The sequence below is a fragment of the Methanobrevibacter sp. UBA417 genome (assembly GCF_002508845.1).
Taxonomy (GTDB): domain Archaea; phylum Methanobacteriota; class Methanobacteria; order Methanobacteriales; family Methanobacteriaceae; genus Methanobrevibacter_A; species Methanobrevibacter_A acididurans.
Genome location: NZ_DAZC01000027.1, coordinates 1 through 57671 on the forward strand (window position 1 = coordinate 1; position 57671 = coordinate 57671).

A 57671-nucleotide genomic window follows, 5' to 3' on the forward strand; every position below is an offset into this window, starting at 1 on the left:
ATAAGAAAGCTTAAAAAAATTATGAGTCAAAATATTTCAAAAAATAAAATCAACTAAGTTTTTGACAGAGCCAATTTATTTCCACATACTTGGATAAACATCAGGATCCATATAAACATTATTAGTTTCAAAAATAATTCCAGAATCAGAATCTAAAATTTCATCAAGACTAAATAAAGATTTAGCAGAAGCAACAAGCTCTCCCTTAATAGTCATTATAGCAACAATATCACCATAGCGAACATTTTCTGAAATAGCAACAATTCCTCCAGCAGCTAAATTAGCACCATGACAAATAGCACCAACAGCAGAATCTCTAATAATTACTTTAGGTAAATGTTCAGTCGCAACTTCCATAGGTTTAATCATATTACGTAAAGAAGTTTCATCACCTTCTTCAGCATAATAATAATATGCATCAGTTAAATCTTGTAAAGTAATAAGATTAGTATGTTCATTTAAAGGACCAACTATAGTACGACGTAATTCTGCCATATGGGCACCACAACCTAAAGCTTCACCTATATTATGACAATAAGTACGAACATAAGTTCCAGATTCACAACCAATACGGAAAAGAACATCCCGACCATCTATTTCATAAATATCTGAATAATAAATAGTACGAGCTCTAAGTTCTCGTTTTACAGCTGATTTTACTGGAGGAGTTTGGAAAATTTTACCAGTAAATTTTTCAAAAATAGATTTAATAGAATCTTCATCAACTTCTTGATGTAATTTCATTAAACAAACATATTCTTTAGGAGCAAGTAATAACAATTGAATAACTCTAGTAGCAGAACCAATACCTATAGGTAAAATACCAGTAACCTTAGGATCTAAAGTTCCACTATGACCTGTTTTATTAACATGCAAAATTCTTTTAACCCAAGAATCAATCTCATGGGAAGTAGGACCAGAAGTCTTATCTAAATTAATTATTCCATGAGTAATGTGTTCTTCAATAGGTCTATTAAAAGGGTCACAACCATAATCATCATTAGTACTACTTGAAGATTTAACTACATAACCTTCCATAAAAATCACATTAAAATAAAGTATTTAAAAAAAATTCAAACTTATTTTTATTTATATTAAAATAAAAATTATTAATTAAAAAAATAATGTAAATATATTGAAAAAATTAGTTTATAAAAATAATTAAAGATAATTATTCTTATAATGATTTTTTAATAGCTTCAATATCATCTGTAACTTCTACAGTTTGATCAATAGGTTCAAGATGGTTAATATTACATCTTCTATTTTTTATAGTTTGACCAACTATTTCAACAAAGTTATCATCAATAATATCAATTATTGCACATTTTTCGCCAGCTTCTCTACCAGCTGTCTTAATACATACTCTTCCGACTTCAATAGATGCCATTTATATCACCTTTAATGTTGTTAAAATTATATTTGCTATACTATCAGGATTAAACCTATTAGTATTAAGCATTAAATCATAGATATCAAAATTATTAATATCTATATTATGAATATCTAAATATCTAGAAGCTTCACTTTCTTCTCGAATCTTTATTTCTTGACTAGCTGTTTCAAAAGATTTAATTTCTCTATCACAAATTCGGTTAGCTCGAATTTCAAAAGGAGCATACATCCAAATTTTTAAGTCAGCATCAATAAAGTAAGCAGAAAGTCTACCTTCAACAATTAGATTATCAGAAATTTTAGCTATTTCAGCTTGTCTTTTATCAATTTCATTATCGATTTCAGTATTATTTTCAGCAAATTTACTAAATTCTAAAACTGACATACCTTTCTCTTTAGCCATATCCCTAAAGATACTACCTGTAGATAAAAAGGGTATATCCAATTTTTTAGATAATACTTGGGCTGCAGTAGTAGTTCCAGTACCTGCAAGACCACCGATAGTTATAATCATTATTGTCTAGCCTCATTTTTAAAGTGCTTACGAGCACATTTAGAACATAAATAACCACCATATGGGCGGCTAGGTCTTTTTTGAGATTTAGACAATTTATTAATTTCATATGGACGTCCTCGAGGAACTCCATGTAACGGTGCACCACATTCAGCACATACATGCTTAGATGGTTTCTTCTTTTTATATCTTAGGACACTTTTACCACCAGGGGTGTTATTATGCATCCGTTTGTATGATCTTGATCTGTATCTTAATTCAGGCATTCTTTTCTCCACCTTTTATAAAATTTTAATAATTAAAGAACCTATTATTATAAAAAAATAGATTCAAAATATAAATTAAATAATTATATTTAATAATAAAAAACCAATTTATTTAAAAATAGTAATTTATAATATTATTATAATCATCTATCAATATAAACTTATTCTTTTTTCTAAAATATTTCTCAAAAATGGATTTAAAATCCATCTTTGAATCCCATATATTTTCTTAATATTTGTGATAAAGCAAATGTACATAAAATGTACCAACCTAACCAACCTACAGCATAAGGTAAAGTTGTAGTTGGAGGTCCATAAAACATATGCCATAACGGGGTTAATAAAGTATAATAAACCGCCGGAGGAAGTGAAACAATTGTTTTAGAAACAACTGATTGAGCCATCCAATAAAAAACTAATAATATTGGTATAAAAGTAACAATCATAGGCTTAAAAGACATTTTCATCATTTTAGATTGTTTAGCCATTACATCTCCTTGTTTAGCTTGTAATTTGGCCATTTGCCTATTATCACCACTCATTTGAGCTTCTTTCATTTCTTTTTGATATGCTTTCATTTCATCTTGGATTTCTTTCATCTCATCTTGATCAACTAACAATTTTTGAGCAAGAGTAGTAATAAGAGAAATTATTAATGATATCACAAAAATTGTAAGCATTGGATTTTTAGGAGTAGGATCCAATGAAATTAAAGGTGCAAAAATTGCATCTAAAACCATATAAACTATTTCAACTACCATAATATTAGTTCCTTAAAATTATTCAATTTAATCTTTTAATAAATCTACAAAATTTTTAACTGTAGAATTTAAATGATTATCATGATTATTAATAATTTTTACAGTAGCACCAGTTAAAGTTGCATAAGCCATAGAAGCTGCACGATTCATTTCTTGATGTAATTGAATATCCTTTGCTTTTTCAATATCTCTTACTCTAGAATCATCATTCAATCGTCTATATAATATTTCATCAGGATTTGCTTCGATTAATATAAAACAATCTGGAGATAATCCTTCTAAAACCCATATAGGTAATCCAGGTAAATAACCATCTGGAGTGTTAATAGTACAATGAGTATCAACTATAACATTTTGAGATTTTGATTTCTCCTTAATTTTAATACCTGCTTCCTTTTGAATTTCTTTTTGAACATCAGAAGATAATTTTCTTAAAGAATCTCTATCTTCAACTAACTCTTTTTCAATAGCAATTTCAGTCATGATATCCCCATAGTTAATATGAAGATAATCGACTTCTTGTAAAGCTTTTTCTAATACTGTTGTACTACCTGAACCAGGTATCCCTGTTGAAACTACTAATTTCATAATAATCCCTCTTATAATTTATAAATTTAAAATTAAATCATATTTATGTTTAAAAAAAATATAAAATAAAAAATATATTTTTGTTTAAAAATCTTAGTTGTCTAAGAATTTTCTTAATACTGGGTGCATATCCATAAGTTGTTCTTGAGCAATTTCTTCATATAACCTGTATACAATACCAACAGTAAGTAATACACCAGTACCTCCACCTAAAGCTTGAGTGAAATCAGCTCCAAATGCTAAAAGTCCTACGAATAAACCACCTAATATGGTTAATGCAGGAATATATTTATTCATAATTTTATATAACTGTCTCTTACTACTTCTGAATCCAGGTATTTGAATACCAGAATCATATAATTTTTTACTAACTTCTTTAGCATTTAATCCACTGATTTCTACCCATAACCAACTGAATAGAGCACAACATGCTAAGAAGAAAATAGCATAAAAGATTACTCTAAATGGATTAGTCCATAACATACTAACTCCAGAAGGAGTTGTTAAATATAATGCTAAACCATTAATTGCTTGACCTTGTGAAACTTCACCTAATATTGGCCATCCTAATTTTTGGAAGACACTAGCCATAAGAGAAACGTTCACTAATAATGCACTAGTTAATATAACTGGCATATTACTTGCATAAATAAATTTTAATGGATATTTACCAACAGATCCTCTAATTCTTCCGTGCCCTCTAACTGATCCATGAGAAATAGGAATTTCTACTCTCATACTTTCACCATAAGAAGCAATTAAAAATACTATTATAGTAGCAATTAATGGGAGCAATACAGAAGGATTAGGTTGTCCTGCAGCAATTGATTGGATAAATTGCGGAATCATACCAGAGAAAGTACCAGGTTGAGTTGGTGATGGTAAAAAGTTAAATGTACCAACAACAATTTGTTCAGCAACACCTGCTGCAATAAATAGACCTACACCAGAACCAAATCCCCATTTAGATACAACTTCATCAAGGTAAATAATTAATACAGCTCCAATAACTAATTGTAACATTAATACACCAAGATAAGAGTTATCTATAGGTATTAAACTTCCTGTAAAAACAAGAACTCCAGCTTCAAATATTGTGAAAACAATAGCTAACAATTTCTGAGTACTTTGGAACATTGCTTTATCTTCATGTAAAGATAAATCTAATTTTAATATTTTTGAACCAACTAATAGTTGAAGTACAATTGATGCGGTTACAATAGGACCAATCCCTAAAGTTAAAATTGAACCAAAACTTCCAGCCATAACCGCTCTTAATTGAGCAAATTGATCAACAGCTGCACTACTCAATCCATATAATGGAACTTGAGTTAAAATAAAATATAATACCAATATGATACCTGTCCATTTAAGCTTCTCATTAAAACTTTCTCTATGTATAGGAGTTTTAACTTCAGGAAGAAGCCTAAATAAAGGTTTAAAATTTTCCAAAACTGACATGTTATTCCTCAGATATAACTAACTAATAATAAATTTTTAAATATTTTAAAAAATTTAATGAATAAAAATAGCCAACTCATTAAATTAATAATATATTAATTTTCATGATTAATAAAACTATTTTTAATAAAATAAACTTTTTGAAATAATAAAAAATATAGAATTATATTAAATTAGTTAAATTATAATTCTACAGCTTCGCCTCCAGCTTCTTCTAATTTAGCAATAGCAGAAGCTGAAAAAGAAGGAGATTTAATAGTTAATGGTTTTGAAATAGAACCTTTAGCTAAAACTTTATTGTAACCTAATTCAGTTATATCTATAACAATAGAATCTCCATCTTTAGAAGCAATACCTTTTTCTAATAATTCTTCAGATTTATCATCTAAATAACTTAAGTTAACAGGATTAATTTTTTTAACCATTTTTTGAGGTCTTTTAAATCCATGTTTACCATAATGATCAGGATCGTGAATTACAGTCCAAGTCCAGTGTTGTTTATCTGCACCAGCTAAACCTCTTCCACCTCTATTTCCTGCACCTCTACGTTTTTTGGAGCATCCTCCACCAATAGAACGAGAGCCTCTTTGTTTATTAATTTTACGACTTTTTCTAATCATTCATACCACCAATAATTAACTCATTCTCTTTGCGAGATCAATAATTTCTTCGCCTCTGTAACCAAGGGTTCCACCTTCATTATAAGTAAGACGGATAGATTCATAACCTTTTCTTGGAGGGTGTAAACGGAAAACAGGTTTCATATTAATATCTTTAGCTTTAATTTCAGCATTGATTAATGCATTAGCTAATTCTTCAAAAGATGAAAAATCAGTATTTTCTTTAAGATATTCTTCAGTGACTTTATCTCCACCAACAAGTTTTCCTCTTTTTTCAATAATTTCAGTTAATGTTTCAGCATCAATTTCTCCCCAAGTAAGATAATCTTTTGCTTTTTGAAGCATACCTTTCATACTTGGATTTTCTTCAACTAAAACAGCATGGCTGATTCTTGTAAGATTTAGTAAATCTAATGTATCTTTGATGTCAGCAATAACACCTGTACTACCTCTAACTCTAATAACAAAAAACATGATAATCACCTATTTAAAGCACTCCCATGCCTTTTAATTCGCCTTTAGTTGCTTTAACTTTACTTAATTCTTTTAAAGCATCGAAAACTGCGAATGCAAAGTTAACAGTTGTTTGAGTTTGGCCACTAGCACTACTCCAAACATCTTTAATACCTGCAAGACCTAAGATTGTTTTACCAACATTTCCTACAGCTAATCCTACTCCAGCAGGAGCAGGGATTAAAGTTACATCTACACTACCAGTATTACCTGTGACTTTGAAAGGAACTGTATGTTGTTTACCACAAACACAACCCCAATCTCCACATCCTCTTCGTACTTTAATTAAATTGTACTTAGCATTATCAACAGCTTTTCTAATAGCAGGACCTACTTCTCTAGCTTTACCTTGACCTAATCCAACATAACCGTTTTTATTTCCAACAGCAACAATTACTCTGAAGTTTACTTTTCTTCCAGATTTGTGCATTCTTTGAACTAAGTTAACATCCATTACTTCTTCTTCAAGGTCTGGAAGTAAGGCATCTACTATTTCTAATTCCATTATAGGTAAACCTTTTTCAAAAATTTCATCTATATCAGTAATAGTACCTTCTTTTACTTGAGTACCAATTTTTGTGGTAGGTTCCCATTCATCAATATTAAAACTCATAGTTATACCTCATCATCAATTTTATTTTTAATTTCTTCAAAGTGATCCGGTAAATCTACAGGTTGAAGATCATTTTCTAAATATTTACTAAATTTAGTTTTTAAATCAGCTTCATCTAAGGATTCTGCATAATCTGCAATATGTTGACCATTAATACGTTCTTCACTAGGAATAACTTTTTCACCAAATGGTACATAAAATCCAGCATCAGAAGCTCCTTTTATAGCAGCAAATATTTTAGAACCTTTAATAGGAGATTTTAAACCTATATCTGCGATAGCTTCATCAATGTTTGCAGCTAAAGCTTTTTTACCACATAAATAACCAGTTAAATATACAGCACTAGTGTTTTTGTTTCCAGCTTTCCAACCTAATTTATTAAGTTCTTTACTATGAGCAGATACTAATGTTTCATCTCCATTTTCACCTACTTTTACAACTTGAACAATAACATTAGCATTAGAAACTCTAACAACTAATCTATTTGCATTAATCTTAACTAATTTCATTCTTTGAGCATAATCAGTTTTTCCTTCTCTTCTTCTTCTGAATGCTACTTTATAATTTGATCCGTGTGCCAAGTTCATTCCTCCTATTTAAGTAATTCATGGTCACGAGCGTAAGACTTCATATAAGATTTACTTTTGAAGGCTCCACCTTTAGCCATTTTATACAATTTACGATAAGTAGTAGGATCTATTTGATCTGCATCACGCATATCTTTTAATTCCCCTCTTAAAGCACGGATAGTTCTCATCCAAACTTTCTTTTTAGGGTTTCGAGCTTTTTTAGCTCCTTTTATACTACCTCGTCCTTTACGTCTACCTTTTGCTTTTTGTTGTTTAATCTTTTTAGATCTGTAACTACTAATACCAGTTTCAGGTTTAGCTTTAATAATTCCTTGATCGATAAGTTGACGAACTGAATCTCTAGTGATAGCTCTAGAAACTTCTTCGATTTCTTCAGGATCAATCCATACTCGATTAACTCCTACTTTAAGAATACTAGCAGCTAATCTTTTTTGAGTTGTAAGATTCATTAATAATCCTCCAATTATTTTTTTAAAGTAATTGATTTATTTTTTTATTATAGAATTATTCTAATTATTTATAGCTTGAAATAAAATAATTGCAATTTTTTCAAGTTTTTAGATTTCCCTTAAATTTTACAATGAATTATATTTGCTTAATGAAGTTTTAAAAAAATGCTGAAAAAGATTTAATCTAATTCAGATAAATGTTATTTAAAGTTTGATTTGAGGTTACAAACTGTACTCCATAATCCCATATCATTTTAAATAACTGCCCAATTAATTTTTTTAATTTCATCAAGTAGTTTATAAGATAATTTTTTTCTAATAATCATTAATATAATTTGGAAATAATCATTTTTTCATTTAAAATTGAAAATGATTAAAAAAACTTTTTATTGTATAATAAAAATTTATTTATTTAATATTTTTATTCCTAATTCTGATGCTTTTTCTAACATCATAGCTTTCTTTCTAGAACCTATAGAAGCACTAATTCTTCCTGCTTCAGTATCAGGATTTAAAGCTTCTAATTCTTTCATATTACATACAAGTACATCTTTGTATCCAGAAGGATGTAAACCTCTTGTAACTCTAGGGGAACGATAACCTATTGCAGGCATATCAGGCTTACCAGCTTCATATCTTCTCATTTTACTGGTTTTACCTCGAGGACGTCTCCATTTATTACCTAATTTTTTGTAACGAGCATATTCTTGTCTATTAAATTTTTTATTCATAATAATCACCAATAAATAACTCTTTTATTCTTTGCTAACTAAGTAAATACCATCTTGGAAAACTCTAGGATCTTTTCCTGTAATTTTAGTAGCTTGTTCTAAATTAGCCATAGTTTGACCAACATCTTCTTTATTTACACCAGTAATGGTTACTTCATCACCTTTAACACTAACTTTTGCAGAACCTACAATATTAGATAATCTAGGACTTCTTTCACCAATAAAATTGTCTATATTTACTTTATTTCCACTAACTTTAACAGTCATTGGAAAGTGAGCGAATACAATTTTCATTTTGTAAGTAAATCCATCTGTAACTCCTATTAACATATTATTAATATGAGCTTTAGTTGTTCCAACCATAGATTTATCTTGTTTCTTTGGGAAATTAGTTTCTATTATTATAGAATTATCTTCTTTAGTAATAGTTAGGTTTGGATAATTAAATTTTCTAGAAGTTTCACCATTTGGACCTTTGACAGAAATAGTGTCTTCAATGTTAACTTTTTCAAGGTTAACTTCAACGCCTTCAGGAATTTCAATTTCTTCCTTAATAGCTGCAGCTAATACCATACATAATCACCTAATACATATAAGCCAACAATCTTCCACCGATACCTCGTTCTTTAGCTTCCTTGTGGGTCATAATACCTTCAGGAGTAGTAACGATTAAAATACCGAAATTCTTTGCTGGTAAATATCTTTTTTCAAATTTTTCAAATTCATCTTTCTTTACAGCATGACGAGGCTTAATAACACCACATTGATTAATGTTACCATCTAATTCTACTTCGAATTTTCCAGCCTTATTGTCATCTATATATTCAAATTCATCTATATAATTCTCTTTTTGCATTGTGCTTAAAACTTGCCCGATTAATTTTGATGCTGGGCTTATAGTACAATGATTATTAACTTGTAATTCATTGTTTCTTAAATTAGTTAAAGCATCAGCAAGAGGATCCATAAGAGTCATAACTATAACACCTTTTTAATTTTTAATTTTAATAATTTTTGTAAAAAATTCAATATAATTTAATTATATTTTTTAAATCCAATCTTTGGGGCGACTTCTCTAAAGCATTGTCGACATAAATTTAATCCATAACGACTGATCATAGCAGAATGATCTCCACATCGACTACATTTTTTTGCTGCTCTACCGTATTTTCTTGGCAAATTTATCACCTTTTATATTTATTTAATAAGTTTCAATAATTTCATCCACATAGTTTACATTAAAATTATCTTCCATGAATTTCATGGTTAGTTCTGGAGTAATTTTATGTTTTTGAGGAATCTTTTTATTTTGGATTTTTCTTTTAGCTATTCTGTATCCTGGTTTTTCAAAGGTTACAGAAATATTCATACCAAATATACCAATATCAGGGTTATATCTCATTCCTGGAATATCAATATGTTCTCTTATACCGAAAGATAAGTTACCTTGAGCATCAAATTGGGTAGGTTTAATCTTATTATTAATACCATCTAATACCATTTTAATAACTCTATCAGCTTTTTCACCTCTTAAAGTTACTTTACATGCAATTGGTTGTCTTTTACGAATACCAAATTCAGGATTAGTAACTTTAGAAAAAGTTTTTACTGGTTTTTGTTCTGTGAAATTTTCGAGTAAAGTTAAAGCACGAGTTAATTTTTCACCAGATTCTCCTACACCTATATTTACTGTAGCTTTGGAAATTTTTATTTGATCCATAGGATTCATTGGTTAACCTCCAATAAGTCAATTACAGGTTTTTCTCCACCAATAACAAATGCGTAATCTTTTAAAGTTAAGAAATTTTCTTTCTTATTGTTTTCTATAATTACAGTATTTGGATTAGAAGTTTTACTGATAATAATTTCAGATATTTTACCTATTTCTCCGGTATGTTTTCCTCCAGTAACAAGAACAGTAGCTCCTTCTTCTAATTTGAATGAGTTTTGAACTTCTTGTTCAGGTAATTTAAGACTTAAAACATCTCCGACTTTGTAATCTCCATCTGTTAATAAGTTTCTACCATCATGAAGATTATATTGTATTTTTCCACCTTTGATTGTAGTTTTATTAACGATTTTAGATAATTTTTCATCAGCATCATTATTATTAATTTTTAATAAAGTTAATCTGTTTTTATTATCTAATAATACTCGGTAAGATGTTTCATTTTTTGGAATTGTAATTATATCCATTAATCCAACTGGATATTTATAATCTTTTTTAACTTTTCCATCTATTAAGATATCTCCAGAATTTATTATAGTTTTTGCTTCTCTGGAATTATCAGCTATTTTTAATACATCTCGAACTACTACCATTAAAGATAAGGAATCTTCAATAGCATGTGGACCTGCTGCTGGTTTAACTGTCCAAGTTTTTTCTTTTGGATGGATAGGCCAGGATTTAGGAGCTTTATATCTTTTAAGATGTTTTCTTGATCCCATATTTGCCATTATTTATTCCTCCTTTACATGTTTATTTCTTTTATCATCATCTAAATCTGCATCAGTAATCATTAAGTTAGAAGGGTGAACTTGTAAAAATACTACATTACCATCAGCTTTATTTAAAGTTATTCCATCAATAGTAACTTTGTATCTTTTAATGTCAATAGCTTCGACTTCACCATCTTGACCTTTAAAATCACCACGAAGTACGGTTACTTTATCTCCAACTTTAACAGGAAGAGATCTTTTACCTAACTTTTCTCTTAATTCATGACTTAAATTTACACTCATTCTGTTACGACGTTGGTGTAAAGGTGCAGAGTATAATGCTTTTCTTTGTTTTCTTGGTTGTTTTGACATAATTTTCACCTTTAAATTAAAATGCTAGCTGCACTACCAACACTAGGCCATTTATCTGCAGCTTCTTTAGCTACAGGACCTCTTACTTCAGAACCTTTTAATAATCCTTCAGGAGTTATTATAACTGCCGCATTATCTTCAAATTTAACACGAAGACCATCAGCACGTCTAAATTCTTTCTTTTGTCTTACTACAACAGCTTGAACAATTTCTCTTCGCATATCCGCAGTTCCTTTTTTAACTGAAGCTGTAACTAAGTCACCAACACCAGCTGCATCAAGTCGTCTGCGGACACCTTTAAATCCTTTTACAGATAAAATTTCAATTTCACGTGCACCAGTATTATCAACACATTGAAGTCTAGCACCAACAGGTAAAGGTTTTGTAATATTTGATGTACTTGCTTTCATTTTAATTATCCCCTTTAACTTCTACAATAACAAAATGTTTAGTTTTACTTAAAGGTCTACATTCAGCGATTTTTACATCATCACCAATTTCTATATTAATGCAATCAGGTTTGTGAACATTAATTTTTGAATTTCTTTTTTCATATCTTTCATATTTCTTAATGAATTTGTAGTAACTACGTTCTACAGTAACAGTTCTATCATTTTTATAGGATGTAACTGTAGCTTCAAGGACTTGACCTCTTAAAGGCAAATTACCATGAAATGGGCAATTAGGATCCTTACATGTAGTTTCAGGTTCTTGGACATTGAGACCAACCATATTATCACCATTATATTTTTTTATATCTCTTTTTTATTCTATCTTCAGGACGATTCAATAATATTTTCCCATCAATTTCAACTTTAGATTTATCTGGGAGAATTATATGAAAAATTGAAACATTTTTTTGAATCAATTTTTCCCCTTTAGTGGATGTCTCGATTTTTAAAGTCTTTTTAGTTTCATCAATAACAATTCCACTTAAACCAATCAATGATTTATTAGAGCTATTTATAACCTTAAGCTCTAAACCAATCAATTCATGATAGAATATATTTTCTGAGTTTATCATATTATTCTAAACAAAAGTGTGATTAAAAAATAAAATAATCAAACTTATGATATTTTGTTTTAGAACATTAATCAGACAAATTTACAATATTGAATTTAGAATTTTAATGTTTCTTATGATGTCTATTGTTATTATGATTATTATTATGTTTATGATTATTTTTCTTTTTATAATCTCTAATTTCAATAGTATCTGAAGAGAATCCCATACTAGATAGAACTTCTTTTACTTTAGTTTTATGATCACCTTGAAGTTCAATTTGACCATTTTTAGCAGTTCCACCACAAGCACATTTACTTTTCAAAGTTTTAGTGAGTTCTTTAATATCAATATCGTGTTCATCTATTCCTTCGACAATTGTCATAAGTTTACCGAATCTTCTTCTTACTGTAAATACTTTAACAGTTTGAACTTCTCTTGCAATTTCTTCACAAACACAAAGTTCTTCAGGAAGACCGCATACCTCACAAATTTTCATTTAGTTCTCCTTCTGTTTTTGGCTCATAATTGTAAGAACACGAGCAATAGTTCTTTTAAGTTCTCTAACTTGACCAGGGTTATCAATAACACCTGCAGCAGCACCTTTAGAAACGGTTTTATTTAATTCAACTTTAAGTTCAATTAATTTTTCTTGAATTTCTTCAATTTCCATTTCCCAAATTTCATTACTTCTTAAAATAGCCATAATTACTCATCCTCTTTAGATTCTTCAGAAGAATTTGTTTCTTCGGCTTCATCTTCCATAACAATTTCTTCTAATTCTTCTAACTCTTCAATGTTTTCAGATTCTTCAGGAGCTTCAGTTTCTTCGACTTCTTCGACTTCTTCAACAACTTCTTCTTCAATAATTTCTTCTTGAATTTGAGGAGCAATTATTTCAACTTTATCAGGTAAAACTGCTTCAGGAGGCATAATACGTACGAAAATTCCTAAAACACCTGGTTTTAAAGTAGCACTTGCAAAACCTTCTTTAACAAATCGGTCTGAAGGTTCACCACATTTCTTAATGTATCCTTCAACAAATTTTGAAACAGCAGATCTAGAACCTCTAATTTTACCAGAGATTGTAATTTCTACACCTTGAGCTCCAGCTCCCATAATTCTACGAATAGTGGAATAAGCAACTCGTCTAAAGTGCATACCTCTTTGAAGCATATTAGAAATTTTAGATGCCATAATTTTAGGATTAAGTTCTGGAACATCAACTTCTTTTACTTCAACTTGAGGATTATCTAAATCAAAATTATTTTTTAAAGTTTGAGTGATAGCTCTAACAGTTTTTCCACCTCTACCTATAACCATTCCTGGTCTTTCAGCATAAACAACAATCATTGTTCCAAGTGGTGTAACTTGAACATCCATTCCACCATAACCTGCTCTTTCAAGTTCGGTTTCTAAAAATTCGTCGATTTTGGTTCTTTTAAGTCCTTCGGTTACGAAATCTTTTTCTATCATAAACTTAAGCCTCCACTAATACTACTTGAACATGGGTAGTTGGTGTATTAAATGGAGTGACTCTACCAAAAGCTCTTGGTATAGCTCCTCTAATAACCATACCTCTATGACTAGATATGTGTTCAATAATAAGGTTTTCAGTATCCATACCTTTATACTCTGCATTACTTTCTGCATTTTCTAAAACTTTTAAAATTTCAGCTGCAGCTTTAACAGGGTATCTTCCAGATGGCCAACCTTGTGCACCTTTACGATGACCTACTTTCTTATTATGTCTTTTGAATGGAACAGCTTGTTTCATATCAATAACATTTTGTAAATATTCTTTTGCTTTTGTTACTTCCATTCCTCTTATTGCATTACTAATTTCAACACAATGTTTTGGGGAAACCTTAAGAGATTTAGCCATAGCACGTGCAGTTTTTTCTTCATCAATATCTTTATTGTTATATGCATAGTTATTTGCCATGTTCTAATCTCCTTATTTAAGCGGTACAAACATACTACTTCTTGTAGCTCCCATTCCTGGGTCACCGTGACTAACTTTTTGTCTAGTTGGTGCGAATTCTCCAAAGTAACAACCAATCATTTCTGGAGTGAATGTAACTTCTTTGAATTCATGACCATTATATATACCAAAAGTGGTTCCAACCATTTCAGGTAATACAATCATATCACGGCAGTGTGTTTTTATTACTATTGGTTTACCGCCTTTTTTGTTTTCTTCATGTTTTTTAAGTTTTCGGAATTTATCCAAAACAGTTTGTTGTCTTGGTAAAAATCCTCTCTTAAGAGATCTTCTTTGTCTTGATGGTAAGATCTCAACTAACTCATCTAGAGATAAATCTTGTAATTCTTCTAGGGTTAATCCTTGATATTTAAATATTTTTCTTGCCAAGTAGCTACCTCCTTAATTATCGTCTTTTACCTGTACGTTTAGCTGCAATTGAACCAACTTTTCTTCCTGGAGATGCATGTCTTGAAATAGTAGTTGGTACACCTGGGTGTTGTCTGTTACCTCCCCCGTGAGGGTGGTCTACAGCATTCATTGCTACTCCTCTAACTGTCATCATCTTTTTACCCTTAGCATTAAGAGCATGCCATCTGTTTCCTGCTTTAAGGAATGGTTTTTCTTTTCTTCCTCCACCTGCAACTACTCCAATACTTGCACGGCAATTTGGATTGAAAGATTTTAATTCACCAGACGGTAATTCAACAACAGCTTGATTTACATCATGAGTTATTAAAGAAGCATAAGTACCTGAAGATCTAACAAAACGTCCACCATCTCCTGGTCTATTTTCTATATCATAGATAGGAGTTCCTTCTGGAATTTCTCTTAATGGTAATGTATTACCAAAACTTATTGGAGCAGAAATTCCACATTCTATTTCATCATCAATTTGTATACTTTCTGGAGCGAGTATGAATTTTTTTTCTCCATTTTCAAATTTGACTAATGCAATAGGTGCTGTTCTTGCAGGATCGTGTACAATATCAGAAACTACTCCTTTTATACTTCCTTCTTTTTCAAGATTATCATAATTTCTATATTGTATTTTATCTTTAAATCTGTGAGATGCTACACGGTAAGTAGGAGTTCCTCTTCCTCTACGTTGAATGATTAATCGTTTACCCATATTTCATTCCTCCTTAGAATACTCCCATTTTAACAGCAATATCTTCTGCATCTTCTTCTTCTGTTAACTTAATATATGCAAGTTTAATACCTTTTGAGCTAATATGAGTGTTAACTTTTTCAACTTTAACATCATATAATTGTTCAATAGCACGTTTTATAGAATTTTTGTTAGATTCTCTATTAACAACAAAAGTTAATTCATTATTTTGATCTATTAAGTTCATAGTTTTCTCAGTTACATGAGGTTTAACTATAATTGCGTAAGGATCCATAATTATCCACCTTCACTTTATAATCATTCCATTTTAAACATCCAATATTGGATATTTATTGGAATAATCCTCCTAATTTTTCAACTGCGGATTTAGTGAAAACAGTTAATCTACCTGGATGAGTACCTGGTGCTAATAATTCAGCATTTAAATTTTTAACAGATACAATATCGACACCAGCATGGTTACGTGCACCTAAACTGATACCTTTATCCTCATCAACAACTATTAGAGGTCCCTTAGCATTACGGTATTTTCTACCTCTAAGTTTACCTCTACCAGCTTTCACTTTTCTACTATTTTTAGCTTTTGTGATATCATCAAATATTCCTAATTTTTTGAATATTTCACGAGTTTCACTTGTTTTTTTGATTGAAGCTAATTCATCATCAACAACTAAAGGTACTTGAGGTACATTATCAATTCTATGACCTCTACCAGAAACTAATTCTTCATTAGTAGTTGCAGCAACTGCAGATCTAATAGCGAATCTTCTTTCTTTAGTATTGATTTTTTCATGATGATTTTTTTCAGCACGTACTGGGTGAGCTTGACGACCACCGACAGCTAAAGGAATAAAAGCAGTTTTAGAACCATTTTTTATTCTAGGTACCATAGCTGCACCTCTTCCTGAACCCCAAGAAGTAGCTGTAGTTCTTTTACCAGCCATAGGATCGTTTCCCCAAGGTTGTACTCTAGCAGTTTGTGCAGAAATTACAGCTCTTTTTATAAGGTCTGGTCTATATTCTTCATCAAAAATAGCTGGAAGTTCAATATTTCCATCAACTTCCCCTTTTAGATTATAAGTATTAACCTTCATGATTAAGCTCCTTGTTTAGAACGAGTACTAATATAATTAATTTGTGGTGCATTAGCATCAGATTTTTTAGGACGCATAGCTTTTCTTAAGATAATTAATCTTTTAGATGGACCAGGTACAGAACCTTTTACTAAAATATAATCATTTTTAACAAGACCATATTTTATAAATCCTCCATCAGGATTAATTTCATCTACTTGAGATGCATCTGCAATCTTTAAAATCTTTTTGTTAAATTCAGTTCTCTTATGGTATCCAGTTTGACCAGCTTGAGCAACTGTCCACATAGTTCTTCTAGGTGTCCATGGACCAATAGAACCTACATGTCTTTTCTTACCACTTCTAGCAGCTTTACCATATTGGATTCTAATATTCCATCTTTTAATTACACCTTGGAATCCTTTTCCTTTGGTGGTAGCGATAGAATCTACATATTGTCCTTCAGAAAATACATCGCTTGCTTTAACTTCATTACCTAATAATTCTAAAGCAGCATTTAATTTTTCTTCTGAAGAAGTTCCTCCTATAGCACATTCAAAAATTTCAGGTTTCTTTTTAGGAACACTGGTTACTTTAGGATTTGTATGTACTAAAAGTTTAATATCATCAGTATATTCTAAGGCATCTTGTATTTTTGCAATAGCTTCAGATTGATTATATTCTTTAGGAAGAGTAATCTTCCGGGAGAGTTCTTCATCTAAATTATCTGCAATAACCTCGGTGATAGCTCTTAAACCACGAGTAGTTTTTTCATATGATCTAATACCCATTATAACAACAGGCGGTACTTCCAAAACAGTTACTGGTGTGAAAACTTCCATATTATAAGTAGGAGAGTTTTTATCAGCATCTACACACATTGCATGTGTCATACCCACTTTATAACCAGCAAGACCTAAAAGTTTTGGTTCTTCATAACTTGGCCAAGATTTGATTCTAGGTGTTTCTTTAGCAGCTCTTTTTCTAGGGCTGTATGCAACTGAACCTTTTCTTGGTTGGTGATGTCTTACCATTTAATCTTTTCCTCCTTTATTTTATATTTTTATTTCCCGTAATTAATTAGTTTTAATAATTGTAACCTATTAATTATTGGTTTATTCTTTATCTTTTTATTTTAATTTAAAATACGTATTTTAAATCATTTTTTTAATCATTTCATATTAAAGAGTATCTAAATAGTATAATAATACAGATTCTTTAATTAAATGTCTTTTATTTTTTAAATTTAAATAAATAACTTTAAAGATTAGAAATAGAACTTTATTATTCTTTTAATTTAATCTAAAGTTAGATAAACATGAATATTTTTCTTTACAACTAAAATTTTCATACCCCTATTTAGGAGTAAATTTAATAGTTGATAGCTCTGACTAATAAATCTAGCATGAGCTTTTTATCAATAACTGGAAAAATAATTGTTATTAATAATCTAATTTTTTGATACACAATATGCAAGTTAAGTTTTAACCTGCAAATAGACTAATAATTCCTTATTAGTCCATCATTAAATTGAATATAGATAATGTAGCTGATACAGCTTCTTCAGTTCGGACGGTTTCAGTTCCTTGATTAGGTATTGTATTTACTTTCACAACATCCCAATTAGAACTTTCAACATTTTCTTCAATTGAAGAGTAAGGTCCTCCAAATAATATTGCTATATTATCAGATTCCTTTACCTTATATTCTAATTCATTAAAAATAGAATCTATTGTATCTGCATATCTTGTAGTTAAAACAACAAGATCGGGTTTAACTAATTTCAAGCTATTTTTAAGACTTTTATGAGTAGATAATGTCTTATAACCCCAGTAAATGTCATCTGGTTCATCAGGTGTGACTATTACCTCTTTAGCTAACTTTGTAATTTTAAAGCTGAAAACTTTTTTTACTGTAAGTTGCTCTCTGCAGAATGCTAATTTATCCATACCTATATCAACAAATGTTCCTTTTCTATTACGCTTCACAGTAAATCCTTGTCTGTAATCACCTAATTCAGGTTCTACATTATTAGGATGGTGTGGAGCTCTTAAAGGAGGTAGTATTCCAACATGCTTCAATTCTGACTTTATTGGAAACGCCTGTTTTCTTAAATATTGAGGTGTATCCATGAAAGAAAGTACTTCAGCAATGAAATCCCCATCTTTGAAGTTATTTTCATCTCCATGAGACATATCATTGTAAATTACAACTTGATTAGCTCTATATACAGCTAATAATCTTCCTAAAATTCCAACTTTACTAGTCTTAAATTTTAAGTCAGTTGTCTCAGACAAGAATGAATTTGGTATAAAGATTGATAAATTTCGTTTCTGCATTAATAATTATTTATTCAAATCTATATATAAATATTACCCTAAAATTTTTATAATATCAACTAGGAAAATATTAAGTTAAGTTCCAATACTCTAAAAGTTAGAGTATTTTATAGATCTACTATAACAAATTTATTTAAATATATAATATATAGATTATAATTATATTAGTTTAATATAGTATATATACTTTACTTCTTTTAATAGAAAAAGAGAACAAATAACACATAAAACAAGAAATAAAAAATAAATCAGAAATTAAATTGAAAAAGAAAAAAAATAATAATGAAAAAATTAAATTGAAAAATTTTCAACTCTTAAAACAATCACATCAACATTATAAGTTTCTTTTTTATGAAAACTATAAACTTTAGGTAAAGGAAAATGATACCTAAATTTATGAGACACAACACCACCTTTACTTTCAAAATATTCACACACAAATTTTTCAGTAGATAACATGTGAAAAGAATATATCACCTCTGCTGAATTCATTGCAACATCAATAAATTTTTTATCTTTACCTTTTTTTACCTTTTCTTGAGAACCAAAAGGAGGATTCTGGAATAGAGTTTCAACCTTAAAATTATTATCATAACTTAAATTATAAGTTTTTACAATATTTATTAAATCATTAGATTGTAGAACATTTAAAACATCAAAATTTACATTCTTAAGATTTAAATTATTTGATGTTTTTAAAGCCGTACCAATTGAATCATTATCTATATCTAAACCTAAAGATTTGCAAGCCCCAAGCAAACTTGAACCTATAGCAAATATTCCAGTTCCACACCCCAAATCTATAATATTTCTACCCTCAATATCACCAATTGAATATGCATTCCATAATAAATCACTTGCAATATAAGAAGGTGTTGTATATTGTTCTAAGTTAACTTTAGGATTTGGATGAGAAGGTATTTTTTGAAGTATCATTTCTAATTGTTTTTTCTTTTTAATTTTTATCATAATAATAAAACCTTAATAGTGGTACTAAATATTTGTTATCTAAAAAAATATAATAAAGATAATTTAATTATATAATAATATATTATAATAAATATTTAATTATTGAATAAATTTAATAATTATTACTTTACAAAAAGAGGTTATGAAATTGTTTGACAAGATATTAATAGCTAACAGAGGAGAAATAGCTATCAGAATCATGCGAGCATGCCGTGAATTAGATGTTAAAAGTGTTGCAGTCTATTCTGATGCAGATAAAACATCTTTATACACTAACTATGCAGATGAAAGATACCCACTAGGTAATCCTAGTCCTTTACAAAGTTATTTAAATATAGATAAAATTATTAATGCAGCAGTTGAATCTGGTGCAGAAGCAATTCACCCAGGTTATGGATTTCTTGCAGAGAATCCTAAACTAGGAGAAGAATGTGAAAAGAATGGAATCACCCTTGTAGGACCTACAGGAGATGTAATACGTCAAATGGGGGATAAAATTACAAGTAAACAAATAATGCGTAAAGCAGGAATACCTGTAATTGAAGGAACCCAAGAAGGATTAACAGATATAAATGAAGCAAAAGAAATTGCAAAAAACATTGGATATCCAGTAATTATTAAAGCATCTGCAGGTGGTGGTGGAATTGGTATGCGAGCTGTTTATAGTGAAGATGAATTACAACGTGCTATCGAATCCACTCAATCTGTAGCTGCAGCCAATTTTGGAGACAGCACTGTATTTATAGAAAAATACTTAGAAAAACCTAGACATATAGAATTCCAAGTTCTTGGAGATAATTATGGTAATGTAATTCATGCCGCAGATCGAGAATGTAGTATTCAACGAAGACATCAAAAATTATTAGAAGAAGCACCTTCTCCAATAATGACAGAAGAATTACGTGCACAAATGGGTGAAAGTGCAGTTAAAGCAGCATCATCCATTAATTATACTGGTGCTGGAACAATAGAATTTATGTATGATAATGGTAACTATTATTTCTTAGAAATGAATACTCGTATTCAAGTAGAACACCCTATAACTGAAATAGTAACTAATATTGACCTTGTAAAAGAACAAATAAAAATAGCTGCAGGGGAAGAACTAAACTTAGAACAAAAAGATATAAAAGTAACAGGACATGCAATCGAATGCCGTATAAATGCAGAAGATCCATTATCTGATTTTGCACCAAATCCTGGAAAAATTACAGGATATAGATCACCTGGAGGCCCAGGAGTAAGATTAGACAGTGGAGTTTATATGAATTATACTATTCCTACATTTTATGATAGTATGATAAGTAAATTAGTTACAAATGGAAGTACTCGTCAAGATGCAATAGATAGAATGAAAAGAGCATTGAGCGAATACATAATATTAGGAGTAAAAACCACAATTCCATTCCATAAAGCAATTATTAGAAATCCTTACTTCTTAAAAGGAGAACTTAACACTCATTTCATTGATGACCATAAAAAGGGAATTGAAGAAGAAATGAAGAAAGTAATTGAAGAAGATAGAGAAAACGTGAACCGTTTAAAAGCTACTTTCATGCCAGGAAAGAAAATAGCTGCAATTAGTGCAGGAGTTGGTTCTTACTTAACAAATGCACAAGCTTTACAAAATAAAAAGAGAAATTAAGAGAAAATATTTTTAAAATGAGGAATTTCAGATGAAACAAGAAATGATAGATTTGCTTAAAAAGAAAAATAAAATTTCAGATAAAGATGCTGATGAAGTTTTAGCACTAGATGAATCTGAAATCATTGATTTTCTTAAAGAATTAGGTTCACAAGAAAGCAGTGAAAACACTGCCAAAAAAATTAAAGAAAACTTAAAAACTGATTATATTGGTAAAAACATATACTTTTATGATGAAGTAAAATCTACAAACAATATAGCTAAATTCTTTGGAGAATCAGACGAAGAAGAAGGTGTAGTTATAATTGCAGATACCCAAACTAAAGCTAGAGGAAGATCAGGTAAAGCTTGGAAATCTCCAAAAGGAGGTTCTTGGTTAAGTATATTAATTAGACCAAATGTTCCCCCAACTCATGCTTCACTAATTACTCTTGCTACTGGAGTTGCTGTTTGTAAAACTTTAAGAACTATTGGAGTTAATGCTCAAATTAAATGGCCAAATGATATACTTATTAAGGATAAAAAAGTATCTGGAATACTTACAGAAGCAAAAGCTTCATTTAATAATTTAGATTATGTTGTGGTAGGTATTGGAATTGATACAAATTTAACTATGAATGATTTCCCAGAGGAACTAAAAGATAATGTTACAAGTTTAAAAGATGAAGCTAACCGTGAGATTAAAGAGAAAAAAATTATCAGAATTTTCCTTGAAGAATTTGAAAAATTTTATAATTATTTCAAAGAAGAAGATTATGAAAAAATCTTAAATGAATGGAGACACTTATCTAAAACTATTGGAAGTGAAGTAATTATTCGTCAACCTTTAGGAAAAATTATTGAAGGTTATGCTATTGGAATTAATAGGGAAGGTAGTTTAATTATTGAAAAAAATGATGGTTCTCTTGAAAAAATTTTTGCAGGGGAATTACGTCATAAAGGTAATGTGTACTAAAAAAATTAAATTAAAAATTTTCCCCTTTTTTTCTTTTTTTATTCAAAAATTAAATTATAACATTTATCTGTATTATTCATAACATTTTTTAATGAATTAATTGATGAATTTATTTTTTTAATTATTTCTTCAACTGTTAACTTATTACTATCGGGTGAAGCTATATCAAATCGGATAGTTGCAGAAGCTCCAGGCATTCCTACTGCAGGTATTGTTATTATTCCCTCTTTTTTAAGTAATATCATTGACCAGATGAAGTTAAAATCTTTAGCGGATAAATCTTTATTTTCACAATTTAATTCATTATACATATCTCCTTCTTTAACCATCACCCCTGTAGGTGTTTCTTGGAAAGAATTATATTTAAGTTTTAATTGATTAAATAATTCTGTTTTCTTATTTAATGATAATCTTAAATTTTCAGGATTATAATCTTCTAAACCTTTCACCATAGCTAAAATACTTGGAGGTTGAGCTTCTAAACCAAATTGTGTGGCTTTGGATTTAACTAAATCTATTAAATCCTCTTTACCTGCCATTAAACCTCCCCGAGGACCTTTCATTAATTTATCAGTGCTTGTTACAACTAAATCTGCACCTAATTCAGTTGCCTTTTTCTGATTAAAAATTGCTGTTCTTATACGGGCTCCAGAAGCATCATCAACTAAAACTGGAATATTTTCTTTATGTGCAAGATTTATAACTTTTTTAAAAGTTTTTTCATCAATAGTTTGATGATCCATAGTGGAACCTGTGATTATAACTAAATTAACATCATAAGGGACACGAAATTTATCAATGTCTGTGTATTCTAAATAATTAGCATGCATTATTTTACATGATCTAGGTATACTTGGATGAGCAGGGTGTTCTTTTAAAAAATGTAAAACAAAACCTTTTTCAGGAACTAGTGCTAATATTGTTGCAAGAATTCCAGAACTGGTTCTATTTACTGCAAAAACTTTTTCCCCACCTAAATGTTTAATACCTTCTTTCTGTAATTTTTCTTCAAAAATAGCTGGACCTACATAAGTTTCTAAAAGTTTTAAATCATTTTCTGTAGCAAGAAAACCTCCAGATAAACCAGTAAAATCATATAAATTTTTCCTAGTATCTTGATTAATTATTTTTCTAATATTTCTTAATGCGGATTCACGTTTTTTTACTTCATCTAAAGAACTAGTAACTAGCATAATTTTTCACTATTTATAATATAATATATTATAAAGTTATTAAATTTTTTTAATAAAAAATAGCATAATTAAAAAAAAGGGTTAAAATAAAATTAATAAAAAAAGTATTTAAAAAATAGATATAATTTTCTAATTTAAGATTCATCATCTAGAAATTCTAAATGGAAATTAGAACTGAAAGCTTCAACAACAATATCTAAATTTTTCCCATCTAAAGGAATAGTTTCAAAGTTATCGCCTTCATTATATGAATATTCTGCTTCAATGATTTTACCATCAGCAGTAGTATAGAATAATATACTATCAGATATTTCTTCAGGATTTTTAGATGGTAAATATATTTCAACAGATCCTCCTAATTGTTCAAAAAATTTATCTTTTTCTTCATCACTTTTATTTACTTTTTTAAATTTTCGGATTCTAGATTTAAGTTTTTTTTCTGCAGTTTCTTTTAAAGCACCAGGCATGTTCAATTCACCTTTTTTTATTTATTAATTTTTGTATTATTAAAATTTTTTAAAAATCATTATAAATTATTCTTTTAAAAAAATGTTTTTTTACAAACTAATATTAAATAATAAAAGTTTTATTATATAAACTATTCGGCAAATATAATTAACTTATTAAGTAATTTAAATATTAATTTAATTAATCATACAAACTATTTCCATTAGAATCCATCCCTACAACTAATGGTCCAAATTTATCAACAGACAATTCCCATAATGCTTCAGGCATTCCAAGATCTAACCAATCCACATTAGAAACTTCCTTTACTTTATCCACATATAATGCTGCACACCCTCCAGTTGCAACAAGATAAACAGATTTATCTCTTTTTAAAGCTTTTTTAACTGAATCATCCATTCCTCCTTTACCTATGACAATTTTTACACCTTTATCTAAAACATCAGCTTGATATGGATTCATCCTCATACTAGTAGTAGGACCTATTGCAACTATATCATAATTTCCTTCATCATCTTTTTGGATTATAGGACCTGCATGGAATAATGCTACACCATCTAATGAAAATGGTGCACCTTGTTCAATGATTCTTTTATGTGCTTGATCTCTTGCAGTAACAATAGTTCCAGAAACTGTCACTATATCCCCTATTTTTAACTTTGTTAAATCTTGATTTTTAACTGGTACTTTTATATCGATCATAATAAATTTATCCTTAAAGTGTATTTTTTATTTAATATTATTTTTAATTTTTTTAGATATAATAAATATTATTAAAAACATTATTATAATTATAGTATACTATTATAAATTTTATTAAATAAATAATAATAATATTACCTTAAGATATAAAGAAAAATTTTTTTAAAATGGAGTAAGAGTTAAACATGTCAAGTATGAGTAGTGTTGCAGGATTATCAAAGTATATTAAAACACTCCCTAAAGTTAAAATATCATTATTCAGTATGATATTTATTAGTTTTATAACAGGAGCCATAATATTTTTATTAAAACCAATCAACACATATAGTCAATTAGAAAACCTTTTTTATGGAGGTTCATTTGGATTTTTTGTTTTTGGATTAGGAAGCATTGTTTCTGGTGCTACAGACCAACAATGGGTTTATTTATTAAAAGGTATTAATCTTAAAAGGAAACATAGTATGTTTCTTTCTCTTACTAGTATGGTGATATTATGTTTAATATCTGTACTAGGATTAATTGCTGGAATAATTCTTAAAATGGACCTATTTGTAAATAGTATATTATTTGGCTGTGTATTAATTTTTGCTTGGAATTTTTTAGTGTTATGGGGAACCAGCCATATTGGGCCTTTAAAATCATTTATTATTAGTTTAGTTCAACCTTTATTAATTATAAGTATGTTAATTGTAGTGACATTTTTAGGTAATCTTGAAATAGTTTTCCAACTAGGAATTTTTGGAACAATATTAAAAGTTATTATAGCATGTTTAGTATTTTTAGTAGCTATTTACTCATTTATGAAAGTAGTTGAAAATCCAATGAAGAATAATCTTGGATTTGGTGCCTTAGATTTACTAAGTTTTTTTATTGCACATATGAATGAAGGATCATCATACTTAGAAAACTTATTTGATACTTCAGGAGAAGAAATTGACACAATAGTGGGCACATTAAGTTTTAAAAACATGAATGGTGATATTAAAGCATTATTTATCAGCCCATCCGTACATCCGGGACCTATTGGAGACATTGGTGGAGCTAATATGCCAACAATACTTGCTAATGAATATGATTACTTCACAATGGTAGCTCATGGACCATCAACACATGATTTCAATCCAGTAAGTGTTAATGAAATACAAAAAATTAAAGATGCTGTTAATGAAAGCTTGGCAAAAATGAACTATTCTAATAAATGTAGTAAATTTGTCAGATACTCAGAAAAACAAGCAAATATTGGAGTTCAATTTTTTAATGATGGAATTATCATGCTTTCAACATTTGCACCCTCAGGTAGTGATGATATTGAATTTAGTATTGGATTATCAATGATTATTGAAAGTCAAAAAACTTGTAAAATTGAAAATAGTATAGTTGTTGATTGTCATAATAGTTTTAATGCTGAAAAAGGAGGAGTATTACCTGGAAATCCTGAAGTATTCCAATTATTAGATACTGTTAAAAAGATTGAAAACTTAGAACGAAATTATCCATTACAAGTTGGAATAAGTTATAATCCGATGGAAGGTTTAGATAAAAACAATGGTGTAGGTGACAGTGCACTTAAAGTAATGGTTATTCAAGCAGGAGAACAAAAAACCGCAATAGCATTATTTGACAGTAACAATATGGAATTAGGTTTTAGGGAAACAATACTTAAAGAATTAAATGATTTACCTATAGATGAATTAGAAGTTTTAACTACTGATACTCATTCAGTGAATACATTAGCTAATGGATATAATCCTATTGGAGTCTCTGAAAAAAGTAAAATCATAGAATATTTACGTGAAAGTATATTAACTGCTTTAGAAGATCTTGAACCTGTTGAAGCAGGAACCGATATTAATAAAATTAAAAATTTAAAAACTTTTGGGCCAAATAACAGTACTGAATTAATATCCACAATAAGTTCAATTGTAGCTGTTAGTAAAATTATGGCACCATTAATATTTATTACAGCATTAATATTTGTTTTCATATGGATTTATTTTTTATAAAATAAAAAAACCATATTTATTTTTTTCTTTTTTAAATTGTTAAATAATTAATTTTAAAAAAATATAAAAAATTTAAATGGAAAAAAAAACATTTTATAGTTAATTATGATGTTTATGATGATTTTTATGTCTATCATAGTCATGAAAATGTTTATGTCCATGATTAGACCAATGATTTAATCCTCGACCAAAATTATCTATATTATATAACCATAGATGATTATGGTGATGTTTATGTTTTTTATGGTGCATATGTGCCCCAAAATCATCATTATTGTATAAACGATGATGATGACGGTAATCTTTATTTGGATTTCCTGTAATTGGACGATTTTTTCTATGTTTTTTATCTATTATTTTGTTTATATGAAATGAACCACATTGAGGGCATTTATATCCCATATTAGAATTTTGTGGCCAACTAAAACCACATTTCATACATTTATATGCATTAAGTTGATTATTATTCATTTTAAGAATTTTATTCAAACGATTATGTATTTCAAGTATACGTGTTCTAGAATTATTATTGTCCAAGTACTTTAAGTTATATTGTTTTTCTGGTTCTATTAAATAAAATGCTTCTTTACTTTTAAGTCCAGGTATTCCAATTTTAGCTAAGTTTCGTTCCATTCTTCTTTTTAGTGCTGAATTTTTAGGTTCTTTACCTAAATAAGTTGTTGTTTTAACAGCACTAGAAATTAATGTATGATGTCTTTCTTTATGTCTTAATTTTTGTCTATTTTCCGTAACTTCTTGTGTTGACCAATTTAAGTTAGGGTCATAAAAAGGTATTCCCACATCAGATAATGCAATTTTTATTTCATCATCTTTAGGAATGGATTCATTTAACATAAAAGAACTGGGGGATGCTAGTGTTCCTCCTTGTTTTCTACCATAAATTGGACCTAAACCTACATGAAATCCATTTTTTATAAATGCAGATCGTACTGGTGATGAACTAGTATATGTAGCTATTAATCCTTCTTGTTTTATGACTCTTCGAAATTCTTTAATGAATTCGAAACTAAAAAGTTCTGGTGACATTGTTTGACTAAATGGATCTAAAAATATTGCATCATAATAATTATTAGGTAATTGTTTTATTGTACAACGAGCATCAGCTATGTAAATATTTATCTCCATACTTTTAGGTATAGGTGTTTTTTCTTTTGGATTTACAATATAACCTTCATATATTAAACTGTTTTCAATTGCATGTTTCATTATATCATGGGCAGATATTGGTGAGGGTACAAGTAATCCTGCAGCAAGTGTAGCTTTACTTATTTCAACACAATCAATTACTAATTTTGTATTAGGTGAGGCGTGTTCTATGAAATCTTGTATCATGGCTGTTGAGTTATATCCAATTCCTCCACAAATATCTAATACATGAATATCTTTTTGATAGTTAAATTTCATTGGTTTAATAAATTTTTCAAAAGATTCTGATATTGCACCTGTTTTTGTGTGGAGAATTTCTATTTTATTGTTGATTTCCCTTGATTTTATACTGTAAGATGTATCTTCAGTTTGGTAAAAATAATCTTTATTATTGTTAAAAAAAGTTACTCTATTATATCTATTAGGAAATTCATTTTCTTTTTTAAAGTATTCATTTATTTTATCATAAATTGTATCATTTATTACTCTGGATTCATCAAGATATGTCATAAAAGATATATTTAGAAAACATCCATAATAAACATTAACAAAAAAATTTAAGGGAGAAAAAGATATTATGGATTCTGAATTGAAAATATTAGAAATACTTTACAATATGTGCCAAAAAGATAATGGACCAAAAAGAATACGATACATGAAATTTATAAACTTAACATATGATTTAGACACCAGTGAAAACGAAAACATTGAAATATTAAAAAAATTAGCTGAAAAAGAATTTGTTGAATTAAGGATTAGTAAAGAGGGTGATTTAAAATCAGTAGAAATAAGTCTTAAAGGGTTAAAATATTTAATAAGTAAACTAGATGCTTATAAACAAATACATAATACAATATTAAATGTTTTATTAGACTCAGAAACACCTATTACAAATATTGAAATTTATGAGAAAACTGGAATAGATATTTGCACAATTAATACATTACTTTATCAATATAAAGATTATATAAGTTTTGATGAAACAATGAATCAATATCAAATACATAATATACAGATAAAAAAACCAGAGGAATTAAAAAATCAAATTCAAACATGATTTTGAAAATTAATAAAAAAATTTTTTAGGAAAATGATGAAAATGGAAAAAGAAAAATGTCCACAATGTGGAACCATTGTTGAAAAGGACACTAAGTTTTGTTATAATTGTGGAGCAAAAATAAATGTTACACAAATAAATCCTCCACAGATACAGAAAAATGTGAATTCTATAAAAAGCAATACGAAAAATACTAAAAGTTTTTGTACTCAATGTGGGAACCAAATTAATGGAAACTCCAATTACTGTCCAAAGTGTGGAAATTCTTTGAACAGTGCGAATCCTCAAAATGCACATTATAATGTAGGGATGCTGCAAGAATCAAATGTAATACCTATACGTAGGTTAGCATTACTTATGATATTGACTGGAGGATTATATACTTTTTATTGGTATTATAAAAATAGCACATCCTTAAAAGAGTATTATCATGAGGACACTAGTCCTGTATTATTCACTATACTTTTATTAATACCTATAGTAAATTGGATAATTATATATGAACTTTTTAACCAATATGAAAAAAAATTAAAACTTGAAAATATCCCTTCATATTCTTCAGGTGGGAATTTAATAGTGTGGATTTTATTACCATTTCTTCAAATATGGGTACTTATTAACATACAAGAATCATTAAATGAATTATGGAAAAAAGAACAACCAGAATTACCAGTACGAAGATCATTTTCAGATGTGGAAATTATGATAATGATAATAATTCCAGTACTTTTATTTATAATAATTTTCATGAGTATAATAGGAACAATAAATTCAATGATAAACCAATCTTACTATTATGATAATACATATTATCTGTTAAGATTATTAATCTAAGAAAATTAATTTGAAATTTTTTTTAAATACTTTTTATTTTTTTTTTAATTTTTAAACTTAAAATAGAATAAAGAATTTTTTTAAATTTTTTGAAAAATCAAATATTAAGGATTTATTATTAAAATATTTTTTATAGAAAATTAAAAAATGAAGTATTGTAAATTTTTTTAAGAATTAGTAAATAAATAATTAAAATGTATTTTAATTTTGAAAAAAAGTAAAAAGTGTATGAAGATTTAGTTGCTTCGTTTAAGAGTTACAACATTTCCCCATACTAAAGAAGCTAAAACAATAAATGTTAATAATGCCGTTCCATTTATAGTTCTGTTAAATACAAATAAACCAATAATTGCTTGGGTAGTGAATGCAGTTAATGATCCAATCAATAATACTTCTTTACCTAAATATTTTTTATTTTTTCTTTCACGCTTATCACGGTATTTTTGTAAAATTTTTAATCCAACAATCAACGTTATTACCACAAATGCAACTAAGGCAATCATCGTTAAATATCCAAAATCATATGCATATCCGAAAGTTCCTGGAAGCATATAATCAATAATATCTTTTTTAGATACTAATAAACCAAAGAACATTGGGAAAGGTAATCCAAATAATAAGATGAATTGCATTGGTAAACTTATATACCCATCTGCAAAACCTAATCCTTGTGATCCCCAATATGATGAATTTTGAACATGCCCAATTAGATTTGTATTATGAAGTACCATTTGAATACTTGAGAGACTGTTATTTTCAAGACGATTAATACGTAACATTGGACTGAATACTTGCATTCCAGATACTTTTGCTAATAATTCCATTAAACCAAATGCTGCAACACCTAATCCTAAAAATATTAATACTCTTTTTATGGTTAAAAATGATTTTTCTCGGAAAGATTTAGATATAATAAGATATCCTATGAATAAACCAAGAATCCATAATATTAAGAAGGATCTATGCATCATTCCTCCAAATAAAGTTATTAGAGCAAGTAATATGTATACAAGTCTTTTAAGCCCTTGTACATTTACTCCTGAACGTTCCATAATTTTTAATGAAGCTAGAGCGGTTATTATAGCAAGTAAAGCTATCGGTCCAAATGTATGTGTAAATTCATGTTGACCAAACGATAGAAATAGTAAAGCAATATCACCTGCAAATAGTAAAGTGAATACTATAGCTAAGAATAAAGACAAGAATGTTACAATACTTAGTGATAATGGCACTAAGTTAATTATAAATATCATACTTGCAAATATTATTGCTGCTATTTCTAATATAAATTGAAAATGATTTTGAGCTATAAACGCCATTTTTTATCACACATATATTATAATATTTTTTAATTAACTAATTTACTTTTGAATTTTATAATATGAGTTTATTTATAATATTAAATTTTTTCATTATAAAACAAAAATTATTCTTTTAATTTTCATTTTACAGTATAAATAATCTTCAATATTTAAATGGACTGACCGGGATTTGAACCCGGGGCCTCCGCCATGCCAAGGCGACGATCTACCATCTGAGCTACCAGCCCCATTATAATAACATTAATAATTTATTACTACTTAAAATTTATGTAAAGTAATAAAATAATTAAAAACATTATTATGGTTTTCCATTTTTACCTAAATCATAAATGTTATTTAGTACTATTTTAAATAAGTCATCGTGGTTAACATCTATAGGTTCATGAGGATTAACAATAAAACTCAAAGCTTTATTAATAATATCATCAAGATTATTAGACCTATACATTAAACCTTGATTAATATAAAATTTATCTACAGACAAGCAAGTACCAGGATAACAAGAAATAACAGGAGTTTGAAGAATAGCAGCCTCCCTATTCATAGTACCCCCAGCACCAATAACTAAATCTGCTTTTTTAATAATACTACTAGTATCCACTGGAGGTTCCAAAATAGTCACATTATCAATACCTTCAAAAATTTTAGATTGTTCTTTAAATCTTGGAAGAACAAGGATATTAGCATATTCTTTTAATACTTCAACAATAGGAGACAACACAGATTTGCGGCAATCTGCATCCAAATAACTAGCAAGAGAAGGTTCTGGACGCATAAATATGGTTTTACTTTTCTTTAAAATTAAACCTAAATCATCAAATATATCATCATTATAGTTAAAACTCTTAAAATGCATCAATTCAGAAGTCCCATTATAAGGTAAAATTTTATTAGGATCTGCACCATATTCCATTAACTTCCAAACATCTATAATTTTAGGAGCAATAATCCGATCACATAAAGGAAGAGTTAATTTATTAGCAGCAACAGCATGCTCATTATCTAAAATATACAAACTAGGAATACCTAAACCAAAACTAATTCTAGGAAGTTCTATACTATGCTTAGAAACAGCTACATCAATTTTTTCATCTGCAATAATATCAAATAAATCAGTTACACGTGTTGTGCTCTCTCTAAGCTTATCTTTTAAACTAACCCCATGTTTCCCTACACTAATATAATCAATACCATACATATCCATAAGTTTATGAATATCACCAAATTGACGAGTAGTTACAATAACATCTTCTCCCTCATCAATTAAATATTTAATAACATCCTTAAAAAAGCGAACATGAGGAGCATTTGATATATCAATCCAAATTTTCAATGAAAACCCACCTAATTACTTAAATAATATTAATAAATTTAGAATAACAGAAAATTTCTTATAAATTTTCAGGTTTTTGTTCTTTAATAGCTTCAATTATATCATCTAGTCCTTTACCTTCTTTTAAACTAGAAGTTATAATTTTAACATTGGGATTTAATCCTTTAGCATCAGCAACCATTTTATTAGTATCCGCACCAACTGCTTCTGCTAAATCTATTTTATTAATAATAATTAAATCAGCACTTTGGAAAATAAGTGGATGTTTTTCAACAGTATCATCACCTTCAGTAACACTTACTACAACAACTCTCATATGAGAACCTAATGCAAAGTCAACAGGACAAATTAAGTTTCCAACGTTTTCTATAAATAAACAATCAATTTTATCTAAAGGCATATCTTCTAAAGAGTGTTCTACAAGATGTGCATCTAAATGACATTCTTTACCAGTGTTTAAACCTACAACTGGAACATCATGAGATTTAATTCTTTCAGCATCGAATTTACTAATTACATCCCCAGCAACTACTCCAATATTTTCATCAACATTTTCTATGATATCTTCAATTAAAGAAGTTTTACCTGAACCGATAGCACCTACGAAATCAACACAATAAATATTATTATCTTCTAATAACTTTTTATTTCTTTCAGCTATAGCTTCATTAGCTTTCATAATATTTTTTTCTACTTCAACACTTGCTACTTTATGCATTTTATATCCTCCTAAAAAAATTTTTAAATAATTAATTTATTCATCTTCATCAGGTTTTTCAATTACAATATTTTTCACTATTATATCTTTACCATTTAAAATTAGTATTCGTGGAGTCTCACATTTAGGACATTTAATAATAGGAGCATAATGATCTAAACCATCAAGGGATACAATCCCTTTATAATCACATTCTTGACATTCTATTTCAACAGGGATTTCATTAATAACAAAATCAGCATCTTCAGCTATAGTATTCTCCTTCAAAACATCTAATAAAAAACTGATTTGTTCCGGATTAATCATAGCTAATCGGCCAACTTCAATTATAACTTTAGTAACTTCAGTAGCATCATTAGATTCTGCAGTATCCATTACAGTAGTGAAAATTCCTTGAGCCATTGATAATTCATGCATTTTAATTAATTCCTTTTAATATTTTTATAAATAATTTTTATTTTATTGCATCTGCAATAACTTTAGCTACTGTTATACAACTGACATCAGATTTCAATGTATCTGTACCTGCAAGATTCTTTGCACCTGCAGCATAAATTTTTATAACTGCATCGTTGACTAATGTTGGGTGAACACAACAAACATTAACAGACTTTGCACCATATTCTTGTAAAATATTCACTGCATTAACAATAGTGCCTCCAGTAGCAATAATATCATCAATAATAACAGCTTCTTTATTTTTAACAGCATTAATTCCTACTTTAGAATTAGTTTCAGTAGAATCTTCAACATCAACTATTCGAGTTTCAACTTTATCTGGACCTAATCGAACTTTGCTCATGTAAGTACAATTACAATTTAAAATTTTTGCAATTTCTTCAGCAAAACCTAAAGCCCCTTTATCAGGAGCAATAATAATTGGGTCTTCTGTAATAGTGTTAATATAATCAGCAATAGGAGGCATAGCAGATAAATTCAATGTAGGAATATTGAAAAATTCTCTCACACTATCTTCATGAAGATTAATGCTTATAAATTCATCAGCCCCAGAATCTTCAATTAATTCTGCAACAAATTGTGCAGAAATCGCTTCACCTGGTTTAAATCTTAATTCCTGCCTACCATAACCTAAATATGGAACAACAACTTTAATTTTTTTCGCATTTAAACTTTTTAAATTTTTTATTAAAAATAATAATTCTATTAAATGTTCGTCTTGAGGAAATCCTGTAGATTGGATAACTGTAACTTCTTCGCCTTCTACATCTTCTTTAAATCTGAGATATCTTTCCCCATCGGGAAATTTTTTAGTTTCTATTGGACATATAATGTCCCCTAATTCTTCAGCTACTTTAGCAGCTAAACTTTGTGATGCTGAACCACCAATTATCAATTTATCACCATGAAAAATAATATTATTTAATATATAACTATAATATATTTTAATCTTCATATTATAATAAGGTTTTTAATAATAATTAAATTAAAATAAAAAAATTGAGATAAAATAAAAATAAAAAATAGAAAAGATAGTTATAAAGAAAAAATTATAACTAAATATTTAATTAATGTGCATTTGGAGTTTTAATAGTACTTTCTGGTATGTTTTCAGCTACATGATTTCCAAGTTTTTTAATATGATTAATTAAATTATCTTTCTTATTACCATTAATTAAAATGTGTTCAAGAACATCACTAAGAGTACTCATTGGAATAATTTTAATCATTTTTTCATACTTAGATTCTATCATAACATCTTTCATATTACTTTTTGGAATTAAAACAGTTTTTATTCCAGCTTCTGCAGCAGCTTCAATTTTACCTGTTGCTCCACCAATAGGCATTACATCTCCACGGACATTTAAAGAACCTGTTAATGCAACAGTTTGATCAAGTGGTATATCTTCGATTGCACTTATTACAGCTGCAGCTATAGATACACTAGCACTGTCCCCTTCAACACCATCATATGTTTGAATAAATTGAACATGAATATCATAATCAGAGGTATCTTTATCTGTATATTTTTTAACTAATGCACTTACATTTTGTACAGATTCTTTAGCTATTTCTCCAAGTTTTCCTGTTGCTATAATTTTCCCTTCATTTTTACTTTGTGCTGGTGCAGCTTCAGCAGCAATTGGTGATACTATACCTGATCTATCACCGATAATTGCTAAACCATTAACCATACCGACTTTTCCACCTTTAGGGTTAAACATACTGTATTCTTTTCTTTGAACAATAGACATATCAGCCATTTGTTGTTCTAAAGTTCTAGAATATTTTTTAGCAGTGATTACATGATCAGCTGTTACAAATGGTGCTGATTGTTCAATTGCAACATCTCCAGCAGCTCTTACTAATCCACCTAAATCTCTAAGTTTAAGTGTTAATGAATCTTTTTTACCAGACCTACGTTTTGCTTCTAATATTATTTCATCAAGTGCATCTGGTTTGAATTGAGGGATTCTTCCATCGTTTTTAATTTCTTGTGCTACAAATTGCACTAATTTTTTACGATTTTCTAAAGTATCTTCCATTGAATCTTTCATGAAAACTTCATAACCATATCCTCTTATTCTTGAACGCATTGCTGGGTGCATTCCTTCTAATACTTTAATATTACCAGAAGCAACTAAAACAAAATCACATGGAACAGATTGAGATCTTACCATAGCCCCACTACTGTTTTCACTTTGTCCTGTGATAGAATATTTTTTTTCTTGCATTGCAGATAATAATTCTTGTTGAGTTTTAGTAGACATTGTTCCAATTTCATCAATGTATAAAACACCTTTATTAGCTTTATGAATCATACCCGCTTCTACACGTTCATGTGCAGGTGTTCCTAACCCTCCAGATTGGTATGGATCGTGTCTTACATCACCAAGTAATGCTCCTGCATGTGATCCAGTTCCATCCATAAATGGTGCAAATCTTCTATCTCCATTATTAACTAATAATTTTGGAGATAATGTTGTGTTTTTTGGTTTAATTTGCATTGCAATAAATATAATTAATAGTACAGCTATTATTGCTTCAAATATTTTTTGGTAGTATAAACCTAAAGCAAATATAGCAGCTACTGCAAACATTACTAACATCATTTTCTTTTCTTCATAAACTTTTGCATTAGATTTGTTTGCTTTTACGATTTTTTTACCTTCACCTGCAGGTACTGGTCTAATGATTGGATTATTAGGGTCTTCTGCATTAGGATATACTAAAATATCTTGTAATACTTCAGGTGGTAATAATTCAGCCATTCCTTTTGCAAGCATTGATTTTCCTACACCAGGATCTCCGATAAGGAGAACGTTTCTTCTTTGTTTTGCTGCTTTTTTAATAGTTTCTACTGATTCTTCATGCCCAATTACTTGGTCTATTAAAAGTGGCGGTACATTTATGTCACCAGTATTGCCTATATTCTCATAGTCAAGCATAGGTTTATTTGTAGAAGGAACAAATTTTTCTTCTTCAGATTGTTCTTTTTCTGCTTCTACTTTTTCATCAACAAAATCAGTTGTTGATTTTTCTTCAAATTTCATGGTAAACCTCTGTTTTTTCGAGTTTTAATCTGTTTTACATTTAATGTTTTTAATAAATTTTTGTTACTTAAAGTTTCTATTTATTAATTACATTTAAATGTATATAAACATATTGAATTTAATTAATTTTTGTAAGTTTAATATTTTGGTACTGTTAATAAAAATGATTAATTAAAAATATTAATTAAGTTTTTAACAATATTTATTTAACTATTTTATATCATATAAATTTTGTTCCAAACATTAATAAAAAAATCAAAACAAATTAAATTAATAAAAATTAACTTTAATAAATATAAAAAATAAAAAAATAACTAAAATTATAAAAGGAAAAAAATATTATGACAAAATGTATCATGATTCAAGGTACCTCATCAAATGCAGGAAAAAGTGTAGTAACAGCAGCACTATGTAGAATATATGCAAATAGAGGATACAAAGTAGCACCTTTCAAATCACAGAATATGTCATTGAACTCATTCACAACATATGAAAATAAAGAAATGGGAATCGCACAAGTTTTGCAAGCAAATGCTGCAAAAATAGAACCAAGTGTTCATATGAACCCCATATTATTAAAACCTAAAGGGGAATTCACATCACAGGTAATAATTCAGGGAAAAGCAATAGGAGATATGAATTTTTATGACTACCAACACAATTGCAGAGAATATGCATTGAAAGCAATTAACGAATCATTAAATATTTTAAAAGAAAAAAATGACATTATAATAATAGAAGGAGCAGGATCTCCAGCTGAAATAAATATGCGTAAAGAAGATATAGCAAATATGGAAATAGCCCATATTGCTGATGCTAATGTCATTTTAGTAGCAGATATAGATAGAGGAGGAGTTTTTGCATCAATAGCTGGAACATTCCAATTATTAGATGACCATGATAGATCAAGATTAAAAGCTGTAATAATAAATAAATTTAGTGGAAACTTAAACATATTACAACCAGGAATAGAAAAAATAGAAAAAATCATAAATGCTCCTATATTAGGAGTATTACCTTATGATCATAGTTTAAAGTTACCTGAAGAAGATTCTGCAAGTTTATATGAACATAAATTTAAATCAAATAAACCTATAACTATAGGTGTAATAAAACTTCCAAAAATAGCTAACTTCACAGATATAGATCCATTTGAATTTGAAGAAGATGTTGGATTAAAATTAATAGATCTTAATGAAGAAATTGGAAATGTGGATGCTTTAATAATTCCAGGTACAAGAAACACAATTTTGGATACAATTGAATTAAAAAATAGTGGAAAAGCAGATGAAATCATAAAATTAAGTGAAAGAATACCAATCATTGGCATTTGTGGAGGATATCAAATGCTTGGGAATAATATTTATGATGAATTCAATAAAGAATCTCAAAAAGGAACAATAAAAGGTTTGGGATTGTTAAATATAGATAGCCAATTTGAAAGAAAGGAAAAAGTAGTAAAACAAAGCGAAGCAATTCTTGCAAATGAAATCATTGAAAATTATGGAAACAATAAAAAGGATAATATTGGAAAAATTTTTAATAAAATAGGTGGTGAAAAAATAACTGGTTATGAATTACATGAAGGTACAACAATACTAAATGGATCATTGCCATTATTAAAAATTAAAAAAGGCATAGGTAACAATGAAAACAGTACATTTGATGGTGCAGTAGAAAAAAATGTTATTGGAACATATTTCCATGGAATATTCCATAATTACAATTTTAGAAGAGAATTTTTAAATTATATTAGAAAACAAAAGGGGATTCCTATTAATAATGGATTAGATCCTTATGAAACAAATAAAGATTTAAATATTGAAAAATTAGCTAAAATTGTTGAAGAAAATGTTGACATGAATTATATTGATAAATTATTATTTGAATAAAAAAAAATTTGTATTTACAATACAAATGAGTTATGAAACTTAATCAGTTGATAATTTTTCAAAGTATACAGCACGAACATTAGGTTTTATAAATTCTGCTTTAAACTCTTTATATCCATTATTTCTGAAAAAATCTAAATTATGTGAAATAATATCTGAAGAAAAAAATTCATAACGTTTACTAGGTAATAATTTTTCAGCAGCATCTAATAATTTTGATCCTATCCCATTTCCAGTTAAATTAGGATCAACTATTAATCTTTCTATAAAAACAGTATCTTCTTTTTTAAATGCTCTAACAGAACCTACAATATGACCTAAATCATCAATAGCTTTTAAAATAACTCCATTAAAGAATGCTTCTTCAATTTCTTCTTCAGTTTCTTTTAATGGATCAAGTTCGTAGTCATCTAAAATTTCAGCCTCTTTTTGATATGCCAAATATTGCAATTCAAGTATTGATCTCAAATCTGAAATTGTAGCTTCTAATATTAACATGAAAAACTATTAATTTTTCATATAAATAAAGTTTATCCTTTTTTTGTTTCAAATAAATAAAACATTGAAGAAGTAACAAATGTATTTAATCTGAAATTAACTTTGAATCGAAAATATTAAATGGAAATAATAAACATTCCGAAATTAGGAGTATTATAAACAAAAGTATTTAATTATTAAATAAAATAACTAATATAATATTAAAATACAATAGTTTTTAAATTAGATAATGAAAAATCAAGAATACACCAAATAAATGAATAATTATAATAGTAAAAGGTTTAAAGGAACTAATCAAGGATAATTTAAAAAAAAATAGTGAAAATATAAAATTAAATTAAAAAATATAAAAAATTATTATTTAAAAATTGAAAATAAGGTTTTAATTAATATAAATTATTGAATGAATAATTAAAAAGAAGTTTTTTGTTAGAATTTTTTTACAATAAAATTGGGAAAAGTAATTATTAAAAATTAATATCTATAATTTTTTATGAAAATTATTTTAAAGAGTATCCACAATTAGAACAAAATAGATCTTCATTATTTATTATTGTGCCACAATTAGGACACTTTAATAATTCATTAAGTTCATGGCCACAATTTGTACAAAAATGGGCATCAATATCTACAGAATGGCCGCAATTTTGGCAATAAACTTGATTATCAATTTTATTTAATGTGTTTTTTGAATTAGATTCCTCCATTATTTTAGGTGCATAATTTTGTTGATTAATTGAAGTATTTTTTGAATTAATAAACTCTTTTGAATTTGAGGAATCTGCTAATATAGGAGTGTTATAAAAGTCTTTTTGGTTGTCAATTTCAAAAATAATTTCTTTCATTGCATCAATTCTTTTTTGATCTGAGGGATGTGTTGAGAAAAAATCATGTGCATTAGAATTTTGTTTACTCATATCTTGCCAAAATGAGGGAATGTTTTTAATGTTATAACCTGCTAAATAAATAATCATCATGCCTAATTTATCTGCTTCTAACTCTTGTGATCTTCCAAAAGGTTTCATTAATAAATATTCAGAACCTATATCTGCCACATTAACTGCAGCTCTTGTAATATCACCTAATCCTCCTAATCCTGCAAAATCAAGAGCTAAACTTCCAACTCTTGTTACAGTAGTTAATGTGTTTTTAGCTTTATAATTACTTGCTTGGGTTCTAGAGTGGTCCAATAAAGCATGAGCCATTTCATGACCTAAAATAAAAGCTATTTTTTCTTCATTATTTGCAATTGAAAGTATTCCTGAGTACACAACTATTTTACCTCCAGGCATACAAAAAGCATTAACTGTATTATTTGAAACTAAATGAAATTCCCAATCGTAATAATTTTCAATATAATCTATCCTTCCAATTTTTAATAAATAATCATTAACAGCATAAATTAATTTACTGGAGACATTAAATATTAATTGAGCTTGTGGAGAATCATCTAATAATTGACTTTGATTAATAATATTATAATATTGTGTATAAACTTGGTTCAAAAATTTATCATCATTTACAATATCAAAATGATTTTTCCCTGTGAAAGGATTAATATTACTTCTTTGATTCTTTTTTATCTTAATAACCCCCTTTTATTATTAAAATAATGTTTTAAAAAAATTAAGTAAAAAAAGTTATTTTTTTTTATAAAAAAATAATAAAAAATTAATTTTATATAATTTTAATTTTTATCTCGAGAAAGAATATGGACTGTTGCAGTACCTCCAGTACCACCTACATTATGAGTCATACCAATTTCAGCACCATCAACTTGACGTTTACCGGCATCTCCTCTTAATTGCCAGGAAATTTCACAAGCTTGAGCAATACCTGTTGCCCCAAGAGGATGTCCTCTTGCTTTAAGCCCTCCTGAAGGATTTATTGGGAAGTCTCCATCAATTCTAGTTTGGCCATCCTCAATAACTTTTCCACCATTTCCTTTTTCTGTAAATCCTAAATCTTCTACTGCTAATAATCCATTAATTGAAAAACAATCATGAACTTCTGTAACATCAATATCTTTAACAGTGACTCCAGCCATATCATAAGCTTTTTTAGCTGCTACTTTAGTAGCATCTAATGTTGTCATGTCTCTTCTATCATGTAATGCAATACTATCAGAAGATTGTGCGGATGCTTTAACATATATTGGAGTATCTGTATATTTATGTGCATCTTCTGCAGGACATAAAACTACAGCTGCTGCTCCATCTGAAACTGGAGAACAATCTAATAATGTTAAAGGATCAGCTACTTTAGAAGAGTTTAAAACTTTTTCTGTAGAAATTTCAAACGGAAATTGAGCATATGGATTATATTGTGCATTGTGGTGATTAATAACACTCACTTCTGCTAATTGTTCTCTAGTAGTTCCATATTCATACATATGTCTTCTAGCAATCATCGCATATAATGATGGAAATGTAGCTCCTTGTTGAGCTTCCCATTCTTGATCTGATGCAGTTGCAATTGCAGGGGTTGCATCTACAACATCAGTCATTTTTTCAACACCTGCACTAATAACTATATCTTCATAACCTGATGCTACTGTAATGATTCCTTGTCTTAAAGCTAAACTTCCTGATGCACATGCAGCTTCAACACGAGTACATGGTACTGGATTCAAACCCATATGGTCAGAAATAAGTGAAGCTATATGTTCTTGATCAACAAATAAACCTGATGACATATTTCCAACATACATTGCGCCAATATCATCACCAGAAATACCTGAATCTTTAATAGCTCCAAGTCCTGCTTCAGCTATTAATTCTCTAAATGAAGTATCCCATAATTCTCCGAATTTTGTTTGGGCTACTCCTATAATTGCAACATCTCTCATAAAATATCACCTTAAATCTTTTTTCTCCCTTTAATATTATGCCATTCGAATTTTTCCTTTATATTTAGCATAAACCGCATAATCAACATAATGTTTATCATCAATATAATCTTGAGTTTTTGGAGCTAATTCTTGGATTTCTTTTAATCTATCATTTACTGTTAATGTGAATCCATCACTACCTGCACCAGATCCATAAGATATTATAAATATTTTATCTCCTGGTTCTGCTTTATCCAATACATTTGATAATGCTAATGGAACGGCTCCAGAGTAAGTGTTTCCAATATTTGGAGTTAATAAACCATATTTATATTGTTCAGGTGTAAATCCTAATTTTCTAGCAGCTCTAATATAAAATTTTCCATTAGGTTGGTGGAAAATTGCATAATCATAATCTTCAGGTTTTGAATCTGTTTTTTCAAATAAACCTTTTGCAGCTCCAAATACGTGTTTATAATATGCAGGGTCTCCAGTAAATCTTCCACCATGGGATGGATAAGGTTGACCTTCTCTTCTATAAAAGTCCGGAGTATCTGTAGTGAAACTATATGTAGTTTCTATATCAGCTATTGTATTTTTTTTACCTATGATGTAAGCAGCTCCACCTGCAGATGCTGTATATTCTAATGCATCACCAGGTGCTCCTTGAGATGTATCAGCACCTATTGCTAATCCATAATCAATCATACCAGAATCAACTTCACCCATTACAGCTTGCATACCTGCTGTTCCGGCTTTACATGCAAATTCTAAATCTGCAGCAGTTAATTCAGGAGTTGCTCCTATAGCTTCAGCCACTATAGTTGCAGTTGGTTTAACTGCATAAGGATGAGATTCAGACCCAACATATACTGCGCCTAAATTTTGTGGATCAATTTCAGCTCTTTGTAATGCATTTCTTGCTGCAGTTACTGCAATTGTTGCAGTATCTTCATCTGATGCAGGAACTGATTTTTCATTAACAACTAACCCATTTGATATAGATTCTGGATCGTCTCCCCATACTTTTGCAATTTCTTCTACTTTGATTCTATATGAAGGTACATAAGCTCCATATCCAACAATTCCAGCCATAAAATCACAACCATTTATATTTTTTTATTTAAAAATCTTTTTATCAACACAATTTTAAAATTTTTTTTAAAATAGTAATTCTTTAATTTTAAAATTTTTATTAATTAATTTATATTAATAATAGTTTAAAATTTTTATATATAAATAATTTTTGTTTTTTACAAAATAAGAATTTAAAGTTTATTAAATCTAAAAAATAATGTATTTTAAGGTTTAAAAAATTAGATAAAAAATATATCAATTAATATTTTAATAAAATATTAATTTTAAAAATAGTAAATGCAGCCGCCGGGATTCGAACCCGGGTTGTAGGCTTGGAAGGCCCAAGTAATAACCAGACTATACCACGGCTGCAATGCGGCGTCCGGGATTTGAACCCGGGTCTCTAACGTGGCAGGCTAGAGTCTTAACCAGGCTGGACTAACACCGCTAAATTACATACAACAATAAAGTGTTGGTTTTCATCATATATAAATCTTATGGAAAAATTTTCAATTCTTTTATATATGTATAAAAATAAGTTAAAATATTGAAATTTATTTCATAAAAAGTAGGAAGAAAAAATTTATGTTAAATGATAATTTATATGATTCCATATTTTATAGAAAATCTATTCGGAATTATGATATGAATTCTGATTTAAATATTGAAGAAATAAAAGAAATTTTAGAAAATGCAGAAAGATTAAATAAAACACCTGTTGAATTCAAAATTATAACAAGTGATTACTTAAATACTATTTATATGAAACCTGCTCCTTATTATATTGCAGCATTCTCTGAAAATTCAAATTCCGGTTTGAATAATATAGGTTTCATACTTGAACAATTAGATCTTTACTTTTCAAAAAATAATATAGGAGCTTGTTGGGAAGGTATTCCACGTGCAAAGAATAAATTAAAAAATTTAAGTGAACTTAAATATGGAATTGTTCTTGCATTCGGAAAAACAGAAGAAAAAATACATAGAAAAGATAAAAAAGAGTTTATAAGAAAACCTTTAAATGAAATAAGTAATTTTAACCATATTGAAGATAATGATTTAACAATGAGAATAATCGAAAGCTTACAATATGCCCCTTCAGCAAGTAATACTCAACCATGGTATGTTTATTTTAATAATAATTCTATAGATTATTATTGTAAAAAACCTTCATTTATTGATAAAAGAATAGGTATGAATAACTTTAATCAAATCGATGCAGGCATAGGATTATTATGTTTATGTTTAGGGATAAAAAATGAAAATAAAGAATATACAATTAATTTTGATGATTTAAAGAATAAATTAGATGATTACTCCCAAATATGTACAATAAACATTGAATAAAAAAATTAAAATTTAAAATTAAGTAATGAATTTTTTTAATGCTCGGGTAATATTGTCAAAATAATTGGAACAATAATTATTATCAATGCAAGAATTAGTTGTATTATTATATAATTAATGTTTCCTGAGGCAAATAAATTATATAAACCAGTAATCCACACTATAAATAAAATTATAGGTATAACATACTTTATAATATTTTTCCAAAATTTACCAATATTTAATTTAGAATTATTATTTAAAACATTTAATAAATCATCAATTTTATAATACCAACCAAATATTATACATTGACAAATTATTCCAAATAAAATTCCAAATTGATTTAAAAAACTATCACAAATTTCTAGTAAATAACTACCAGATCCAGTAGCAAATATTAAAGATATTCCAAAACCAATTAAACAGAGTAATGCAGAAGAATTTTTTCTACTTATATTAAATTTTCGATTTATTGCTAAAGAGAGTGGTTCTAAAAAGGATATAGTAGTTGTAATTCCTGCAAAAAATATACATAAAAAGAACAGAGGCCCTATTATATATGCATAATTACCCATTATATTTAATACAGTAGGGAATACGACAAATATTAAACCAACTCCCTGTGTAATAATCTGATTAAATGGTATTCCCTGTGAAAAAGACATAAAACCTATAATAGAAAATATTCCAAATGCAGTAAAAACTTCAAAACTACAATTAGATGCCACTACAATAAAACCATTTTTAATTAAATCTGAACCTTCAGGTAAATAACTAGTATAAGATGTAATTACTGCCATTCCTAAACTTAAAGAGAATAAAATTTGACCAAAAGCAGCAAGCCATACGGATGGTGACAGTAACATATTCCATTGAGGTTTAAGCAAGTTAGAATAACCAATATTAGAACCTGGAAGAGTTAATGAATATATCACAATTATAGCCATCATGATGACAAGTAAAGGTATTAACAACTTAGTAACTCTACCAATTCCAGAATTTAAATCAGTACGAGAAATTATCCAAATTAAAAACCAAATAAAAACTAAAGTAATAACAACAGGCCATACAATATAATTCAATCCAAGAAAACCATTTTGACTATGTAACAATGAACTTGTTAAAAAAGCAGAAGGATTAGAACCCCAACCTTTAAAAAAGCTTAGAATTATATAAATTAAATCCCAACCAATAATACACACATAATAACACAAAATCAAAAAAGATATTAAAGCAACAAACCAACCAATCACTTCAAATTTAGGTTTAATTTTTTTTAATATTTCAGATAAAGATGTTTTAAATTTGAATCCTACACTATACTCTAAGAATAAGAAAGGTAATCCTAAAATAAAAATAGCACATAAGTAAGGAATTAAAAATGTCCCCCCACCGTTACTATAAGCTACATAGGGATATCTCCAAATATTCCCTAAACCAATAGCAGCACCAATCATTGCCATTAAGAAAGAAAAATTATTATCCCACACAGGCACTTTTTTATCATTTGACATGTCCAAATTTTCCCAAATAAATTATAAAATTAATAAATATATTTTCTACTTTTTTTAATAAATAATTTATCATATGAAAAATAATAAATATATAATTAAAATAATAAAATAAAAGATTTTTTTACCATGATTCAAAAAGAAGCCAAAATAAAAACTGGAGTAACTACCGGAAGTTTAGCTACAGCTACAGCACTAGCTAGTTTACAAAAGGTTCTAAATCAAAAACTTAATATTAAAAATGTAGATATTATAACTCCAATTAAAACATTAAACATTATAATTAAATCTTGTAAGTTACTTTCCAAGAATAAAGCTGAAAGTTCAAGTGTGAAATATCCATATAATGATCCAGATGTCACTGTAGGATTGGATATTGTGAGTACTGTAGAATTATATGATAAAACAGATCAATTTGAGGAAAATATTCAAATTTATGGAGGCAAAGGAGTTGGAATAATTACTAAACCTGGTTTGCAAATCCCAGTAGGAGAAGCTGCAATAAATCCCATACCTCAAAAAATGATTAAGGAAAATTTAGAAAAAATTTTACCATCAAATAAAGTTGCAAAAGTTATAATAAGCATACCTAAAGGAGAAGAAATTTCTAGTAAAACTATGAATCCACGTCTTGGAATCGTTAATGGCATAAGTATTCTTGGAACTACAGGTATTGCAAGATCCATGGATAATACTGCTTATAAAAATTCTATTGTAACTCAAATTGATGTAGCTATTGCAGAAAAAGTGGAAAATTTAGTATTTGTTCCAGGTAATATTGGTGAAAAACTAGCATTAAAAGATTTAAATATTAGAAAAGAGGAGATTATTCAAACAGGAAATTTTATTGGATTTATGTTTGAAGAAGCTAAAAAAAGAGGAATTAATAGTTTTACATTATTTGGACATATTGGTAAGCTTGTTAAACTAGCCGGTGGTATATTTAACACTAAACATGCCGTAGCTGATGGTAGATGTGAAATATTTGCTGCACATACTGCATTAGTTGGATGTGAAAAAGAAGTTATTGTTAAAATTTTTGAGGCAAAAACTACTGAGGAAATTATAAATATTCTAAAAAAAGAAAAATTAGATACAAGAGTTTTAAATAGTATTGTATATGCTATTAAAAGAAAATGTTTAAATAGATTTGATTTAGAATTAAATGTTATCATTGTAGATATGGAAGGAAATATTTTAAACACAAATTATGATAATAAATTAATTAAATAAGTATAAAATTTTTTATGAGATGATTAATAAATGAAAATAGCAATGGTTGGTCAATTTCCTCCCCATATTGGGGGAGTAGGAGTCCATATTCATACATTATCTAAAGAATTAGTTAAACAAGGCCATGAAGTCTATGTAATAACTTATCCCCATAAAGATATTAAAGATATTGATGGAATACATGTAATTGGGACAAAAGGAATAAATATTCCAGGCCTTAGAGGATTATTATTTGGTATTAATGCTCAAAAAAGTTTAAATAAATTAGTTCATGAAAAAGATATTGATATTATTCATGGCCATTATCTTTTCCCTGCAGGTTATGCTGCAACTAAAGTAGGTAAAAAAAATAATATTACAACTTATGTTACTGCTCATGGGTCAGATATGTTTGAATTATATGCAAAACATTTTTATATTCGCCCTATAATTAAAAGAGTTTTAAAAAATGCTAATCATATTTTAGCAGTTAGCCAAGCACTTAAAAAAGAAATTCTTAAAACAAATATTAAAGGATTAGAAAATAAATTAAGTATTAATTGGAATTCTGTAGATATTGAACGTTTCAAACCTAATACTAAGTATAATTTTAAAGATGAATTAAAAAATAATTATAATGTAAATACTGATAAACCTATAATTTTATTTGTAGGGAATATAATTAAAAGGAAAAATGTTAAAACACTTATTGAAGCTAAAAATAAATTAAATAATGATTCAACATTAGTCATTGTAGGTAGTGGGCCTTTATTAAATAGTTTAAAAGATTATGTGAAAAAAGAAGGTATAACTGATGTGATTTTTTTAGGTGCTCGTGGAGATATAGAAAAAATTATTCCTAGTTGTGATATGTTAGTTTTACCTTCTTATAGTGAAAGTTTTGGTTTAGTTCTTATTGAGGCTTTAGCATGCGGTAAACCTATAATTGGTAGTAATGTAGGTGGAATTCGTGAAATCATTACGGATGACGTAGGTTTGCTTATTAATCCTAATAATAGTGATGATTTAAGTGAAAAAATTGATTTACTTTTAAATGATAAAAATTTATATAATAAATTTGCTTCTAATGCAAGAAACAGATCTTTTGATTTTTCAAAAGTTGAAATTCCATACAAAGAATTAAATTAAATATTTATACTTTATTTATAAATTTTAAAGAAATATAATAATAATTTTTATTTTGTTATAATAGGTAATTAAAATGAAAGAAAAAGAATTTACTCATCTTACTAAAGATGGGATTCATATGGTTGAAGTTGGAGATAAACCATTACAAAGAAGAATGGCTATAGCTACTGGTAAAATTCATCTTCAAAAAAGTACAATTAAAATGATTGAAAATGCTGAAATTAAAAAGGGTAATGTATTAACAACTGCTCAAGTTGCAGGTATAAATGCTATTAAAAATACTTCTAATTTAATACCTTTATGTCATCCGTTAAGTATCAGTGGCATTGAAATAAATTTTAATATTGAAGATAGTGAGATTAGTACTACTGTTAGTGTTAAAACTACAGGGCAAACTGGTGTTGAAATGGAGGCTATAACTGGTGTTAGTGTGGTTTTACTCACAATTTGGGATATGGTTAAAGCTGTAGAAAAAGATGAAAATGGTCAGTACCCTAATACTAAAATTAGTGATATCTGTGTATTAAAAAAGGAAAAAATTTAATAAAAAATATATTTTAATACTTTTCACATGCTAAGGAAAAAAGAAAATATATAATCCTATAATATACTAAATTTAGAAAAAACATTTATTAAAATTTTATTTTTGGAGAGAAATTAATGGAAAATATTCCAGAAAACATTAAAGAAATACTTGAAGATTGTTATCCTTATATTAAAGAATTTAATCCTGCACAAAAAGCAGTTATTGAATCTGGATATTTGGATGATAAAGAAAATACGATTATAGCTATTCCCACAGCTAGTGGTAAAACTGTTTTAGGAGTTATGGCTGCATTAAAAACCATATTAAATGGAGGCAAAGCAGTTTATGCTGCTCCATTAATTTCTATACAAAATGAAAAAATTAAAGAATTTAAAAAATTTGAAAAACATGGTATTACAATTGGTAGAAGTCCTAGAAGTTCAGATTTATCTGTAATGGTTTTTGAATCATTTGATGCTTTAACTCGTTTTTCTTGGAACACACTTCGAGAAGTGGATACAATTATTATTGATGAATTCCATATGATAGGGGAATTTTCAAGAGGTCCGACTTTAGAATGTGCAATCACTAGAGCTAAAAAAATTAATCCAAATCTTCGTATTATTGCATTATCTGCAACTTTAGAGAATATGGATGAAATTGAAGGATGGTTAAATGCAAAAGTAATTGAACATGATTATCGTCCTGTACCATTAAATAAAGAGGTATTAAATACTGAAATGTTTAATACTAAAAATAAGAATGATGTCATAGTTAAAATAATAGAAAAATCATTAGAAGAAAATTCACAAGCATTAAGTTTTGTTTCAACTAGAAGATTTACTGAAAGTTTAGCTACTTATGTGTCTGGGAAAATGAAGAAAAAAATTTCTAAAACTCAGAAAGCAAAATTCAAGAAAGTAGCTGATGAATTATTAGATGTTCCTAAAAAGAAAGGATCTAAACCTACAAGTACTTGTGTTCGTTTAGCTGAAGCTGCAGAAAATGGGGCTGTATTTCATCATGCAGGTTTATTTAATGAGCAAAAAGAGATTATTGAAGATGAATTTAGAGCTGGAAATATTTTAATGATTGCAGCAACACCTAGTTTAATGTATGGTGTGAATTTACCAAGTAAATATGTTGCAATAAGAGATTATACTCGTTGGACATCTAGAGGGCCGCAAAATATTCCTGTATTTGATTACTTGCAAATGTCAGGTAGAGCAGGTAGACCTCAATATGATACTGTTGGATACTCATATTTAATTGCTAAATCAATGGATGAAGCTATGGATTTAGAGGAAAGATATGTTCATGGATTAGTAGAACATACTAACTCTAAATTAATCGAAAATAAAGATGCTGTGCTTAAACAAATAATTTCCCAAGTTGCATCAAATTTATCTAAAACACCCGACGAGTTACAGGAATTTTTTGAAATGACTTTTTATGGATTTCAAATGAAAAATAATCCTAGTATGAGTCTTTTTGCTTCAGATAGTTTACAATTTGAGATACAATCTTCTTTAGAGTTCCTATTACAAAATGGTATTTTAATGGCTACTCCTAATGGTTTAAAAGCCACTGATTTTGGTAATTTAATTGCTAAGTCTAATTATGCTGTTGAAACTGCTGTTAAAATTAAGGAATATGCTTCTCATATTGAAGAATTTAATTCTTATGAACTTATTTATGCATTATCAGAAACTCCAGATTTACCATTGATTTCTTTTAAAGGTAGAAAAAGTAAAGATCCTGTACGTGAAAAATTATCTAGTTTAGGATTATTTGCTGTTGATATTGGTAATCCTGAAGCAACTTGTGTAAGTTTAGTTGAATGGATTAATGAAAAAAATGAATTTCAAATTGAAAATGCTTATCATGTTTATAGTGCAAGTACTCGACGTTCTGCGTATGAAGCTAGTATGCTTGTTCGTTTTACAAAAAACACTTTAGAAGTTTTAGGAAAATATAATTTTAGCAAAGATTTAGATATTTTATCTGCAAGATTGTATTATGGTATCAAAGAGGATCTTATTCCTTTAGTTTTAGGTGTTAAAAGATTAGGTAGAAAACGTGCTAGAAGCTTAGTTGATATATTCGGTGAAGATTTAAGATTTGTTAGTGAAAAAGAATTACAAAAAGTTGAGGGTATTGGCCCTACTTTAGCTAAAAAAATTCATGAATTTAGTGAATTATAAAGAAATAAAATAGTTTTTAGAAAATTTTTTTCTAAAAACTTTATTTAATTTAATCTATTTTTTGATTTTGTTGATAGTTGTATGGTATGTAATGGTCCATAGGATAATCTTGTGGGTAATTATAAACTGTGTTACAATAAGTTTTAGTTGTGTTTATATCTGCCCCATTCTGATTGGAACAGTTAATGTCTAAAAATTGTCCTGAATTTAAACAATGATCATTACATTGACAAGATCCCATTATTGCACCGTTATCTGGTGATTTTGCAATTGATACATCTTGTGCAGATGCTGGAGAAATTATGAGTAATCCTATTGCTGCAATAAATACCAACAAAATTAATATTTTACTTTTCATTTTATTTTAACTCCTAAAGATTTTTTTGGATAAAATCTTTATATTATAATATATTTTTTAAAATATATATAATTTGTTATTATGCGAACAGATCTATTTTTTAAAAAAAAAAGGATAAAACTTAAAAAATGTTTTATCCTATAAATTCATCTCCATTTAAGTAAATAGCAATACCATCAACGATTAATGCTACTCCTAAAATAATAGCTACATAAAGTGGACTTGCCATGGAGAATACACCTAAAATTATTGTAATAATCCCTAAAATTAACATTACAATTGCAGAACCCTTAGTAATAGGATGGACTCTAGCAAATAAACTTAAAATACCAGCGATTATTAACATTATTCCAATAATATAGAAGTATAATCCAATTAGATCACCAAATAAATTTAAATTACCTATTAAAATAATTCCAAAAATAAATCCGATAATCCCTAAAATTATATATGTCGCAGATATTCCTTTAGAAAAACCCCATAAGTCAGCTCCTCCAATAATGAAGTATAAACCTAAAATAAGTAAACTAAAACCTGCTAAAAATGACATTAACATAGTACTTACATATGGGAAAACCATTACAAGAATACCTAATATAACTGCAATAATTCCTACAATTTGTCTATTTTGCATAATATTTTCACCTCACAAATTTAAAATATTTATAAACATTTTATATTATGTAAGGTTTAAAAGATAAATATTATTATTTAAGTCTAAAAAAATTTTAAAAAAAGTAGTAAAAAAATTATTAAAATTTGAATAAAAAATTAACCTGCTCCACAAGCATCAACATCCATAGCATTAGCTACAGCGTCTTCTTTAACATTATTCTTCAAATCTTTAACTTTTTCTACTCTATTTTTATCATCATGAGCATATTTTTTAATATCATCTTTATTAATTACTTCTATAGTGTCTAAAGAGTACCATAAAGAATTTTCATTAAATTTTGCCCAAGTGGAATTATTTTCTGTTTTTATATCAGAAACTTGACCTACTGTCCCTGTTCCACCATAACGTGCATAAGAACCAATAGAAACAGTTTCTCCACGTATGTCACATGCTTCCATTTTTTCAAACACTCCTATTTAATAAAAGATTTAATCTTAATCTAAGTTTACTTTTTCAGTTTCTTGTTCTGATTCTTTTTGAGATTCAGTTTCAGATTCTGGATCTACTTCGACAGTTGGGTTTTCTTTAGTTACTGTAGTATCTAATAAAACATAATCTCCAACGCTCTTAATTTCAGCATAATCAAATAATAATTCATCATTAGATAATATATTCTTTTTTAATGTAACTGCAATTTGATTAATTTTTCCAGTTTCTGAATCAAAATCTAAATCACTGATTTTTCCTATTTCTTTAGCATTAACATCTAAAGCAAGCATTCCTAAAAGTTTTTTTACTCTCATTTTTTTAACCTCATATTTTATTAATATATAAAACAATTATTTAATATTATAGATATAAAAATTATAGTATGAAAAAATATATAAATCTAACTGATTTATTAATTAATTTTTATAAATTTTTGGAGAATAAATTATATGGAAGAAGCTTGTCGAATAATTATTGAGGACATAAAAAATGGGAAAATTAAAACTCGACGTGATTTAGAAGTTGAAAAAAGACAACTTTGCAGAGATTTAAAACTAAACAAATTCATGAGTAATGCAGATATCCTTGAAACAGCAACAATAGAAGAAAAAGGAAGTATTAGTGGTTTATTAAGAAAAAAACCTTCTAGAACTCTTTCAGGAGTTGCTGTTGTAGCTGTAATGTGTCATCCTCATGAATGTCCGCATGGAAGATGTTTTTACTGTCCAAAAAGTGATATTGCCCCACCAAGTTACACAGGTGAAGAACCAGCTGCGCTTAGAGGTAGAATGTATGAGTATCATCCATATATCCAAACATTTAATCGAATCAAACAATTATATAGTATAGGACATCCAGTAGACAAAATTGAACTAATTATAATGGGTGGAACATTTCCATCTACAGATTTATCTTATCAAACTTGGTTTGTCTCTCAATGTTTAAAAGCAATGGTAGATTTTGGTATTGTGCTTAAAAATATTGAAAAGGGTATGAAATTAAAAGATATTACAAAAGATATTATTAAAGAAGATCCTTTATATTCTAATAATATTTTAAAGACTTTTGCTCCTACTGATTATGTTATTTTAGAAGATGTTCAAAAAGCTAATGAAATTTCAAAGGTTCGTTGTGTTGGGATGACTTTTGAAACTAGACCGGATTGGTGTAAAAAAGAACATGTAGATCGAATGTTAAATATGGGTGCTACTAGAGTTGAAATTGGAGTTCAAACAATACATGATGAAATTTATAAAAAAATGAAACGAGGACATAGTGTAAAAGATTCAATTGAAGCTAATCGTGTTTTAAGAGATTCTGGTTTAAAAGTTGCCATGCATTTAATGCCTGGTTTGTTCCAAAGACAAAAAGAAGATCTTGAAATGTTTAAAACGGTTTTTACAAATGATTCTTACAAACCTGATATGTTAAAAATTTATCCTTGCCTTGTAACTAAAGGTAGTGAATTGTATGATCTTTGGAAAGATGGTGGTTATGAACCTTATACTGATGAAGAAGCTGTTGAATTAATTGTTGAAATTAAGAAGATTCTTCCAAAATGGGTTCGTACTATGCGTATTCAAAGAGATATTCCTTCTACGCTTATTGAAGCAGGTGTTAAAAAATCTAATTTAGGAGAGTTAGTTTATAATAGATTAGATGAGGAAGGTATTAATTGTAAATGTATTCGTTGCAGAGAAATTGGTCATAAAGATAAAAATTATGATTTTGAAGATTTTAGATTGTTTGAAGAAAGTTATACTGCTGTTGAGGGTGAAGAAACATTTTTATCATTTGAAGATAATAATGAAGAAAGTTTAGCTGGTTTCTTACGTTTACGTATGCCTTCTAATAAGGTTCATCGTAGTGAGATTGGTGAAGATAGTGCACTTTTAAGAGAACTTCATGTTTATGGGAACATGTTAAAAATTGGAGAGAAAGCTAATAAAATTGGACAACATAATGGTTTTGGTGAGCGTTTAATTAAGCGTGCAGAAGAGTTATGTATTGATAAAGGAAAAAATGAACTTATTGTTACAAGTGGTATAGGTGCTAGAAACTATTATCGGAAATTTGGTTATGAACCTAAAGGTCCTTACATGGCAAAAAAATTAATTTAATATTTATGATTTAAAGAAAATATTTATATAATATACAAATAAATATGTTAGTGTAGTTACTAACAATAAGTAATATAAAAAACATTAGAAAAAAGAAAGTGAAAAAATGGAAAACAACCTATTACGATTAAAAACTGAAGATGAAATAGCTAAATACATTGATTATGCATTTTTAGACAATACTGCATCTATAAAAGGAATAGATGAATTCATAGAAACAGCAAAAAAATATGGATTTTATGCAGTTGTAGTAGGACCAACATATATAAAATATGTATCCGAAAAACTAAAAAACGAAAATATAAAAATTGTTAGTGTAATTGACTTCCCATTAGGATTTGGAACAACAACATCTAAAGTAACTGAAGCAAAACAAGCAATAATAAATGGTGCAGATGAAATAGATATGGTAACAAATATTCCTGCTCTAAAAAATAAAGATTACAAACTAATTCAAGAGGATATAAATGCTGTTAAAGAAGCTATTGGGGACCATATATTAAAAGTAATAATAGAATTAACATTAATCGATGAAACTGAAATAAAAGAAATATCAAAAACAATCGAAAAAACTAATGCAGATTTTATTAAAACAAATACCGGATTTAGTGGAGCATGTAAATTTAACGAATTAGTAACCTACTTAACAATAATAAGAAAATATGCCCCATCAAAACAAATTAAAGCATCAGGTGGAATAAATAATTTCAAAACACTAAACAGAGTAATAGCTGCAGGAGCAGATAGAATAGGTACTTCTTCAGGACCAAAAATTATTGATCAATTAAAATTATCAAGTTCTAATACTGAAAAAAATGCCCCTGGAATATTTGATAAAAAACCAAAATATAAAAATTAAATACTATTTCTCTTTTTAACTATTTTTAAATAAAAAAGCTATTTGATAAAAAACCAAAATATAAAAATTAAATACTATTTCTCTTTTTAACTATTTTTAAATAAAAAAGCAATAATTAAAATTTAAAAAAAATAACTTATATAATTAAGTTATTAATAAAAAAATTAGATAATAAAGAATGCCATAGGCCGGACTTGAACCAGCGACATCCAGATCTTCAGTCTGGCGTTCTCCCACTCTGAACTACTATGGCACATGGACCGAACGAGATTTGAACTCGTGATCACCTCCACGTCAAGGAGGTATCATACCCCTAGACCACCGGTCCCTACTTACTAAACTATATTCAAAGTCATATATAAAAGTTTCTATTTAAAAAATTTTTTACAAAAATTTTGAATAAAATTTATTAACATAAGCATGGAAACCAGTTAAGGTTAATACACACTTCGCTTTAGTGTGTATGAAAAATATAAACAATAAACATGAATATTGAATATCAATAAAATCATGCCTTTTCTTAAATCATTAATAAATAATAAATATTTAACTAATAAAATAAATTTACAGCAAATATTCTGATATAATTAATTGAATAAAAAAAATAATTGGCCAAAACTGGCCAATAGTTTTAAAACATGTCACAAAACTTATTTGATAGCTAATTTGATATCTTCAGCTTTGACAGTTTTTCTACCAGCGTGGCGTGCGAAATTAACAGCTTTTTGAGCTATTGCATCACCTTGTTCTTCTAATGCTTCAGCTAATGCGATTTTTGCATCATCAGAAATTCTTTGTGCGCCAGCGTTTTTTAATATACGGCCTACAGGTGCGATTGGTAATTCACTCATATTTTCACCTCCAATTGAATGTTGTTTTACTTAGTATATAAAGGTATTGTTTTTTTAAGAACTGTTAACCCACTATATAGATGAAATAAACATGAAAATATATTAATTCTATAATGATTATTAAACAGTAGAATATCAATAAAATCAACAAATTTTTAGTAATTAATATCAAATTAAGAACCTAAAAACACCTGAAAAACAAACAAACAAAAACGATTAAAAAGCTATTAAAAGATAAAAAAAGAATAAAAACAATTCAAAAATAAAAAATATAGTATCAAACGAATTTAATAAATTAAAAATCTATAAAGATTAATTTAAAAAAAAATTAAAATAATATTAGATATTAAAAAAGAAATATGATAAAAAATTTTTAAAAAAAAGTAAAACAAAAAGCTAAAAATCATTTAAGCTAATAATTTTAATTAAAGTTAAAAATTAAATAATTTAAAATGTATAAAAAAATTATTCAATTAATCTTCCAAGCAGATAAGTACCGGTCACATCGTAAATATGAACATTAACAAAAGATCCTAATTTTACATCTTCAACAACAACTGGAATATAAGAATTGGTCTTTGCAATAAAACCTCCTTTACGTCCTTTTTCAACAACTAATACTTCAACATCAGATCCTAAAAATTCTTTATTTTCCATTTCAGTGATCTCATATTTAATATTAGTCAAATATTTAGAACGTCTATGCATTATATCAGATGGAATCTCTTTAAGATTAGAAGAAATAGCCCCTAATCTATGATGATATTTACTTATATGAATAATACTAAATTTTAAATCTTTAACTAAATCCACAGTTTCTTTGAAGTCCTCTTCAGTTTCTGTAGGATATCCTACAATAATATCAGTAGCAAGGGTTAATTCAGGAATTTGATCTCTAAACTTTTCAACAATATATTTATATTCATTCACAGTATGATTACGATTCATTTCATTTAATACTTTATTACTACCTGATTGAATTGGTAAATGAAGGAATTTATAAACTTTTTCTAATTTAAAAGATTCAATGAGATCATCAATTTCATCACCTATATTTTTAGGATTCATCATACCTATACGAACCCTAAAATTACCATCTAAAGAAGCGACTGCTCGTATTAAATCTGAAAATTTCTCACCAGTATCTTTACCATAAGCTGAAGTATCTTGAGCTGTTAACTCTATTTCCACACAACCGTTTTTAATTGCTTGTTTAGCTTCATTAACAATATCTTTAATTGGATAACTATTTAATGGACCTCTAGCTAATCGAGTACAACAATAAGTGCATGCACCTAAACATCCTTCACATATTTGTATTACATGAATATAAGGATTTTCCGATAATTTAGGAACACCCACTTTAGAATCTTTTGATAAACCATAAGCACGACTTACTTCACCATCATAGGCCTTTTTAACAATAGGG

67 protein-coding genes and 5 tRNA genes (1 of these 72 running past the window's edge) are annotated in these 57671 nt (G+C 28.0%); 13 read left to right on the plus strand and 59 right to left on the minus strand.

The window, feature by feature from the left end; translation table 11 throughout:
- Positions 1–75: 75 nt before the first annotated feature.
- From BP769_RS04490 to BP769_RS04650, 33 genes are all read right to left on the minus strand, one after another.
- Positions 76–1038 carry an RNA-guided pseudouridylation complex pseudouridine synthase subunit Cbf5 gene (locus BP769_RS04490; RefSeq protein WP_413825488.1) on the minus strand — a complete coding sequence of 321 codons (963 nt, stop codon included), beginning with the start codon at positions 1036–1038 and terminating at the stop codon, positions 76–78.
- 139 nt (positions 1039–1177) lie between these two features.
- Entirely contained in the window at positions 1178–1390 is a 213-nt protein-coding gene (locus BP769_RS04495; RefSeq protein WP_409198753.1) for a 50S ribosomal protein L14e, read from the minus strand.
- Positions 1391–1909, minus strand: a complete 519-nt coding sequence (gene cmk / locus BP769_RS04500) for a (d)CMP kinase (protein ID WP_409198752.1) — start codon at positions 1907–1909, stop codon at positions 1391–1393. It abuts the gene before it with no gap.
- Positions 1909–2175, minus strand: coding sequence for a 50S ribosomal protein L34e (locus BP769_RS04505; RefSeq protein ID WP_409198751.1), 267 nt, complete (start codon positions 2173–2175; stop codon positions 1909–1911). Before BP769_RS04505 ends, cmk begins: the two co-directional genes overlap by 1 nt.
- 197 nt (positions 2176–2372) lie before the next feature.
- Positions 2373–2936 carry a DUF106 domain-containing protein gene (locus tag BP769_RS04510; protein ID WP_409198750.1) on the minus strand — a complete coding sequence of 188 codons (564 nt, stop codon included), beginning with the start codon at positions 2934–2936 and terminating at the stop codon, positions 2373–2375.
- A gap of 27 nt (positions 2937–2963) precedes the next feature.
- A complete protein-coding gene (locus BP769_RS04515; protein WP_409198749.1) occupies positions 2964–3524 on the minus strand; it encodes an adenylate kinase in 561 nt (186 codons plus the stop codon).
- 93 nt (positions 3525–3617) lie between these two features.
- Positions 3618–4985, minus strand: a complete 1368-nt coding sequence (gene secY / locus BP769_RS04520) for a preprotein translocase subunit SecY (RefSeq protein WP_409198748.1) — start codon at positions 4983–4985, stop codon at positions 3618–3620.
- Between the two features lie 182 nt (positions 4986–5167).
- Positions 5168–5605 (minus strand): uL15m family ribosomal protein, encoded by a 438-nt coding sequence (locus BP769_RS04525; RefSeq protein WP_409198747.1) that lies wholly within the window; start codon positions 5603–5605, stop codon positions 5168–5170.
- Positions 5606–5620: 15 nt separating this feature from the next.
- Positions 5621–6079: a 50S ribosomal protein L30 gene (locus BP769_RS04530; RefSeq protein ID WP_409198746.1), complete on the minus strand. Its 459-nt coding sequence runs from the start codon at positions 6077–6079 to the stop codon at positions 5621–5623.
- A gap of 13 nt (positions 6080–6092) precedes the next feature.
- On the minus strand, positions 6093–6731 hold the full coding sequence (gene rpsE / locus BP769_RS04535) for a 30S ribosomal protein S5 (RefSeq protein ID WP_409198745.1): 639 nt from the start codon (positions 6729–6731) through the stop codon (positions 6093–6095).
- Positions 6732–6733: 2 nt separating this feature from the next.
- The gene (locus BP769_RS04540) at positions 6734–7312 is read right to left on the minus strand and encodes a 50S ribosomal protein L18 (RefSeq protein ID WP_409198744.1); all 579 of its coding nucleotides are present in this window, start codon (positions 7310–7312) and stop codon (positions 6734–6736) included.
- Between the two features lie 11 nt (positions 7313–7323).
- Positions 7324–7770, minus strand: coding sequence for a 50S ribosomal protein L19e (locus tag BP769_RS04545; RefSeq protein WP_409198743.1), 447 nt, complete (start codon positions 7768–7770; stop codon positions 7324–7326).
- 404 nt (positions 7771–8174) lie between these two features.
- Positions 8175–8501: a 50S ribosomal protein L32e gene (locus BP769_RS04550; RefSeq protein ID WP_409198742.1), complete on the minus strand. Its 327-nt coding sequence runs from the start codon at positions 8499–8501 to the stop codon at positions 8175–8177.
- 24 nt (positions 8502–8525) lie between these two features.
- Positions 8526–9074, minus strand: a complete 549-nt coding sequence (locus BP769_RS04555; protein WP_409198741.1) for a 50S ribosomal protein L6 — start codon at positions 9072–9074, stop codon at positions 8526–8528.
- 10 nt (positions 9075–9084) lie between these two features.
- Positions 9085–9477, minus strand: coding sequence for a 30S ribosomal protein S8 (locus tag BP769_RS04560; RefSeq protein WP_409198740.1), 393 nt, complete (start codon positions 9475–9477; stop codon positions 9085–9087).
- Positions 9478–9536: 59 nt separating this feature from the next.
- On the minus strand, positions 9537–9689 hold the full coding sequence (locus tag BP769_RS04565; RefSeq protein WP_409198739.1) for a 30S ribosomal protein S14: 153 nt from the start codon (positions 9687–9689) through the stop codon (positions 9537–9539).
- 13 nt (positions 9690–9702) lie between these two features.
- On the minus strand, positions 9703–10230 hold the full coding sequence (locus tag BP769_RS04570) for a 50S ribosomal protein L5 (RefSeq protein WP_413827706.1): 528 nt from the start codon (positions 10228–10230) through the stop codon (positions 9703–9705).
- Positions 10227–10958, minus strand: a complete 732-nt coding sequence (locus BP769_RS04575; protein ID WP_409198737.1) for a 30S ribosomal protein S4e — start codon at positions 10956–10958, stop codon at positions 10227–10229. The genes BP769_RS04570 and BP769_RS04575 overlap by 4 nt, the downstream gene beginning before the upstream one ends.
- Before the next feature lie 3 nt (positions 10959–10961).
- Positions 10962–11312, minus strand: a complete 351-nt coding sequence (gene rplX, locus BP769_RS04580) for a 50S ribosomal protein L24 (protein WP_409198736.1) — start codon at positions 11310–11312, stop codon at positions 10962–10964.
- Positions 11313–11323: 11 nt separating this feature from the next.
- Positions 11324–11722 carry a 50S ribosomal protein L14 gene (locus BP769_RS04585; RefSeq protein WP_409198735.1) on the minus strand — a complete coding sequence of 133 codons (399 nt, stop codon included), beginning with the start codon at positions 11720–11722 and terminating at the stop codon, positions 11324–11326.
- Position 11723: 1 nt separating this feature from the next.
- Complete coding sequence (locus BP769_RS04590; RefSeq protein WP_409198734.1) at positions 11724–12044, minus strand: 30S ribosomal protein S17; 321 nt, start codon at positions 12042–12044, stop codon at positions 11724–11726.
- Positions 12045–12054: 10 nt separating this feature from the next.
- Complete coding sequence (rnp1, locus tag BP769_RS04595) at positions 12055–12336, minus strand: ribonuclease P protein component 1 (RefSeq protein ID WP_409198733.1); 282 nt, start codon at positions 12334–12336, stop codon at positions 12055–12057.
- A 103-nt stretch (positions 12337–12439) separates the two neighbouring features.
- Positions 12440–12814 carry a stress response translation initiation inhibitor YciH gene (gene yciH / locus BP769_RS04600; RefSeq protein WP_409198732.1) on the minus strand — a complete coding sequence of 125 codons (375 nt, stop codon included), beginning with the start codon at positions 12812–12814 and terminating at the stop codon, positions 12440–12442.
- Positions 12815–13021 (minus strand): 50S ribosomal protein L29, encoded by a 207-nt coding sequence (rpmC, locus tag BP769_RS04605; protein ID WP_413825494.1) that lies wholly within the window; start codon positions 13019–13021, stop codon positions 12815–12817.
- A 2-nt stretch (positions 13022–13023) separates the two neighbouring features.
- On the minus strand, positions 13024–13791 hold the full coding sequence (locus BP769_RS04610) for a 30S ribosomal protein S3 (protein WP_409198730.1): 768 nt from the start codon (positions 13789–13791) through the stop codon (positions 13024–13026).
- Positions 13792–13795: 4 nt separating this feature from the next.
- Positions 13796–14260 (minus strand): 50S ribosomal protein L22, encoded by a 465-nt coding sequence (locus BP769_RS04615; protein ID WP_409198729.1) that lies wholly within the window; start codon positions 14258–14260, stop codon positions 13796–13798.
- Between the two features lie 12 nt (positions 14261–14272).
- Positions 14273–14689 carry a 30S ribosomal protein S19 gene (gene rpsS / locus BP769_RS04620; RefSeq protein WP_413825500.1) on the minus strand — a complete coding sequence of 139 codons (417 nt, stop codon included), beginning with the start codon at positions 14687–14689 and terminating at the stop codon, positions 14273–14275.
- A gap of 16 nt (positions 14690–14705) precedes the next feature.
- Positions 14706–15431, minus strand: a complete 726-nt coding sequence (locus BP769_RS04625; RefSeq protein WP_413825503.1) for a 50S ribosomal protein L2 — start codon at positions 15429–15431, stop codon at positions 14706–14708.
- Positions 15432–15444: 13 nt separating this feature from the next.
- The gene (locus BP769_RS04630) at positions 15445–15705 is read right to left on the minus strand and encodes a 50S ribosomal protein L23 (protein ID WP_409198726.1); all 261 of its coding nucleotides are present in this window, start codon (positions 15703–15705) and stop codon (positions 15445–15447) included.
- Positions 15706–15760: 55 nt separating this feature from the next.
- Positions 15761–16525: a 50S ribosomal protein L4 gene (gene rpl4p / locus BP769_RS04635; RefSeq protein ID WP_409198725.1), complete on the minus strand. Its 765-nt coding sequence runs from the start codon at positions 16523–16525 to the stop codon at positions 15761–15763.
- Positions 16526–16527: 2 nt separating this feature from the next.
- The gene (gene rpl3p, locus BP769_RS04640; RefSeq protein ID WP_413825505.1) at positions 16528–17538 is read right to left on the minus strand and encodes a 50S ribosomal protein L3; all 1011 of its coding nucleotides are present in this window, start codon (positions 17536–17538) and stop codon (positions 16528–16530) included.
- A 480-nt stretch (positions 17539–18018) separates the two neighbouring features.
- A complete protein-coding gene (locus BP769_RS04645) occupies positions 18019–18843 on the minus strand; it encodes a putative RNA uridine N3 methyltransferase (protein WP_413825508.1) in 825 nt (274 codons plus the stop codon).
- A 291-nt stretch (positions 18844–19134) separates the two neighbouring features.
- Complete coding sequence (locus tag BP769_RS04650; protein ID WP_409198722.1) at positions 19135–19812, minus strand: METTL5 family protein; 678 nt, start codon at positions 19810–19812, stop codon at positions 19135–19137.
- A 148-nt stretch (positions 19813–19960) separates the two neighbouring features.
- On the opposite strand from BP769_RS04650, the gene BP769_RS04655 reads away from it, so the two are divergent.
- Both BP769_RS04655 and BP769_RS04660 read left to right on the plus strand, forming a co-directional pair.
- Positions 19961–21457: an acetyl-CoA carboxylase biotin carboxylase subunit gene (locus tag BP769_RS04655; RefSeq protein ID WP_409198721.1), complete on the plus strand. Its 1497-nt coding sequence runs from the start codon at positions 19961–19963 to the stop codon at positions 21455–21457.
- Between the two features lie 31 nt (positions 21458–21488).
- Positions 21489–22412, plus strand: coding sequence for a biotin--[acetyl-CoA-carboxylase] ligase (locus BP769_RS04660; protein ID WP_413825511.1), 924 nt, complete (start codon positions 21489–21491; stop codon positions 22410–22412).
- A gap of 38 nt (positions 22413–22450) precedes the next feature.
- On the opposite strand, the gene BP769_RS04665 is transcribed toward BP769_RS04660, so the two are convergent.
- The 3 genes from BP769_RS04665 to BP769_RS04675 all read right to left on the minus strand — a co-directional run bounded on the left by BP769_RS04665 (position 22451) and on the right by BP769_RS04675 (position 24775).
- On the minus strand, positions 22451–23605 hold the full coding sequence (locus tag BP769_RS04665) for a TIGR03576 family pyridoxal phosphate-dependent enzyme (protein ID WP_413825514.1): 1155 nt from the start codon (positions 23603–23605) through the stop codon (positions 22451–22453).
- A gap of 134 nt (positions 23606–23739) precedes the next feature.
- Entirely contained in the window at positions 23740–24072 is a 333-nt protein-coding gene (locus BP769_RS04670) for a hypothetical protein (RefSeq protein ID WP_413825516.1), read from the minus strand.
- Positions 24073–24253: 181 nt separating this feature from the next.
- Positions 24254–24775, minus strand: a complete 522-nt coding sequence (locus BP769_RS04675) for a FumA C-terminus/TtdB family hydratase beta subunit (protein WP_413825519.1) — start codon at positions 24773–24775, stop codon at positions 24254–24256.
- Between the two features lie 185 nt (positions 24776–24960).
- Here BP769_RS04675 and BP769_RS04680 point away from each other — a divergent pair, with 185 nt between their 5' ends.
- Positions 24961–26778: a DUF2070 family protein gene (locus BP769_RS04680; RefSeq protein ID WP_413825521.1), complete on the plus strand. Its 1818-nt coding sequence runs from the start codon at positions 24961–24963 to the stop codon at positions 26776–26778.
- A gap of 99 nt (positions 26779–26877) precedes the next feature.
- Here BP769_RS04680 and BP769_RS04685 read toward each other — a convergent pair whose 3' ends face one another.
- A complete protein-coding gene (locus BP769_RS04685; RefSeq protein WP_413825524.1) occupies positions 26878–28455 on the minus strand; it encodes an MnmC family methyltransferase in 1578 nt (525 codons plus the stop codon).
- Between the two features lie 67 nt (positions 28456–28522).
- Here BP769_RS04685 and BP769_RS04690 point away from each other — a divergent pair, with 67 nt between their 5' ends.
- Positions 28523–29002, plus strand: a complete 480-nt coding sequence (locus BP769_RS04690; protein WP_413825527.1) for a hypothetical protein — start codon at positions 28523–28525, stop codon at positions 29000–29002.
- A 42-nt stretch (positions 29003–29044) separates the two neighbouring features.
- Positions 29045–29836 carry a zinc ribbon domain-containing protein gene (locus BP769_RS04695; RefSeq protein WP_413825530.1) on the plus strand — a complete coding sequence of 264 codons (792 nt, stop codon included), beginning with the start codon at positions 29045–29047 and terminating at the stop codon, positions 29834–29836.
- Between the two features lie 236 nt (positions 29837–30072).
- Here the strand turns inward: BP769_RS04695 and BP769_RS04700 are convergent, their stop codons facing one another.
- From BP769_RS04700 to lonB, 7 genes are all read right to left on the minus strand, one after another.
- Positions 30073–31155 carry a hypothetical protein gene (locus tag BP769_RS04700; protein ID WP_413825533.1) on the minus strand — a complete coding sequence of 361 codons (1083 nt, stop codon included), beginning with the start codon at positions 31153–31155 and terminating at the stop codon, positions 30073–30075.
- A gap of 157 nt (positions 31156–31312) precedes the next feature.
- Positions 31313–31385, minus strand: a tRNA-Ala gene (locus tag BP769_RS04705).
- 71 nt (positions 31386–31456) lie between these two features.
- Entirely contained in the window at positions 31457–32491 is a 1035-nt protein-coding gene (locus BP769_RS04710) for a DUF354 domain-containing protein (RefSeq protein WP_413825536.1), read from the minus strand.
- A gap of 58 nt (positions 32492–32549) precedes the next feature.
- Positions 32550–33209 carry a hydrogenase nickel incorporation protein HypB gene (gene hypB, locus BP769_RS04715; RefSeq protein WP_413825539.1) on the minus strand — a complete coding sequence of 220 codons (660 nt, stop codon included), beginning with the start codon at positions 33207–33209 and terminating at the stop codon, positions 32550–32552.
- 36 nt (positions 33210–33245) lie between these two features.
- Positions 33246–33626 carry a hydrogenase maturation nickel metallochaperone HypA gene (hypA, locus tag BP769_RS04720; protein ID WP_413825542.1) on the minus strand — a complete coding sequence of 127 codons (381 nt, stop codon included), beginning with the start codon at positions 33624–33626 and terminating at the stop codon, positions 33246–33248.
- 37 nt (positions 33627–33663) lie between these two features.
- On the minus strand, positions 33664–34563 hold the full coding sequence (locus BP769_RS04725) for a ribose-phosphate diphosphokinase (RefSeq protein ID WP_413825545.1): 900 nt from the start codon (positions 34561–34563) through the stop codon (positions 33664–33666).
- Between the two features lie 172 nt (positions 34564–34735).
- Positions 34736–36616: an ATP-dependent protease LonB gene (gene lonB / locus BP769_RS04730; RefSeq protein WP_413825578.1), complete on the minus strand. Its 1881-nt coding sequence runs from the start codon at positions 36614–36616 to the stop codon at positions 34736–34738.
- A 446-nt stretch (positions 36617–37062) separates the two neighbouring features.
- Here lonB and cobQ point away from each other — a divergent pair, with 446 nt between their 5' ends.
- Positions 37063–38613: a cobyric acid synthase CobQ gene (gene cobQ / locus BP769_RS04735; RefSeq protein WP_413825547.1), complete on the plus strand. Its 1551-nt coding sequence runs from the start codon at positions 37063–37065 to the stop codon at positions 38611–38613.
- Between the two features lie 39 nt (positions 38614–38652).
- On the opposite strand, the gene BP769_RS04740 is transcribed toward cobQ, so the two are convergent.
- From BP769_RS04740 to BP769_RS04765, 6 genes are all read right to left on the minus strand, one after another.
- Positions 38653–39111: a GNAT family N-acetyltransferase gene (locus BP769_RS04740; RefSeq protein ID WP_413825550.1), complete on the minus strand. Its 459-nt coding sequence runs from the start codon at positions 39109–39111 to the stop codon at positions 38653–38655.
- A gap of 500 nt (positions 39112–39611) precedes the next feature.
- The gene (locus BP769_RS04745; protein ID WP_413825552.1) at positions 39612–40616 is read right to left on the minus strand and encodes a M48 family metallopeptidase; all 1005 of its coding nucleotides are present in this window, start codon (positions 40614–40616) and stop codon (positions 39612–39614) included.
- 182 nt (positions 40617–40798) lie between these two features.
- Positions 40799–41959 (minus strand): thiolase domain-containing protein, encoded by a 1161-nt coding sequence (locus BP769_RS04750; protein ID WP_413825555.1) that lies wholly within the window; start codon positions 41957–41959, stop codon positions 40799–40801.
- Positions 41960–41995: 36 nt separating this feature from the next.
- Positions 41996–43036, minus strand: a complete 1041-nt coding sequence (locus tag BP769_RS04755) for a hydroxymethylglutaryl-CoA synthase (protein WP_413825557.1) — start codon at positions 43034–43036, stop codon at positions 41996–41998.
- A gap of 280 nt (positions 43037–43316) precedes the next feature.
- A tRNA-Gly gene (locus BP769_RS04760) sits at positions 43317–43390 on the minus strand.
- 2 nt (positions 43391–43392) lie between these two features.
- Positions 43393–43466: transfer RNA gene (locus BP769_RS04765), tRNA-Gly, on the minus strand.
- A gap of 137 nt (positions 43467–43603) precedes the next feature.
- On the opposite strand from BP769_RS04765, the gene BP769_RS04770 reads away from it, so the two are divergent.
- Complete coding sequence (locus BP769_RS04770; RefSeq protein WP_413825560.1) at positions 43604–44365, plus strand: nitroreductase family protein; 762 nt, start codon at positions 43604–43606, stop codon at positions 44363–44365.
- Positions 44366–44400: 35 nt separating this feature from the next.
- Here BP769_RS04770 and BP769_RS04775 read toward each other — a convergent pair whose 3' ends face one another.
- Positions 44401–45861: a sodium-dependent transporter gene (locus tag BP769_RS04775; protein ID WP_413825562.1), complete on the minus strand. Its 1461-nt coding sequence runs from the start codon at positions 45859–45861 to the stop codon at positions 44401–44403.
- 126 nt (positions 45862–45987) lie between these two features.
- On the opposite strand from BP769_RS04775, the gene cbiD reads away from it, so the two are divergent.
- From cbiD to BP769_RS04795, 4 genes are all read left to right on the plus strand, one after another.
- Positions 45988–47091, plus strand: a complete 1104-nt coding sequence (cbiD, locus tag BP769_RS04780; protein ID WP_413825565.1) for a cobalt-precorrin-5B (C(1))-methyltransferase CbiD — start codon at positions 45988–45990, stop codon at positions 47089–47091.
- Positions 47092–47121: 30 nt separating this feature from the next.
- Positions 47122–48219, plus strand: coding sequence for a glycosyltransferase family 4 protein (locus BP769_RS04785; protein WP_413825568.1), 1098 nt, complete (start codon positions 47122–47124; stop codon positions 48217–48219).
- A gap of 73 nt (positions 48220–48292) precedes the next feature.
- Entirely contained in the window at positions 48293–48763 is a 471-nt protein-coding gene (gene moaC / locus BP769_RS04790; RefSeq protein WP_413825570.1) for a cyclic pyranopterin monophosphate synthase MoaC, read from the plus strand.
- Between the two features lie 116 nt (positions 48764–48879).
- Positions 48880–50949 (plus strand): DEAD/DEAH box helicase, encoded by a 2070-nt coding sequence (locus BP769_RS04795; protein ID WP_413825572.1) that lies wholly within the window; start codon positions 48880–48882, stop codon positions 50947–50949.
- A gap of 49 nt (positions 50950–50998) precedes the next feature.
- Here the strand turns inward: BP769_RS04795 and BP769_RS04800 are convergent, their stop codons facing one another.
- From BP769_RS04800 to BP769_RS04815, 4 genes are all read right to left on the minus strand, one after another.
- Entirely contained in the window at positions 50999–51307 is a 309-nt protein-coding gene (locus tag BP769_RS04800; RefSeq protein WP_413825575.1) for a hypothetical protein, read from the minus strand.
- Positions 51308–51440: 133 nt separating this feature from the next.
- Positions 51441–51941: a DUF308 domain-containing protein gene (locus tag BP769_RS04805; RefSeq protein WP_413825048.1), complete on the minus strand. Its 501-nt coding sequence runs from the start codon at positions 51939–51941 to the stop codon at positions 51441–51443.
- 137 nt (positions 51942–52078) lie between these two features.
- Positions 52079–52381: a DUF2098 domain-containing protein gene (locus BP769_RS04810; RefSeq protein WP_413825051.1), complete on the minus strand. Its 303-nt coding sequence runs from the start codon at positions 52379–52381 to the stop codon at positions 52079–52081.
- Between the two features lie 36 nt (positions 52382–52417).
- Positions 52418–52726, minus strand: a complete 309-nt coding sequence (locus BP769_RS04815; protein ID WP_413825054.1) for a PRC-barrel domain-containing protein — start codon at positions 52724–52726, stop codon at positions 52418–52420.
- A gap of 135 nt (positions 52727–52861) precedes the next feature.
- On the opposite strand from BP769_RS04815, the gene BP769_RS04820 reads away from it, so the two are divergent.
- Both BP769_RS04820 and deoC read left to right on the plus strand, forming a co-directional pair.
- Positions 52862–54532 carry a tRNA uridine(34) 5-carboxymethylaminomethyl modification radical SAM/GNAT enzyme Elp3 gene (locus tag BP769_RS04820; RefSeq protein WP_413825056.1) on the plus strand — a complete coding sequence of 557 codons (1671 nt, stop codon included), beginning with the start codon at positions 52862–52864 and terminating at the stop codon, positions 54530–54532.
- A 106-nt stretch (positions 54533–54638) separates the two neighbouring features.
- Positions 54639–55391: a deoxyribose-phosphate aldolase gene (gene deoC / locus BP769_RS04825; RefSeq protein WP_413825058.1), complete on the plus strand. Its 753-nt coding sequence runs from the start codon at positions 54639–54641 to the stop codon at positions 55389–55391.
- A gap of 179 nt (positions 55392–55570) precedes the next feature.
- Here the strand turns inward: deoC and BP769_RS04830 are convergent.
- The 4 genes from BP769_RS04830 to BP769_RS04845 all read right to left on the minus strand — a co-directional run.
- Positions 55571–55644 (minus strand) — tRNA-Phe (locus BP769_RS04830).
- Positions 55645–55647: 3 nt separating this feature from the next.
- Positions 55648–55719 (minus strand) — tRNA-Val (locus BP769_RS04835).
- A gap of 322 nt (positions 55720–56041) precedes the next feature.
- A complete protein-coding gene (locus tag BP769_RS04840) occupies positions 56042–56242 on the minus strand; it encodes a histone family protein (protein WP_409198691.1) in 201 nt (66 codons plus the stop codon).
- A 465-nt stretch (positions 56243–56707) separates the two neighbouring features.
- Positions 56708–57671, minus strand: partial view of a tRNA (N(6)-L-threonylcarbamoyladenosine(37)-C(2))-methylthiotransferase gene (locus BP769_RS04845; protein ID WP_413825060.1) — the 3' portion only. 314 nt of this gene lie beyond the right edge of the window; 964 of the gene's 1278 nt are visible here — the last part of the coding sequence; its start codon lies off the right edge, out of view; its stop codon occupies positions 56708–56710.

Excerpts from the sequence above, each read along its gene's own strand:
- BP769_RS04555 (WP_409198741.1), bottom strand. The coding sequence starts at position 9,074 with ATGGTATTAGCTGCAGCTATTAAGGAAGAAATTGAAATTCCTGAAGGC.
- rpl3p (WP_413825505.1), bottom strand. The coding sequence starts at position 17,538 with ATGGTAAGACATCACCAACCAAGAAAAGGTTCAGTTGCATACAGCCCT.
- BP769_RS04610 (WP_409198730.1), bottom strand. The coding sequence starts at position 13,791 with ATGATAGAAAAAGATTTCGTAACCGAAGGACTTAAAAGAACCAAAATC.
- BP769_RS04550 (WP_409198742.1), bottom strand. The coding sequence starts at position 8,501 with ATGAATAAAAAATTTAATAGACAAGAATATGCTCGTTACAAAAAATTA.
- BP769_RS04775 (WP_413825562.1), bottom strand. The coding sequence starts at position 45,861 with ATGTCAAATGATAAAAAAGTGCCTGTGTGGGATAATAATTTTTCTTTC.
- BP769_RS04690 (WP_413825527.1), top strand. The coding sequence starts at position 28,523 with ATGGATTCTGAATTGAAAATATTAGAAATACTTTACAATATGTGCCAA.
- BP769_RS04820 (WP_413825056.1), top strand. The coding sequence starts at position 52,862 with ATGGAAGAAGCTTGTCGAATAATTATTGAGGACATAAAAAATGGGAAA.
- BP769_RS04495 (WP_409198753.1), bottom strand. The coding sequence starts at position 1,390 with ATGGCATCTATTGAAGTCGGAAGAGTATGTATTAAGACAGCTGGTAGA.
- BP769_RS04665 (WP_413825514.1), bottom strand. The coding sequence starts at position 23,605 with ATGCTAGTTACTAGTTCTTTAGATGAAGTAAAAAAACGTGAATCCGCA.
- BP769_RS04815 (WP_413825054.1), bottom strand. The coding sequence starts at position 52,726 with ATGAGAGTAAAAAAACTTTTAGGAATGCTTGCTTTAGATGTTAATGCT.
- BP769_RS04680 (WP_413825521.1), top strand. The coding sequence starts at position 24,961 with ATGTCAAGTATGAGTAGTGTTGCAGGATTATCAAAGTATATTAAAACA.
- BP769_RS04525 (WP_409198747.1), bottom strand. The coding sequence starts at position 5,605 with ATGATTAGAAAAAGTCGTAAAATTAATAAACAAAGAGGCTCTCGTTCT.
- BP769_RS04545 (WP_409198743.1), bottom strand. The coding sequence starts at position 7,770 with ATGAATCTTACAACTCAAAAAAGATTAGCTGCTAGTATTCTTAAAGTA.
- BP769_RS04590 (WP_409198734.1), bottom strand. The coding sequence starts at position 12,044 with ATGGTTGGTCTCAATGTCCAAGAACCTGAAACTACATGTAAGGATCCT.
- BP769_RS04695 (WP_413825530.1), top strand. The coding sequence starts at position 29,045 with ATGGAAAAAGAAAAATGTCCACAATGTGGAACCATTGTTGAAAAGGAC.
- BP769_RS04795 (WP_413825572.1), top strand. The coding sequence starts at position 48,880 with ATGGAAAATATTCCAGAAAACATTAAAGAAATACTTGAAGATTGTTAT.
- BP769_RS04700 (WP_413825533.1), bottom strand. The coding sequence starts at position 31,155 with ATGGCGTTTATAGCTCAAAATCATTTTCAATTTATATTAGAAATAGCA.
- BP769_RS04685 (WP_413825524.1), bottom strand. The coding sequence starts at position 28,455 with ATGACATATCTTGATGAATCCAGAGTAATAAATGATACAATTTATGAT.
- BP769_RS04840 (WP_409198691.1), bottom strand. The coding sequence starts at position 56,242 with ATGAGTGAATTACCAATCGCACCTGTAGGCCGTATATTAAAAAACGCT.
- BP769_RS04530 (WP_409198746.1), bottom strand. The coding sequence starts at position 6,079 with ATGTTTTTTGTTATTAGAGTTAGAGGTAGTACAGGTGTTATTGCTGAC.
- BP769_RS04630 (WP_409198726.1), bottom strand. The coding sequence starts at position 15,705 with ATGGATCCTTACGCAATTATAGTTAAACCTCATGTAACTGAGAAAACT.
- moaC (WP_413825570.1), top strand. The coding sequence starts at position 48,293 with ATGAAAGAAAAAGAATTTACTCATCTTACTAAAGATGGGATTCATATG.
- hypA (WP_413825542.1), bottom strand. The coding sequence starts at position 33,626 with ATGCATGAATTATCAATGGCTCAAGGAATTTTCACTACTGTAATGGAT.
- BP769_RS04740 (WP_413825550.1), bottom strand. The coding sequence starts at position 39,111 with ATGTTAATATTAGAAGCTACAATTTCAGATTTGAGATCAATACTTGAA.
- BP769_RS04785 (WP_413825568.1), top strand. The coding sequence starts at position 47,122 with ATGAAAATAGCAATGGTTGGTCAATTTCCTCCCCATATTGGGGGAGTA.
- rnp1 (WP_409198733.1), bottom strand. The coding sequence starts at position 12,336 with ATGATAAACTCAGAAAATATATTCTATCATGAATTGATTGGTTTAGAG.
- BP769_RS04650 (WP_409198722.1), bottom strand. The coding sequence starts at position 19,812 with ATGATAAAAATTAAAAAGAAAAAACAATTAGAAATGATACTTCAAAAA.
- BP769_RS04560 (WP_409198740.1), bottom strand. The coding sequence starts at position 9,477 with ATGACTCTTATGGATCCTCTTGCTGATGCTTTAACTAATTTAAGAAAC.
- secY (WP_409198748.1), bottom strand. The coding sequence starts at position 4,985 with ATGTCAGTTTTGGAAAATTTTAAACCTTTATTTAGGCTTCTTCCTGAA.
- BP769_RS04615 (WP_409198729.1), bottom strand. The coding sequence starts at position 14,260 with ATGGCAAATAACTATGCATATAACAATAAAGATATTGATGAAGAAAAA.
- yciH (WP_409198732.1), bottom strand. The coding sequence starts at position 12,814 with ATGAAAATTTGTGAGGTATGCGGTCTTCCTGAAGAACTTTGTGTTTGT.
- BP769_RS04510 (WP_409198750.1), bottom strand. The coding sequence starts at position 2,936 with ATGGTAGTTGAAATAGTTTATATGGTTTTAGATGCAATTTTTGCACCT.
- BP769_RS04755 (WP_413825557.1), bottom strand. The coding sequence starts at position 43,036 with ATGGCTGGAATTGTTGGATATGGAGCTTATGTACCTTCATATAGAATC.
- BP769_RS04515 (WP_409198749.1), bottom strand. The coding sequence starts at position 3,524 with ATGAAATTAGTAGTTTCAACAGGGATACCTGGTTCAGGTAGTACAACA.
- BP769_RS04570 (WP_413827706.1), bottom strand. The coding sequence starts at position 10,230 with ATGAATCCTATGGATCAAATAAAAATTTCCAAAGCTACAGTAAATATA.
- BP769_RS04575 (WP_409198737.1), bottom strand. The coding sequence starts at position 10,958 with ATGGCAAATATGGGATCAAGAAAACATCTTAAAAGATATAAAGCTCCT.
- BP769_RS04645 (WP_413825508.1), bottom strand. The coding sequence starts at position 18,843 with ATGCAGAAACGAAATTTATCAATCTTTATACCAAATTCATTCTTGTCT.
- BP769_RS04770 (WP_413825560.1), top strand. The coding sequence starts at position 43,604 with ATGTTAAATGATAATTTATATGATTCCATATTTTATAGAAAATCTATT.
- BP769_RS04670 (WP_413825516.1), bottom strand. The coding sequence starts at position 24,072 with ATGCCTGGTGCTTTAAAAGAAACTGCAGAAAAAAAACTTAAATCTAGA.
- rplX (WP_409198736.1), bottom strand. The coding sequence starts at position 11,312 with ATGTCAAAACAACCAAGAAAACAAAGAAAAGCATTATACTCTGCACCT.
- BP769_RS04585 (WP_409198735.1), bottom strand. The coding sequence starts at position 11,722 with ATGAAAGCAAGTACATCAAATATTACAAAACCTTTACCTGTTGGTGCT.
- deoC (WP_413825058.1), top strand. The coding sequence starts at position 54,639 with ATGGAAAACAACCTATTACGATTAAAAACTGAAGATGAAATAGCTAAA.
- BP769_RS04625 (WP_413825503.1), bottom strand. The coding sequence starts at position 15,431 with ATGGGTAAACGATTAATCATTCAACGTAGAGGAAGAGGAACTCCTACT.
- cmk (WP_409198752.1), bottom strand. The coding sequence starts at position 1,909 with ATGATTATAACTATCGGTGGTCTTGCAGGTACTGGAACTACTACTGCA.
- BP769_RS04660 (WP_413825511.1), top strand. The coding sequence starts at position 21,489 with ATGAAACAAGAAATGATAGATTTGCTTAAAAAGAAAAATAAAATTTCA.
- BP769_RS04810 (WP_413825051.1), bottom strand. The coding sequence starts at position 52,381 with ATGGAAGCATGTGACATACGTGGAGAAACTGTTTCTATTGGTTCTTAT.
- rpsE (WP_409198745.1), bottom strand. The coding sequence starts at position 6,731 with ATGAGTTTTAATATTGATGAATGGGAACCTACCACAAAAATTGGTACT.
- BP769_RS04750 (WP_413825555.1), bottom strand. The coding sequence starts at position 41,959 with ATGAGAGATGTTGCAATTATAGGAGTAGCCCAAACAAAATTCGGAGAA.
- rpl4p (WP_409198725.1), bottom strand. The coding sequence starts at position 16,525 with ATGAAGGTTAATACTTATAATCTAAAAGGGGAAGTTGATGGAAATATT.
- hypB (WP_413825539.1), bottom strand. The coding sequence starts at position 33,209 with ATGCATAAAGTAGCAAGTGTTGAAGTAGAAAAAAATATTATGAAAGCT.
- BP769_RS04505 (WP_409198751.1), bottom strand. The coding sequence starts at position 2,175 with ATGCCTGAATTAAGATACAGATCAAGATCATACAAACGGATGCATAAT.
- BP769_RS04490 (WP_413825488.1), bottom strand. The coding sequence starts at position 1,038 with ATGGAAGGTTATGTAGTTAAATCTTCAAGTAGTACTAATGATGATTAT.
- cobQ (WP_413825547.1), top strand. The coding sequence starts at position 37,063 with ATGACAAAATGTATCATGATTCAAGGTACCTCATCAAATGCAGGAAAA.
- BP769_RS04675 (WP_413825519.1), bottom strand. The coding sequence starts at position 24,775 with ATGATCGATATAAAAGTACCAGTTAAAAATCAAGATTTAACAAAGTTA.
- rpmC (WP_413825494.1), bottom strand. The coding sequence starts at position 13,021 with ATGGCTATTTTAAGAAGTAATGAAATTTGGGAAATGGAAATTGAAGAA.
- BP769_RS04800 (WP_413825575.1), bottom strand. The coding sequence starts at position 51,307 with ATGAAAAGTAAAATATTAATTTTGTTGGTATTTATTGCAGCAATAGGA.
- cbiD (WP_413825565.1), top strand. The coding sequence starts at position 45,988 with ATGATTCAAAAAGAAGCCAAAATAAAAACTGGAGTAACTACCGGAAGT.
- lonB (WP_413825578.1), bottom strand. The coding sequence starts at position 36,616 with ATGCTTGACTATGAGAATATAGGCAATACTGGTGACATAAATGTACCG.
- BP769_RS04805 (WP_413825048.1), bottom strand. The coding sequence starts at position 51,941 with ATGCAAAATAGACAAATTGTAGGAATTATTGCAGTTATATTAGGTATT.